Below are 54,508 nucleotides of genomic sequence, written 5' to 3'. Positions count from 1 at the left end.
CGGTAGTACCCCTGCGAAGATGGACGGGTGAAAGAGCCTCCCCATTCAAACACCATCGTGGGATGGCGCGAGTGGGTGAGTCTGCCGGAGGCGGGCGTGCCGTGGATCAAGGCCAAGCTCGACACCGGGGCGAGAACCTCGTCGCTGCACGCCTTCGACGTGGAGGAGGCGCAGCATGGCGACACGTCGATGGTCAGATTCGGCATCCACCCGTGGCAGGACACCGGCGACGACGCGGTCGTCGTCGAGCTGCCGATCCACGATCGCCGACAGGTGCGCAGCTCCTCGGGCCACACCGAGCAGCGCATCGTCGTGCTGATGGAGGTCGTGCTCCGACGCCGCACCATCACCGCCGAGGTGACGCTCACGAACCGCGACGAGATGGGCTTCCGCATGCTCATCGGCCGTGAGGCCCTGCGCCGGGGATTCATCGTCGACGCGGCGGGATCGTTCCTCGGCGGGCGCGCACCCCGACGCATCCGCCGTCGCAACCGCGGCCGCACCGTGCCGGTGGTCGAGTAGCCCCCTCGGTGGTCGAGTAGCGCCGCCCGGCTCGGTCAGATCACGCCCGCCGAGAGCGAGCTCGGGTTGCCGAAGCGGTGGTTCGTGATCGAGACGGCCTGCTCGCGCAGGAACGGAAGCAGCTCCACGCGGCCCGAGGGGGTCACCGGGTGCGCCCACATTGCGACATCGGGGCTTCCGTCGAGCGCCTCGGTGAGCGCCGAGGCGCCGCCGCCGACGAGCCGCACCCGTGTCGTGGTGATGCCGCCCTTCGTGGCGCGCGCGAGCCATCCGGCATCCTTCTCGCGAACGATGCGCACGTCACGCGCGGCGAGCACGTTACGCACGCCCTTCGGCAGGTCGATCGCCGTCGACACGGTGAGCGGCGCTTTCGCGAGCACGCCCGCGGCGATGACGCGGAGCCCCTCGGCGAGCGTCGCCTGCTCTCCGATGCGGATCGTGACGGGCAGGGGGCGGTAACGGAACAGGTTCCGTTCGACCTCGACGCCCGAGACATCCTTCACGACCCCGTACTCCTCCGCCCACGCGAGCTCGTCGGAGAGCGCCGAGCGGCGCAGCAGGTCGAATGCCTCGTAGGTGAGCGCGGGCTGCGATGCCTCGATGACCTCGGTGACGCGCTTCTCGAGTCCGCGCAGGTGCAGCGTGGTGCTTGCGGGGCCGTGCTCGGGCACCCACTCGCCGAGGCCGAACAGGTAGTTCGGGCCGCCCGCTTTCGCGCCGGCGCCGACCGACGAGCGCTTCCAGCCCCCGAACGGCTGGCGCTGCACGATCGCGCCGGTGGTGCCTCGGTTCACGTAGAGGTTGCCGGCCTCGACACGATCGAGCCAGGTGGCGAGCTCGGCGGGATCGAGCGAGTGCAGGCCCGCGGTGAGTCCGTAGTCGACGGCGTTCTGCATGCGGATCGCCTCATCGAGGTTCCTCGCGTGCATGACGCCGAGCACCGGTCCGAAGAACTCGGTGAGGTGGAAGTAGGAGCCGGCCGCGACGCCAGAGCGGATGCCGGGAGACCAGAGCTGCCCCGTCTCGTCGAGTTGCCTCGGCTCGACGAGCCACTCCTCGTCGATGCCGAGCTGCGTGAGCGCGTGCAGCAGCTTGCCGTTCGCGGGCTCGATGATCGGGCCCATCTGGCTCTGCGGGTGCTCAGGCCAGCCCACCTGCAGGGACATGGTCGCGTCGACGAGCTGCCGGCGGAACCGCTCGGACTTCGCGACCGACCCCACGAGGATCACGAGCGAGGCGGCCGAGCACTTCTGGCCCGCGTGCCCGAAGGCGCTCTTCACGACGTCGGCCGCGGCGAGGTCGAGGTCGGCCGACGGGGTGACGATGATCGCGTTCTTGCCGCTCGTCTCGGCGAGAAGCGGGAGGTCTTTACGGAACGAGCGGAACAGCTGCGCCGTCTCGTAGGCGCCCGTGAGGATGACCCGGTCGACCTCGGGCGCCGCGACGAGCTGCCGGCCGAGGTCGAGGTTCGCGAGGTCGACGAGGGCGAGCAGGTCGCGCGGCACACCGGCCTCCCAGAGCGCCTCGACCATGACGGCGCCCGAGCGCTGGGCGAGCTTCGCGGGCTTGATGATGACGCCCGAGCCCGCGGCGAGCGCGGCGAGCACACCGCCGGCCGGGATGGCGACCGGGAAGTTCCACGGCGGGGTCACGACGGTGAGCTTCGGCGGCACGAACGCGGCCCCCTGCACGTGGTCGAGCTCTCGGGCACGCTCGGCGTAGTAGTGCGCGAAGTCGATCGCCTCGCTCACCTCGGGGTCGGCCTCGGCGATGGTCTTGCCCGTCTCTGCCGCCATCACCTCGATGAGGCGGTCGCGGTTCGCAGCGAGCGCGAAGCCCGCGCGATGCAGGACGGCCGCGCGTTCGGCGCCGGGCAGCTCGCCCCACGCGGCACCGCGAGCGGCGACGCCGCGGATGATGGCGTCGAGGGTCTCGGCGTCGTCGACGCGGGCGGCGGCGACGGTGTCGATGCCGACCCGCGACTCGGGCACGCGGGCGAGGATGCGGCGACCCCAGTTGCGGTTCGCGTCGAGGGCCGGATCGGTGTCGGGTTCGTTGCGGAAGCCGGGAGTCGCACCCGGACCGGTGGGCCCGGACGCGGCCGACGGAGCAGCGGATGCGGCATCCGCCAGTTCGATGCCATCGGTGCCGTCGGAGCCCCGCACGAGCCTGAGCACGGTGCTCGTGAGCGACTCGTCTTCGTGTTCGGTGCCCGGTGCGGGAGCATCGGGAACGGCGATCGCCGTGGCGAGCGACTCCTCGCTCCACTCGGTGCGGCGGTTCTGGGTGCGGTTCGGCGTGGGCACGGCCGTCGTGGCGGCATCCGCTTCGAGCGCTTCGACCGAGCGGAGGTAGCGAGCCTGCTCACGTTCGAAGAGCCCCTGGTCGCCGGCGAGCTCGAACACTGCCGACATGAAGTTGTCGTCGCTCGCGTTCTCCTCGAGGCGGCGGATCAGGTAGGCGATCGCCACGTCGAACTCCGCGGGGTTCACGACGGGCGTGTAGAGCAGCAGGTTGCCGACGGTGCGGCGCACCGCTTCCGCCTGGCCGGTCGCCATGCCGAGGAGCATCTCGAACTCGACGCGGTCGTCGACGCCGCGGTTCTTCGCGGTGAGCCAGGCGTCGGCGACGTCGAAGAGGTTGTGGCCGGCGACGCCGAGCTTGACCGCGTGAGTGCGCTCGGGCGTCATCGCCCAGCGGAGCACCCGCTTGTAGTTCGCGTCGGAGTCCTGCTTGGTGCCGTACGTCGCGACGGGCCAGCCGTGGATGGCGGCGTCGACGTGCTCCATCGCGAGGTTCGCACCCTTCACGACACGCACCTTGATCGGTGCGCCGCCGGCAGCGCGCCGGGCCATCGCCCACGCGGTGAGGTCCTGCATCGCGCCGAGCGCGTCGGGCAGGTAGGTCTGCAGCACGATGCCCGCTTCGAGGCCCCGCAGCTGCGGCTTGTCGAGCAGCGCCTTGAACACCGCGATCGTGAGGTCGAGGTCGCGGTACTCCTCCATGTCGAGGTTGATGAACTTGGGCGTCGGGCTCTTCGCGGCGAGCTCGTAGAGGGGGGTGAGCTTCTCGACGACCTTCTCGACGGCTTCGTCGAACGACCACATCGAGAGCTGGCTCACGACGCTCGAGACCTTGATCGACACGTAGTCCACGTCGTCACGAGCGAGGAACTCGTAGGTACCGCGCAGGCGCCGAGCGGCCTCGTCTTCACCGAGCACGGCCTCGCCGAGGAGGTTGAGGTTCAAGCGGTTGCCGGTCTCGCGGAGGGAGGCGATCGCCGGGCCGAGCTTCTCGGGCGTCGCGTCGAGCACGAGGTGGCCGACCATGCCGCGCAGCACCCGGCGCGCGATCGGGATGACGATCCACGGGAAGGCGGGCGCGACGAAGCCGCCGAGCCGGATCGCGGCACGCAGGTACCAGGGCAGGAACCGCGGCGTGAGCTTCGCGACCTGCTCGAGGTTGCGGCCCGCGACGCCGAGGTCTTCGGGCCGCATGACGCCGTCGACGAAGCCGACCGTGAAGTCGAGGCCGCGCGGATCCTTCAGCACGCCGGCGAGGCGCTCGGCGGCCGGCTCGGCCGGATACTCGGCGCTCTCGGCGAGCCAGCGGCGTACGAGGGCGACGACGTGTTCGGTGCTCGGTCGTGCGTCCGTGGCGGCGTTCGACATGGTCACGAGAGTAGTGTCCTTTGCTTCAGGCGCGCCGGGGGCCGCGCGCCGCTTGGGATAAGTCTGCGCTGCGGCATCCGTTCGGTACAGCGAATGAATCTGAAGGATACTGTTCAGAAGAACCGATTGGTCGAGGATGCCGGGAGGCCATCATGCTCGATGTGCGCCGCTTGCGCCTGCTCGTCGAACTCAGTCAGCGCGGCACCCTCGCGGCGGTCGCCGAGGCACTCTCGTACAGCCCGTCCTCGGTGTCGCAGCAACTCAGCCAGCTCGAGCGCGAGGCGGGGGTCCCGCTGCTCGTGCAGGTCGGCCGGCGCGTGCAGCTGACCCCGCAAGCCGAGTTGCTCGTCACTCATGCGCGCGCCGTGCTCGATCGGCTCGAGGAGGCGGAGTCGGATGTCGCGCGCTCGCTCACCGCCGTCGGCGGCACGGTGCGCATCGCCGTGTTCCAGTCGGCGGCGCACGCCGTGGTGCCGCATGCGCTCACCCTGCTGCGCCGTGAGCATCCCGCCCTCCGCGTGGAGGTGACCGAGCGCGAACCCGAGGCGGGACTCTTCGACGTCTCAGCGCGCGACTTCGACCTCGTGATCGCCGAGCAATACCCAGGGCACACCCGTCCGCACCGCGACGACCTCGACCGCGTGCACCTCGCCGCCGACGTGATCCGGCTGGCGCTGCCGCCCGACCCGGGTGCGCCGGCCCCTTCTGGTGGTCGAGTAGCGCCGCCGGAGGCGACCCCTTCTGGTGGTCGAGTAGCGCCGCCGGAGGCGACGCGCATCGAGACCACCCCCGACCCCCGCAACGCCCTGCCAGCGGCATCCGGCCTCCCCTGGGTGCTCGAGCCCGCCGGCACGGCTTCCCGGCAATGGGCCGAGCAGCTCTGCCGCGACGCGGGCTTCGAGCCCGACGTGCGTTTCGAGACGGCCGACCTCATGGCGCACATCCGCCTCATCCGCTCGGGCAACGCGGCGGGACTGCTGCCCGACCTCGTGTGGGCGGGCGAGGTGCCGAGCGTGACCCTCCTCGACCTTCCGGGCGAGCCGCAGCGCGAGGTCTTCACGTCGACCCGTCACGCCGCCGCCGCGCGCCCGGCCGTCGTGGCCTGCCGCGACGCTCTCGCTCGCGCCGCCCGGGCTACCGCCACCCCCGCGGGCCACTGAGGGCCACGCACAGTCGGTGACTCGGGACTTCGCGCTCCTGCACGTCCACGCCTCGCCTCACCGCGGGCGCGGATGAGGCACAATCGCGACTTCGTCGGCGCGGCAGCAGTTTCATGGCGGCGTGTCGGCCGATTCTGCCTCATCCGCTCGAGTGCGCCGCAGCTCGATCACCATATTCGGCAGATCGGGCTCCCGGATCGGCGCGTTCTCGGAGCGAGTAGCCGCCGCGAACCACGCTCCCGGCGCCCCTGAGCGATCCTCGGAATAGACTGTGGCAATGGCACGAACGCCTCGTTCCACGACACGAGTCGGCGCGATCATCGTCGCAGTGGTCGCCGTCCTGACGCTCACCGGTTGCCCGTCGAATGGCGGCGGCACCGGCGGCGGCGGATACGGACTGGGCCCCGATGTGTCCGTCGTCGTGGATGCTCCGGCCGGCGCGGCAGGCACCTAGGACGACGCCGACATGTGGCTCCGGGCTCGCGACGGCGGGCACCGGCCGCTGACCGCGCTGCGGCGTTACGCTGACGGCATGGCACGGATGCTGCGATCCTCGTCTCTCACCGGCGCACTGCTCGTCGCCGCGGCGCTCGCACTCGCGGGTTGCGCGACGAACGCGGGCCCCGGCGCGGCGCCCGACCCGGTCGGCACCTGGGGCGACACGTCGGCAAGCACCGAGCCTTCGCTCGTGCTCGCCGCCGACGGCACACTCACCGGCACCGACGGCTGCAACCGCCTCGCCGGCGGCTGGAGCATGGACGGCACCACCATCACGTTCGAGCAGGTCGCGACGACACGCATGTTCTGCGAAGGCGTCGACACCTGGCTCTCGGGGCTCGCCACGGCGACGATCATCGACGAGACGATGACCGTGCTCGACGCATCCGGTGCCGAGCTCGGCACGCTCATTCGGAGCGAGTAGACGCCGCGAAACGCTTGCGGGTCGAGGTCACCGAGCGCGAGCCCGAGCTCGCCTTCTTCGATGTCGCGGCGCGCGACTTCGGTCTGGGTGGGCGAGGTGCCGAGCGTCGCGCTCGTCGACCTGCCGGGGCTTCCGCAACGCGAGTTGTTCAGCTCCACCCGGCTCGCGGCGGCGACGCGGCCGGCCGTGGTCGCGTGCCGCGATGCCCTGGCGCGCGCCGCCCGCGTAAGCGCGGCCCCGGGTGCAGGTGAGTGATCCTCGGATTATTCGCTGGCCGGCGAGCACGTCGACCGGTGGCTGATCCATCGAGCTACTGCGACGCTCCTCGGCGACTCGGTGGTCTTCTCTGACGAGTAAGGCGCCGAAATCGTTGCATTGCCGCGAAAAAGATGACCGCTTACGCTCAGCAGCATGGCACGAACCGCGGTGGGTTCGGCGTTGGCTGGCACGCTGGTCCTCGCCACTGTGACCTTGCTCGCAGGCTGTGCGGGCGCAGCAGTAGGCGGCTCATCGGCCATCACGCCGACGGCCGGAGCATTCGACACCGCCCGCGCTTCCGACGCCGTCGGAGCATGGGGCAATCCCACCGGGATGACCACCGGGTGGGTGATCGAGCCATCGCTCAACCTCGCGGCCGATGGCACCCTCACGGGATCCGACAGCTGCAACAGGCTCTACGGGTCGTGGAGCGACGACGACGGCACGATCAGGTTCGATGACGTCGTATCCCCAGGGATGGTGTGCAGCCCCGAGTCCCCCGAGTCCTTCGACACCTGGCTTTCCGGTCTTGCGTCAGGCACCGTCTACGGCGACGTGCTGACGATCCTCGACGCCGGCGGCACCGAGATCGGCACGCTCGATCGAGCGAGCGACATCGATCCGGCCACGGTCCCCTCGCGCGATGCCGAAGCGTTCTTCGGCACCTGGGGCACGGCCGACACAGAAGGCGAGCCCTCGATCGTGATCGCCGCCGAGGGCACGTACGACGGCAGCGACGGCTGCAACTTCTTCGACGGTCTCTGGTGGATCGAAGGCGACACGCTCGTCTTCGGATTCCACTCGTCGACCGACAGGGGATGCCTCCCCGACATCGACGACTGGCTGAATCAGCACGCCAGCGCCACCGTCGACGGCGACACCATCACCTTCTTCGACAGGTCGGGTTCCGAGCTCGGCACGCTCACTCGGAGCGAGTAGCGGCCGCGAACCGCTCCGCCTGCACCGCGAGGAACTCGAGCACCTCGGGCGGTCCCTCGACGCGGTAGCGCACGCCGCGGGGCATCCACATGAGCCCCATCAGGAGGTTCTCGACCGAGTCGGCCTCGAGCGGCCACACGCTCTGGGTCGCGCCGTGCGCCGTCACGTCGCGCCCATACCATCCGAGGTAGTCGGCGAACTCAGGGTGCGGCAGGTCGACGATGACCGTGGCCTTCACACTCCGCTCGCGCCAGCGCAGCGCGGCCTCGACGCGATCCCGCGCTGCGTCGTCGGTCAGGGGGCGCGGCTCGAAGTGCACGCGCGTCGGGAACACCTCGCGCACCCGGTCGAGCCGGAACGTGCGCCAGTCGTCGCGCTCTCGGTCCCACGCGAGGAGGTACCAGCGGCGCGCCACGGGCACGAGCCGGTACGGCTCGACGACGCGCGACGACTCCTCGCCCGCGGCATCCGTGTACCTGAAGCGCAGCCGCTCGGAGTCGCGGCAGCCGAGCGCGAGCAGCCCGAGCAGCTCGGCGTCGATCTCGGGAACAGGGCGGCCGGATGCTCCCCGCCCGCCGGCCCCGACCGTCGCGTGCGATTGCAGCGCATCGATGCGGCGGCGCAGCGCGGGCGGCAGCACCTGCTCGATCTTGGCGAGCGCGCTGAGCGTGGTGTGCTCGGCGCCGCGGAGCCCGGCCGTCGCCTGGGAGCGCAATCCCACCGCGATCGCCACGCCCTCGTCGTCGGTGAGGAGCAGCGGCGGCATGCCCGTGCCGGCTTCGAGCCGGTATCCCCCGGCACTGCCGCGCGCCGACTCGATGCCGTAACCGAGCTCGCGCAGCCGCTCGACGTCGCGGCGCAGGGTGCGATCCGAGACGCCGAGCCGGTCGACGAGCTCGCGCGCCGACCAGTGCCGGTGGCTCTGGAGCAGGGAGAGGAGTTCGAGGGCTCTCGAGGTGGTTGCGGCCATGTCCTCATTCTCTTCGCAATAAGGACAGAAAGTGTCCGGATGCCTCGAAAGACTGTCGATATGACGAACCAGATGATCACCGCTCGAGGCCTCACGAAGACGTTCCGCTCCAAGGGGCAGACCGTCGAGGCCGTCCGTTCCGTCGACCTCGATGTGGTCGACGGCGAGCTCGTCGCCTTCCTCGGCCCGAACGGCGCCGGCAAGTCGACGACGCTCCGCATGCTCACGACCCTGCTGCCGCCCACCGAGGGTGAAGCGACGGTCGCGGGCTGCGACATCCGCCGCGACCCTGCCGGTGTTCGCCGCCGCATCGGCTATGTCGGCCAGGGCAATTCCGGCGGGCACACCCAGCGGGTGCGCGACGAGCTGCACGCGCAGGGCTCCTTCTATGGAATGGGCCGCCGCGAGACCCGGCTGCGCGCAGCCGAGCTCATCGAGTCGCTCGAGCTCGGGCAGTCCGCGAACCGCACCGTGCAGTCGCTCTCGGGCGGCCAGAAGCGCCGGCTCGACATCGCGCTCGGCCTCATCCACCGGCCCGAGCTGCTCTTCCTCGACGAGCCCTCGACGGGCCTCGACCCGCACAGCCGTGCCAACCTCTGGGAGCACATCGTCGACCTGCGCCGCGAGACCGGCACGACGATCTTCCTCACCACGCACTACCTCGACGAGGCCGACCAGCTCGCCGAGCGGGTCATGGTGATGGACCACGGCGCGGTCATCGCCGACGACACGGCGTGGGCGCTCAAGGAGTCGCTCGCGGGCGACCGCATCACCCTCGAGTTCGAAGGGGCGACGGATGCCGCGGCAGCCGCATCCCGCATCGGCGGCGAGATCTCGGGCCGGGTCGTGACGGTCACGGCTCGCGGCGGGGACCGCGCGCTGCCCCGTTTCATCCGCGACCTCGGCGACGCTGGCCTCGAGGTCGTGGCGGCCACACACCGGCAGCCCACGCTCGACGACGTCTTCCTCGCGCTCACGGGGCGCAGCCTCCGCGACGAGGGGGCGCACGCCGCCGACGCGACACCCGAGCCCGTCGCCGTCTGACGCCGGCGCGACTCGACCACCGACACAACGAAGGAGCACCCCATGTCCACCACCACGTCTCTCGAGACATCCGCTCGCCCGACCGGTTTCGCGCGCGACACCGCGACCGTCTTCATGCGCGAGTCCCGTCCGCTCGTGCGCGACCCGTTCAGCGTCATCTTCAGCCTCGTTCAGCCGCTCGTCTTCCTCGGGCTCTTCGGGCCATTGCTCGTCGGCGCCGCGGGGGGCGACGTCGCGGGCACGCTGCCGTGGTTCGTGCCCGGCATCCTCGTGATGGTCGCACTGTTCGGCACGGCCTCGACCGGGGCGAACCTCCTCTTCGAGATGCAGACCGGCTCGCACGAGCGCACCCTCGTGGCGCCGCTCTCCCGCAGCGCGCTCCTCGTCGGCCGCGCGCTGAAGGAGGTGGTGCCGCTCACGATCCAGGGCACGATCGTCGTGCTCGTCGCTGTGCCGTTCGGCTTCAGCGTCGACACGCTCGGGCTCATCGCAGGCCTCGCAGTGCTCGCCGTGTTCGGCATCGGCTTCGGCGCGCTGAGTTACTCGCTCGCCCTCGCGTGCCGCAACCGCGACTGGATGTTCTGGATGGTGCACCAGACGCTGCTGTTCCCGTTGATGATCCTCTCGGGCATGCTGCTGCCGCTCGAAGACGGTCCCGACTGGATGCGGGTCGCCGCAGCCGTGAACCCGCTCAGCTACCTCGTCGGCGCCGAGCGCGCGCTGCTCGCCGGCGACGTCGGCGACCCCGCAGTGCTCGGCGGCATCCTCGCTGCGGTGGCGACGTGCGCGATCGGGGTGTTCGTGGGTGTGCGGTCCATGCGCCGCGCCAGCTGACGGCAAACCGTTCTCACAATTCAGGAAGGCCCCGGCGTGTCGACCGCGACACGCCGGGGTCTCGGCGTGGCACGCCGAAGGCGCTCCTGAATTGTGAAACAGAGGGCCAGGCGGATGCCGCATCCGCTCGTTACGCTCGTTGGATGCCCCACGACGTCGTGATCCTCGGCGGCGGCCACAACGGTCTCACCGCCGCCGCCTACCTCGCCAGCGCCGGCAAGCGCGTGCTCCTGCTCGAGCGCGACGACCATCTCGGTGGCGCGGCCGTCTCGGCCGAGGCGTTCGACGGCGTCGACGCGCGCCTCTCGCGCTACTCCTACCTCGTGAGCCTGCTGCCGCAGCGCATCGTCGACGATCTCGCGCTCGACGTGCGGCTCGTGCGCCGGCGCTACTCGTCGTACACGCCGGATCCGGCCGACCCGGCACGCGGGCTGCTGATCGACCGGGAGGCCGACGCCGACGCCGCGGCATCCGCGTTCGACCGGATCGGCGCCGCAACCGACGCGACGGCGTGGAACGAGTTCTCCAACGACACCGCGCGCCTCGCCGAGCGCCTCTTCCCCACGCTCACGGAACCGCTGCCCACTCGCGCCGAGGCGCGCGCGCTCGTCGGCGACGACGGCGTGTGGGGCGAGTTCATCGAGCGTCCGCTCGGCGAGACGATCGACGCGCGATTCGAGAGCGACCTCGTGCGCGGCGTCGTCGCGACCGACGGCCTCATCGGCACGTTCACGAGCCTCGACGACCCCGCGCTCGACGCCAACCGGTGCTTCCTCTACCACGTGATCGGCGGCGGCACCGGCGATTGGGACGTGCCCGTCGGCGGCATGGGCGCCGTCAGCGGCGAGCTCGCCCGGGCCGCCCGGGGGGCCGGCGCCGAACTCGTGACGGGCGCCGACGTGCTCGCCGTCGACTCCGACGGTCTGGTGCGGTATCGCCGCGATGGCGCCGAGCATGAGGCGACGGCGGGCACCGTGCTCTCGAACTTCGCACCGGCCGTGCTCGACCGGCTGCTCGCGGCCGGGGCAGCGGATGCCGCGACCCGCGCGGCGCGCGAGGCATCCGACACGATCGCGCCCCGCGACCAGGCTCCGTTCACGCCCGACACGAAGCTCGACGTTCCACCCGTCGTCCGCGAGCGGATTCGGCTCGCCGCCGAGCCTGAGGGCGCGCAGGTCAAGGTGAACCTGCTGCTCACCCGCCTGCCGCGCCTGCGCGACACGAGCGTCGCTCCTGAGGTCGCGTTCGCGGGCACGTTTCACATCAACGAGCTCGAGTCGCAGCTCGACGCCGCCCACGCGACGGCTGCGCGCGGTGCGATCCCGTCGCCGCTGCCGTGCGAGATCTACTGCCACACGCTGAGCGACCCGTCGATCCTTTCGCCCGAGCTCGCGGCCTCGGGCGCGCACACCCTCACGGTGTTCGGGCTGCACGTGCCGCATCGCCTGCTCGAGCGCTTCAGCAACGACGAGCTGCGGTCGCAGTTGCAGGCGGCTGTGCTCGCCTCGCTGAACTCCGTGCTCGCCGAACCCATCGAAGACGTGATCGCGACGGATGCCGCCGGCCGCCCCTGCATCGAGACGAAGACCACCCTCGACCTCGAGGAGTCGCTGCGCATGCCGGGCGGCAATATCTTCCACGGCCCGCTCTCCTGGCCCTGGGCAGAAGACGGCGCGCCGCTCGACACGCCGGCCGAGCGCTGGGGCGTGGCGACGCGGCATCCGCGGATCCTCGTCTGCGGCGCGGGCGCCGTGCGCGGCGGCGCGGTGAGCGGCATCGGCGGGCACAATGCCTCGATGGCCGTGCTCGAGGGCGACGTCGGCTGAGCCGGGCCTCAGCCGAGCACGACCCACCCGATGCCCACGGCGAGCGCGACGACGCCGAGCACGATGCTCACGAGGGGCGACTCCTTGCGCTTCACGTGCAGCGCCGAGGCGGCGCCCATCGTGAGCACGAGCGCGAAGGCGGCCACGGGCGTGAGCCACGGCAGGATGCCGGTCGCGGCGGGCAGCACGAGGCCGAGCGCTCCGAGGAACTCGAGGATGCCGACGACGCGCCCCTGGCCGTTGCTGAGGTCCTCCATGTACGGCATGTTCGGAATGAGCTTCTCGCGGGGCGTCAGCGTCTTCATCGTGCCGGAGGCGAGGAAGGCGATGGCGAGCAGGGCGGTGACGATCCACAGTGCGATGATCATGTGATTCCCCAAGGGTCGGTTACGATGAGTGCGTGACGCACGATCGGTGACTATAACCGACGAGTCCCCGGCACTTCATCGTGCGTCACGCACCTTGAGGTGCGTAATTGAGAGAGCGAGACGATGACCACGACGGATGCCGCAGCACCACGATTCGCCGATCACCCCCTGGCGTCGGCGTCGACGTGCAGCACCGACGAGCCGGCGAGCGGCGTGATCCGCGACGTGCTCTCGCGCGTCGGAGACAAGTGGAGCCTGCTCGTGGTCGGCCTGCTCGACGACCGCGCACTGCGGTTCACGGAGCTGCAGCGCAAGATCGACGGCATCTCGCACCGCATGCTCACGCAGACGCTCCGCAATCTCGAGCGAGACGGGCTCGTCTCCCGCACGGCGTATCCCGAGATCCCGCCGCGCGTCGAGTACGCGGCGACCGACCTCGGCCGCTCGCTCGCCGCACCCGTGCTCGGCCTCGTCGGCTGGGCCGCCGCGAACCACGAGGCGATCACGGCCGCGCGCGACACGTACGACGACGCGGCATCCGACGCCTGATCGACGACGCCGACCGACCGCCGGCGAGCCGCCGCCTGCCAGCGCGTCGCACGCACCCCTCAGCGCTTGGGCTTCGCCGCCTTCTGCGCCTTCGGCGGCAGCATCGCCACGTCGTCGAACGCACGCTCCACCCACTCCGCGAGGCGCTCGCGATCCCACGCTTCGGGCACGGAGACGTAGCCGCCCATGGGGCGCCCCTCCGGACCGAAGGGACCTGCGCCCTCTGTCGCCTCCAGCTCCGCGCGTGCTGCCTCGTCGAGCACCTTCACGCCGATGCGGTCGCCGAACAGACCCGCGAACATGTTGCCGTTCACGAACGCACCGAGGTTGCCGAACATGGGCTTCACGACGACCCGCGGGTCGTCGGGCATCGACGACGTGAACAGTGCCTTGGCGGCATCCGATGGCTTCGGTATTTGCATTTCCCCCGCCTCGCTCGGATCGGATCAGGAGCTGCGACACGCCCTCCCGGAACCCATGGCGCCACTCTAGTGAGGCCGACGGCTCGCGTGAAGCTCTAGTGAAAGGAGGCCGACCGCATTAGCCTGAGAGCACGACGAGCGGGGGTCGAAGATGATCGCGAAGCCGACCGGACACTATGCGTTGAAGCCTGACGGCTTGTACCTGCAGTTCGACCGCTTGTTCCATGCGCCGATCGTCGACGTCTGGTTCAGCCTCACGAATCCCACCGCGATGCAGTCGTGGATCGGCACCTACACCGGAAGCCCCGCCACGGGTGGCGTGCGCTTCATCATGTCGGCCGAGCCAGACGCCCAGTGGCAGAACGTGAGCATCCTCGAGTGCGCGCCGCCGTATCGCTTCCTCGCCGACGCCGATACCGGCGACAACGCGTGGCGCGTCTTCTGCCACCTCGTCGAGGGCGGCGGTATGACGACGCTCACGCTCGGCCAGCGCCTGAACAGCGCAGCGGATGCCCCGAGCATCGGCCCTGGCTGGGACTACTACCTCGACCGTCTGAGCGCGGCCCGCTCGGGCATGGCTCTGCCCGAATGGGACCATTACTTTCCGGCGTTCTCCGAGCACTACCGCGGCCTCAACGTGCCCGATGCGGCGCGGCGCTGATCCCGATTCAGTCGGTCGGCTTCCCCAGGCCGTACACCGCTCGGCTCAGTGCGTTCTCAGTGCGTTCTCAGTGCGCTCTCAGTGCGCTCAGTGCCAGACCGACGGCGCCTCGGCGCGCGTCGCGGGCAGCGCGACATCCGTGCCCCATCGTTCGATCCACTCGGGCAGTTCGTCGCTCATGGGCGGCGTGCCGAACGCTTCGACGAGTTCGGGCACAGGGACCGTGCCGCCCTCCTTGCGCAGGAACCGCGCGCGGATGAACCCCTGCGCATAGATCTCGGGCTTCCCATCGTGGCCGTGGCGCACGAACCGCTGCTCGCAGTAGACCGCCTTGTCGTCGAAGCCGAGGATGCGCGACTCGATGGTGAACCGCTGCCACAGGCTCAGCGACTTGCGGAACGTGATCGTCTCGCTCACGACCACCGGATACCAGTTCTTGGCCCGCATGATGCCGAAGACGCCGCTGCGCACGAGCATGTCGAAGCGCGCGACATCCATGATCGAGAAGTACACGCCGTTGTTCATGTGGCGGTTGATGTCGAGGTCGGTCGGCAGCGTGATGAAGTTCGTGCGCGCGACCTCGTAATGGTCGAGGTCGGGCTTGCGGCGCGAGAGGAACAGCACGTGGAGCAGCGTGCGGAAGAACATGTGCATAGTCCACGACTGTATGCCCGATTCGTGGTCGATGATTCATCATTGGCAGGTCGCCACAGTCGGCGAGCGGATGCCGCCACGCGGCGTTGTGCGCAACCGCTACCGTGGTCTCGTGCTCACCGTGATCGCGATGACCGGCCGACTGCTGCTGGCGCACTGGCCGGCGCTGCTCGCGTGGTTCCTCGGGGGCATCCTCGTGCGGTACCTCGTGATCGAGCTGGCCGGATTCGTGGGCGCGTTCTCGGCCCTCGGCGGCCAGTTGCTCCTGCCCCTGGCCATCCTCGCCCGCCTCGTCAGCTTCGTGGCGATGTTCCTCGTGCTGCGCGACGGGATGACCCGGCTCGGCACCATCGCGCCACTTCCCGGCGATGCGGTGGCACGACGGCGCGCCTTCGTCGACGCCGTGCTCGGCGGCATCCTGCCCTTCTTCGCCTTCTACGCAGCCTGGGGCTACCTTCGCGACGACTGGTTCGCCTACCTCGCCCGTGGGCTCGAAGTGCAGCAGGGGGTCAACGCGGCTGCAATCTTCGCGGGTGAGACCGTCTCCACCGAAGGCACCATCGACCAGCTCATGTTCGAGCCGGCCACCATCGCGCTCATCGTGGTTGCCTTCGCCGGCCGATGGGCGTGGAACCGGTACCGCTCTCGGCTGCCGAAGTGGTCGGCGATCGGAGCGGTCTACCTCGAGGCGGTCTGGGTCTTCCTCACCGTGATCCTCATCTCGGAGGCGCTCGGCCGGGTGTCGGCGTGGGTGGCGTCGCGGCAGGCGATGGTCTGGCTCGCCGATGTCCGAGCCTGGGTCACAAGCCGGGTCGAACCCGTGGCATGGCTCTGGGAGGCGGTCGAGTGGCTGCTGGGCGAGGCCGGCGGCATCATCCTGCTGCCGCTCGCCTGGCTCACCATCGCTGGGGTCATCTACGGGCAGGCGGTCGCGCCACAGGCGCCACGCCTCGGCGGTGTGCTCGTCGATCGAGCCCGCCGCCGGTTCTCGAGCCTGCCCGAAGCGGTGCGACGACGGCTCGGCGACGTGTGGTGGGATTTCGCCGCGCGATTCCGCCCCATCGGCCGAGCCGTGGTGCTGATGTGGCGCGCCGGGCCGGTGCTGGTCGGCGGGTACGTCCTCTTGTACACGATCGTGCTCGGGTTCGAGCAGATGCTGCGCATCTGGGTCACGCGCCTCGTCGGCCCGCAGGACCTCTACACCTTCTGGGCAGTCGCCGACGCGGTGGTCCTGCTCCTCGTGCCGCTCATCGTCGAGCCGCTGCGCGTGAGTCTCGTTGCCAGTGCTTACGACGCGACCCTCGCGCGACTCGTTCCAGCCTCCGCATCCGAGTCGTCACGGCTCGACGAGCAGTCGGGCGAATCTGGGAAGCGCCTCTGGCGAGATGAGCTCGACAGCGAGCGGCCCGGTGGCGTCGAGCGGGACGAGGAACGCGACGGTGATCGTGAAGGGGTCCGTCCCGGTCAGGGCGCATGAGCCGAGCTCGTCGGGCTCCGGCGACCACCCGATCTCGAAGGTGGCATGCTGCCATTCGCGTTGGGCTCCTGTGGTCTCCCGCAGGGTTGGTGGCAGGCAGGTCACGGCATCCGTACCCGGATCGACCGGCACGGCGACCATGACGACCCGCGAACCGGCGGGAGCCTCGAGCACTGCACCTGGATCCATGACCTCGATCTCGGCGGGTCCCCAGACGGCGCCCTCGAACTCGACAGAGGCCCCCGGCGGTGCGACGACCGCCTGCGTCGGCTGCCCAGAGAAGTATTCGTTCCATTCATTCCAGGCGATCACGCCGAACGTCGCCGGGAGCAACACCGCGACCCCCACGAGCGGGAGCGCGTTGCGCCGCCACCACCCGCGCCGGTTCATGACTGCATCGACCGTCACCGCGCCCACCCGCTCGACATGAGTTCAGCCTCCTCGACGCGATCGAGGCTGCTCGGTTCGAGGTGCAGTTCGATAAGGGAGTCGAGCCTCGGATCTGCGCTCAGGCCCAGACTCAGCACGGCGAGGTCATCGCCGAACACCTCCTCGGGCAATTCGAACGCGATGCTTCCCGATCGCGGCACGCCGACCGCGAGTGCCGAGCGGAACAGTGAGTCGGGCGGCCGCTCGCTCGCTCGAAACGTTCGGCCGTCGACCGAGAGGGTGGCGTGCGAGAGCTGTGCGCGGAGTTCGCTCTGCACCGCCGCAGCCTCGAGGTCGACGATGAGCCAGGGACCCTCCGCAACCCAGCCGTCGATCGTCGCCGCATCCGCAGCTCGAATTCCCGTGACGGTCACCGCCAGATTCCGCCCCTCGCCGCGGTCGCCGATCTCGACCGGCACGACGAACGATCGCTCGGCCTCTGCGTCCTCGGGAGTCACGAGGGCGATGCCCCATGCCGCGACCACGAGCGCCGTGCCGCCGAGCGCGGCGGCCCATCTCCTCATTCGCCGACCGCTCCAGGATCAGGCTCCGCGGCATCGCGGCCCGCTCCGACGTCCTCGATGTCGAGGGTCACTATCGCGGCGGGCACCGGATCGTCCCAGTACTGCCCGCTGATCACCGCAGTTCCGGTCATCAGCGTCTCGTCGTTCAGCACGACGCGCACGTCGTCGCCGCCAGCGTGGCGATCGGCGGGTACCACCCAGGCGAGCACGATCGTCGCGAGCACCCCCGGCTGCAACCACGGGTTCGCCGTCGTGTCGTCATAGCGGGAGATCCCCTGGGGTTCCACCTCAGGATGGTCGGCGAGCGCGACCGTCGACGACAGGCTGTAGCCGCGTGTCGTGGGCAAGGGCTCGTCCCAGCGGTTCTCGGCGTCGACGATCAGGGCGAGAACCCGCTCACCGGGTTCGACCGTCACACCGGCCAAGGGCAGCTCATCGATGAGGACCGCGCGTTTCACGGTGACCGCCAACTGGTCGTTGCGATGTTCCTCGCCGGCACTGAGCTCGGGCAGGCTCACGGCCTCCACCGTCTCGAGCCCGCCGAATGCGGCCGTCGCGGCCAGGAACACGCCGATGCCGATTCCTGCGACCCACTTCGTGGGCACTCGGTCGGCCGCTACGCGCACCCAGCGGAATCGCCGTTTCGGCACAGCCTGCTGCTCAGTCGGTTGCGGTTCCCCCACGGGGCAAGCATAGAGCCGCAGGTCAGCCGTTGCGCAGCACCTCCTAGCGCAAGTGGGTGGCACGCGCGCCCTGCTCGGCGCTCGATCGTGAACCGCTGCCAGAGGTCAGCGTGCTGGGCCGGTCGATCGTCAGGGCAGCGCGCCGGCGACCACGCGACCGCGGGAGACGACTGCGACGATGCCGGACGTGTCGAGCTCGCGGATGTCGCGCCACGGCCGGCCTCGCATGATCACGAAGTCCGCGGCGAACCCGTCGCGCACCCGGCCGAGGGAGTCCGCTCGTCTGGCCCGCGGTCATGCTCACCATGCCGTGCGCGAGCACGCGCGGTCCCTCGACGATGCCGGCGTCGCGCGCACGCGCGAGCCGTCGTAACCGGCTCCGCTGGTTACCGATCGACGTCGGCACGCACCCGATATCGCAAGTGCGTGGCGAGCGCGCCCTGCTCGACCCCGAGCGGATCGAGCTCGATGCGATGCGCGGCCGCATCGGGGAACAGCCTCGTGCCGCCGCCGAGCAGCACCGGCGCGAGATGGAGCCGCACCTCGTCGACGAGTCCGAGCGCGAGCGCCTGGCGAGCGACATCCGCACCGCCCATGATGCAGACGGATGCCGCGCTGGCCGCCGTGTCGGCCCGAGCCACCGCCTCGGCGACCCCGCCGGTCACGAACTCGTAGCGCGAGCCGCCGCGCTCGAACGGCTCGCGTTCACGCGACGTCACGACGAAGACCGGTCGACCCTCGAACACGGGGTCGTCGCCCCATGGCGCCTCGCCGACGTCGAACGTGCGACGTCCGATCACGAACGCGCCCGTCGTCTCGAACATGCGGGCGGCGACGCTGCGGTCGATCTCGTCGGGCGAGGCATCGGGTGCCCCCTCGGTGCCGCCGCCGCCGAAGCCGCCCGCGACGTTTCCGACGAGCCACTCGTGCACTCGCTCACCGTCCACGCCGAGGGGATCCTCGAGGCTCACTGCGGGTGCGGCGGTGAAGCCGTCGAGCGTCATCGTCATCTCGAGGAAGATGTACGACACCGCTCAGCCCTTCGCCGGGACGTGCCGTTCGTCGGGGCCGTTGTAGACGGAGAGCGGCCGGATGAGGGCGTTCGACGCGGCCTGCTCCATGATGTGCGCCGTCCACCCGGTGATGCGGCTCGCCACGAAGAGCGGCGTGAACGTCTCGGTGTCGAAGCCCATCAAGTGGTAAGCCGGGCCGGTCGGATAGTCGAGGTTCGGCTTGATGCCCTTGCGCTCGTCCATACCGGTCTCGAGCGCGGTATAGAGCTCGAGCAGGTCGGGTCGGTCGTAGTGCTCGACGAGGCGCTCGAGCGCATCGCGCATCGTGGGCACGCGCGAGTCGCCGTGCTTGTACACGCGATGGCCGAAGCCCATGATCTTGCGCTTCTCGGCGAGGGCGGCGTCGAGCCACGCGCCCGCGGCATCCGCGGTGCCGATCTCCTCGAAGGCATGCATGACGGCCTCGTTCGCCCCGCCGTGCAGCGCGCCCTTGAGCGCGCCGATCGCGCCGGTGACCGCGGAGTACAGGTCGGCGAGCGTCGACGTGATGACGCGGGCGGTGAACGTGGAGGCGTTGAAGGAATGCTCGGCGTAGAGGATCATCGACACGTCGAACGCGTTCACGACCGCGAGCTCGGGAGCTTCGCCGAACGCCTGCCACAGGAAGTTCGCCGAATAGCCGAGGTCGTCGCGCGGCTCCACGAACTCGAGCTCGTGACGACGGCGCTGGTCGTAGGTGACGATCGAGGGCAGCTTCGCGAACAGGCGGATCGCCTTGTCGAGGTTGGCCTCGCGCGAGTCGTCGGGCGTGTTCGGGTCGCTCGCGCCGATGACGCTCACGGCGGTGCGCACGACGTCCATCGGGTGCGCCGTGAGCGGCAGCTCGTCGACGATGCGCTTCACCTCGTGGTCGAGTCCGCGGTGCGAGCGTTCGAGCTCTTCGAACGCGGCGAGCTGCGCGTCATCGGGAAGCTCGCCGTACCAGAGCAGGTAGGCGACCTCTTCGAATGTGACGGATGCCGCGAGCTCCTGCACGGGGTAGCCCCGATAGAGCAACGAGTTCGTGTCGGAGTTCACCTTCGAGACGGCCGTGTAATCGACCGGCACCCCAGCCAGGCCCTTGTAGATGACGGGCGCTGCCCCCTGCTGATCGCTCATCGTGCTCCTCGCGTGACGACGCGGCCGCTGCGGCGCGACCGCTCCCCCAGCCTACGACCCCGGCGCACTCGCCCGCGCGCCCCGCTCGGCGGCGACGTGGGATCAGGCCGACCGCGCGAAGTCAGGAAGGACCTCGCGAATCGGCCCTGATTTCGGCGCTTCGACCTGATTTCGGGTCAGCGAGCGACGCGGAAGTTGAAGATCGACGTGTCGAAGCGGTTGTACCCCTCGTAGTCGATGAGCTCGTAGAGTTCGGCGCGGTGCTGCATCCCGCTGAGCATGCCGCTGAGCGAGCCGGCGGCCTCGAGCTCGTCGAGCCCGCGCACGGCGGCACCCATCGCGAGACGCAGCAGGGACACGGGCCAGATCACGAGGTTCATGCCGACATCCGCCAGCTGCTGCACGGTGAAGAGGTCGCTCTTGCCGAACTCGGTCATGTTCGCGAGCAGCGGCACGTCGACGGCGGCGCGGATCGCGGCGAACTCGTCGAGCGAGGCCATCGCCTCGGGGAAGATCGCGTCGGCGCCCGCGTCGACGAGCTTCTTCGCGCGGTCGACCGCGGCCGGCAGTCCATCGACGGCACGGATGTCGGTGCGCGCCATGATGAGGAAGTTCGGGTCGCGGCGGGCATCGACGGCGGCACGGATGCGTTGCAGCGCGGTCGACTCGTCGACGACCTGCTTGCCGTCGAGGTGCCCGCAGCGCTTCGGATTGACCTGGTCTTCGATGTGGAGGCCGGCGAGGCCGGCGTCTTCCATCTCCTGCACGGTTCGGGCGACGTTCATCGGCTCGCCGAACCCGGTGTCTGCGTCGATGATCGCCGGCAGCTCGGTCATCCGGGCGATCTGCTTGCCCCGCCCCGCGACCTCGGTGAGCGTCGTGAGGCCGATGTCGGGCAGGCCGAGGTCGGCCGAGAGCACGGCCCCCGAGATGTAGACGCCCTCGAAGCCCTTCTGCTCGATGAGCCGCGCCGAGAGCGGATTGAATGCGCCGGGGAAGCGGAGGACCTCGCCGCTCGCAAGCCGTTCGCGGAAGAGCCGGCGCTTCTCGGCAGGCGGGGTCTGGGCGTAGAGCATGGTTGGCCTCCTCCGATCCACCCTAGCCGCGCCGGCGCAAGGGCCGCCGCCCACCCGCGACTCGCCCAAGAGCGCCGCGACGCGTCAGAGTGATCGAGTTCGCGCCCTCCCGCGCAACACCGTCACTCCCGCCGCACCGGAGGTTGAGGAGCGCCGCGCGAAGCGCGAAGCGCGACGCGCGACGCGTATCGCCCCGCCGAGCGGGCCCGCAGCGCCCCCGATGCGTCGTTCGTAGGACATTCGGGCTTTCGTAGGACGATCGAGCCCGCAACTGTCCTACGAAGCGCCGGATGTCCTCCGCCTCGGAGGTGGCCTCCGAGCAGGGCAGCGGATGCCGCGGCCCCACGCTCCGGCGGTTGAGTAGCGCCGCGCGAAGCGGGCCGCGTATCGAAACCACCCGACGGGCGAGCCCGCCGCCGCGCCTAGAACAGCCCCTGCGGAATCTCGATGCCGACGAGCGCGCCCGGCGCCGCCGTGATCGTGAGGCCGCCGAGCTCGTCGGGGCCGAGGTCGGGCAGGCGCTGCGCGACATCCAGGAACCGCTCGATCTCGGCCTCCTCGAGCACCCACTCGGCGAGCGAGCGGAACTTCTGCAGGTACTGCTCACGGCCGAACGGCCGGGCACCCAACGGGTGGGCGTCGGCAACGGCGATCTCGTCGACGATCTCGCCGCCGTCGGCGAGCTTGATGACCACGCGGCCGCCGAACGCCTTCTCGGCCATGTCGAGCGAGTGGTAGCGGCGGGTCCACTCGGGATCTTCGACGGTCGTGACCTTCTTCCACAACTCGACCGTGTCGGCGCGATGGGCCCGCTCGGGCGAGTAGGAGTCGGCGTGGTTCCACGCGCCGTCTTGCAGGGCGACCGTGAAGATGTAGGGAATCGAGTGGTCGAGCGTCTCACGCGAGGCGTCGGGGTCGTACTTCTGCGGGTCGTTCGCCCCGGAGCCGATCACGAAGTGCGTGTGGTGCGAGGTGTGCAGAACGATCGACTCGATGCGGTCGGGGTCGTCGAGGATGAGCGGGTACTCGTCGTGGAGCTTGCGGGCGAGGTCGATCCACGCTTGCGCCTGGTACTCGGCCGAGTGCTCCTTCGTGTACGAGTCGAGGATCGCGTGCTTGGCCTCGCCCTCCTCGGGCATCGACACCTCGTAGGAGGAATCGGGCCCGTCGAGGAGCCAGGCGATCACGCCGTCTTCGCCCTCGTAGATCGGCACGGGGCTCGTCTGCCCGCGCATCGCGCGATCGACGGCCTCGACGGCCATCTTTCCGGCGAACGCGGGGGCGTGCGCCTTCCACGTGGAGATCTCGCCCTTGCGGGACTGGCGGGTCGCCGTGGTGGTGTGCAGCGCCTGGCCGATCGCCTGGAAGATCGTCTCCTGGTCGAGGCCGAGGAGCGTGCCGATGCCCGCGGCCGCCGACGGGCCGAGGTGCGCGACGTGGTCGATCTTGTGCTGGTGCAGCGAGATCGCCTTCGCGAGGTCGATCTGCACTTCGTAGCCCGTGGCGATGCCGCGCACGATGTCACGGCCACTGAGCCCGCGACTCGCGGCGAGGTGCTGGGCGACGGCGACGATCGGCGGGATGTTGTCGCCGGGGTGCGAGTACTCGGCGGCGAGGAACGTGTCGTGGAAGTCGAGCTCGCGGACGGCGACCCCGTTGGCCCACGCCGCCCACTCGGGTGACGTGCGGCGCGCGGCATCCGCGCCGAAGACGGTGGCCCCGTCGCCGCCGATCGAGACGGGATGGGCGAGCGCCTGGCTGCGAGCGGAGACCACCGGCCCGCGCCCGAGCGAGGCCGCGGCGACTGCGGCATTGTCGATGACCCGGTTGACGACCATGTCGACGACCTCATCGTCGAGCTCGACTGGATCGATCGCGACGCCGGCCAACTGCCAGGCGAGCTGGCCCTCGCGAGCGAGGTTCTCGTCACTCCGGTGTGTGCGCAAATGGTGGGTCTTCACCCGTCCAACGCTAGCGGGTGGGGGTGGCGGATGCCGCGGCGCACGCCCTTCTCCCAGCGCTTGCGCGGCTCAGCTCGGCCAGACCGGCTCGTGCACCTGCTCCTCGAGCACGCGCGCCGCGAGCCCCTGGTCGACCTCGCCGAGGGTCGCCGGACGCCACTTCGGCGAGCGATCCTTGTCGATCACCTGCGCTCGGATGCCCTCGCGCAGGTCGTGCTGCTCCATGAGCCACGACACGAGCCGGAACTCCTGCTCGAGCGCGTCTTCGAGACGCGGCAGGGTTCGGGCGCGGCGCACCGACGCGAGCGTCAGCGTGAGCGCGGTCGGCGAGAGCGTCTCGAGCTCGTCGGCGGCGGCGGCGGCGTACGCGGAGGCGGCGGGGTCGAGCGGATGCCGCAGCAGGGCGTCTGCGGGCACGCCGCCGATGCGGCCCGCGGCATCCGCTCGCCCCTCGGAGAATGCGCGCAACCGCTCGATGATCTCGGCGACGGTGGGTGCGGAGTAGCAGGCGTCGACCCAGTCGCGCGAGAGGGCGAGCGTGGAGGGACCGGGAGTCTCGTCGAAGAGCATCACGATCTCGTATGGGCTGCCCGGGTCGGCGCGCTCGACGAGGGCCTGGAGCAGGTGCGGGATCAGCTCGGAGGGCACGAACGCGTCGGCGAAGCCCGCATGCAGGGCATCGGCAGCGTCCATGGTGCGGGAGTTGAGGCCGACGTGCACGCCGAGCTCGCCGGGCGCCCTGGCGAGCAGCCACGAGCCGCCGACGTCGGGCGTGAATCCGATGCGGGTCTCGGGCATCGCCACGCGCGACCGCTCGGTGACGATGCGGATGGAGGCGTGCCCGGCGAGGCCGATGCCGCCGCCCATCGTGATGCCGTCCATGATCGCGACGACCGGCTTCGGGTAGCGGGCGATCATCGCATCGAGGCGGTACTCCGCGCGGAAGAAGGCGCGCGCGTCTTCCTGCCGGCCATCGATCGCGAAGCCGTAGAGCTCGCGGATGTCGCCGCCGGCCGAGAAGCCGCGCTCGCCCGCGCCGTCGAGCATGACGAGCTCCACCTGGGAGTCGTCGCGCCATTCGTCGAACACGTCGGTGAGCCGGCGGATCATCTCGTAGCTCAGGGCGTTGAGCGCCTGGGGCCGGTCGAGCGTGACGTGGCCGACACCGTCGGCGACGCTCACGGAGATATGGTCGCTCACGAGTCACACCGTAGCGGCATCCCGCCGCGCGGCGTAGCCTCCCTTCGAGGAGGGGTCATGATCGAATCCGCGTTCCCGATTCTCGAAGTGCCCGACGTGGAGGCCGCCCTCGGCTTCTACCGCGACGGGCTCGGCGCCATGGTGGTCTACCGGTTCCCGCCCGAGGGTCCCCCGACCTACATCTCGCTGCAGGCCGGCTCCTCCTCGATCGGCATCGGGTTCGCCGAGACGGTGACGCCGCCCTCGAACATCCTGCTGTGGTTCTACGTCGACGACGTCGATGCCGTCACGGCCGAGCTCGCCGCCCGCGGCGCCGAGGTGATCGAGGAGCCCGTCGACCAGGAGTGGGGCGAGCGCACGTCGCTCGTAACCGATCCGTTCGGCACGCGCGTGCGGCTCGGCGCAGCGATCTCGCCGCCGCCCGACGAGGAGTGACCCGGCTGTCTCTTCAGATTTCCGGGTCGAGGGCGAGCACCTCGACGGGCGTGCGCAGTTCGAAGCCGAGCCGCTCATAGAGCCCGATGGCGGCCCGATTGGTCGCGAAGACGTGCAGGAACGGCGTCTCGCCTCGCGCCACGATGCGGTCGGCCACGGCGGCGGACAGCATACCGGCGTAGCCGCGGCCCCGGTGGTCGGGATGCGTGCACACGGCACTCACCTCGGTGAAGCCCTCGGGCTTCATCCGCTCGCCCGCCATCGCCACGAGGCGTCCGTCGATACGGATGCCGAGGAAGCCGCCGAGCTCGGGCGTGCGCACCTCGAACGGGCCGGGCTCGGTGAGCCTGGCCAGCGCGACCATCTCGGCGGAGTCCGCCGCGGTGAGCGGCACGAGGTCGGATGTCGCGGGCACGGCGCGCAACCGGTCGAGCACGAGCTGCAGGCCGCGGGCCGCGTGCCGTGTGGTGGTGCCGGGCGGCACCGGAATCGCGTCACGTTGCAGCAGCACGACCGGACCGTGAGCGGTGACGAGCTCCCCGAGGCGAGCGAGGTGCTCGGGTTCGTCGGCGGCGACGGCCGCGAACGGCCCGATCTCGGGATCGAAGCGCCGTGCGAGGTCGTCGCCGACGGCGAGGGCGCGCTGGCGCGTCGTGAGGGCGCTCCACACCGGGCGGTCGAGCGGATGCCGCGTCATCGTGCCACCCCCGCCGCGTCGCGCACCGCGGCATCCGTGCGCCCTGCGGCGTCCGTGCGCACCGCGGCATCCGTGCCCTCCTCGCCCGCATCCCGCCCCTCGGCGGCCCGCCGGTCGAGCGGCACGAGGTCGAGTCGCGCCTCGATCTCGCCCAACTGCCCGAGGAGCGGCCCGCCGAGATCGGCGCAGAGCTCGGCCACGGCACGGTCGACGTGCGGCCACACCGATCGGCGCGCCAGCTCGACCACGCGTTCGCCCCCTGGGGTGAGCAGCACCGAGCGGCGGCGCCGGTCGCTCGACCCGTGCTGCACGGTGATGAGCCCGAGCTCGGCGAGGCGTGTGACGCTGCGGGTGACGCCTGGCTGGCTCACGCCAACGGCTTCGGCGAGTTCGCCGATCGTGAGCCCGCCGGGGCGGTCGAGCGCCGCGAGCAGCGGGAACTGGCTCGCCGGCAGCGAGAGCCCGCTCGCTTCGATGAAGCGCGTGGTCTCGGCCTGCATCCGTTCACCGAGCCGCTTCAGCCGGGAACCGAGCGCGAGATGACCGAGGCCCTCGACAACGTCTTCGACCATGATTCCCTCCGTTCCAGTTCCATAACAGGATATATAGCACGTTATGAACTGGCAAGCGCCGCAGGGGTAGCATCGCTGCATGGTCCCCGTCGAGAACCTCTGGGCATTCGCCCTCGCGTCGGTCGTGCTCATTCTCATCCCCGGCCCGAGCGTGCTGTTCGTGATCGGCCGCTCCCTCGCCCTCGGGCGGCTGGGCGGCCTGCTCAGCGTGCTCGGCAATGCGATCGGCATGCTGCCGCTCATCGCCGCGGTGGCGCTCGGTGTCGGCGTGGTCGTCGCCCAGTCCGTCGTGATCTTCACGATCATCAAGTTCGTCGGCGCCCTCTACCTCGTCTACCTCGGCATCCAGGCGATCCGTCATCGAGCGGATGCCGCAGCCGGCGTGAACGGCGAGCTTCCGTCGCGCTCGCACTGGCGCCAGCTCGGCGAGGGCTTCATCGTCGGCGTCACGAACCCCAAGACCATCGCGTTCTTCGTCGCCGTGCTGCCGCAGTTCGTCGACTTCAGCGGCGGATCGATCCCCCTGCAGATGTTCGAACTCGGCGTGGTGTTCGTCGTGCTCGCGCTCCTCTGCGACTCCGTCTGGGCACTCGCCGCGAGCGGGGCCCGCACCTGGTTCGCCCGCTCGCCGAAGCGCGCCTCGCACCTCGCCGCGACCGGCGGCGTCATGATGATCGGGCTCGGCGGCGTGCTCGCGCTCAGCGGCAGCAAGCACTGACGGGGGCGCCGGCGATTGGCGCCGACGGTCGGCGCCGGCGGTTGGCGTCTGCGAAGCGCCGACGGATGGCACCGACGGGGGCGAGGCTCAGTCGGCAGAGGCCGTGCCCACGAGGATGCCTCGACCGAGCCCGTGGAAGAACAGCTGCAAGCCGAGGGCGGCGAGCGCGGCATCCGTCGACACGTCCACTTGCGGCACGTCCAACGCGTGCACGACGAAGAAGTAGCGGTGCACGCCCGTTCCCGGCGTCGGCGTCGGCCCCGAATAGCCGCGCTCGCGATCGTCGTTCGCCAGCATGAGGGCGCCCTCGGGAAGATTCTCGCCGCCCGCGGCGCCGGCATCTGCAGGCAGGCTCGTCTGGGTCGCCGAGAGGTTCATGACCGCCCAGTGCCACCAGCCCGAGACGCTCGGGGCGTCGGGATCGAAGCACGTGACGGCGAAGCTTCGGGTCGCTGCCGGGAAGCCCCCAGCGAGCGCCCGCGCAGTTCGTTTGGGCCGCGGATGAGGCAGAACCGGCCACTCGACGGCGCGTCGGCGGCTGTGCGCCGGCGTGCCGCGCGAATCTGCCTCATCCGGCGACGCCGGCACCCCGGGCGACAGGTGCCACCCAGCGAGCGCCCGTAAAATCTGCGGGTGGCCGTCGCCAAGATCCTCCTCTACTACGTCTTCACGCCGCTCGCCGATCCCGACGCGATCCGGCTGTGGCAGCGTGACCTCGCCGACGCGCTCGGCCTGCGCGGCCGCATCCTCATCTCGAGGGACGGCCTGAACGGCACGCTCGGCGGCGAGCTCGATGCGCTCAAGCGGTACGTGCGCAAGACCCGCGACTACCCCGCGTTCAAGGACATCGACTTCAAGTGGAGCAGCGGCAGCGGACTCGATGACGCTGGCGGCAGCCTGGACTTCCCGAAGCTCAGCGTGAAGGTTCGCGACGAGATCGTGAGCTTCGGGGCACCCGGCGAGCTCGAGGTCGACGAGAGCGGGGTCGTGGGCGGCGGCAGGAAGCTCACGCCCGAGGCGCTGCACGAGCTCGTGGCCGAACGCGGCGACGAGGTGGTCTTCTTCGACGGGCGCAATGCGCTCGAGGCGGCGATCGGGCGATTCCGCGGTGCGGTCGTGCCCGACGTGGCCACGACGCGCGACTTCGTGGCCCAGCTCGACTCGGGCAAGTACGACGAGCTGAAGGGCAAGCCCGTCGTCACCTACTGCACCGGCGGGGTGCGGTGCGAGGTGCTCTCGAGCCTCATGACGAATCGCGGCTTCGGCGAGGTGTACCAACTCGACGGCGGCATCGCGCGTTACGGCGAGACGTACGGCGACGACGGCCTCTGGGACGGCTCGCTCTATGTCTTCGACGCGCGCGGCGCGGTCGACTTCAGCGATCAGGCGGCGATCATCGGTCGCTGCGAGATCTGCGGGTCACCGGCGAGTCGAACCTTCGATTGCACGGATGCCGCGTGCCGCACGCAGCTCGTCGCCTGCGAGACGTGCGCCCCCGCCCCGTGCTCCGAGCACCCAGCGGTGGTTGCGTAGCCCGCGAAGCAGGCGTATCGAAACCACCTACCCCCACACACCCCACCCCCGCAATGTACTCTGTTGACAGTCAACGGGGAGGCCAACATGGCTGGAATGGTGCAGCGTCCGGTGTCGCTCGGCACGCAGGTGGCCGACATCCTGCGCCAGCGCATCGTGCGTGGCGAGCTGAAGCCCGGCGAGCGCCTGACAGAGGAAGCCCTTGCCGAGGAGTTCAACGTGAGCCGCGGCCCCGTGCGCGATGCGATCACGCAACTGAACTTCGAGAAGCTCGTCAGGGTGCAGCGCCCCCGGGGCGTGTACATCGTGGGACTCACCGACGACGACGTCGAGCAGCTCTACAGCCTGCGCTCGGCCCTCGAGCAGCTCGCACTGCGCCGGGCCATCCGTGTGAAGGAGGACGCCCCGTGGCATCCGTCGCAGGATTGCGTCGAACGGATGCGTCGTGCCGCAGACGACCGCGATCCGGCAGAGTTCGCCCGGGCCGACCTCGAGTTCCACGCGCACCTCTACGACCTCGCCGACCACCCCCGCCTCCAAGCGGCCTGGCAGCAGTACATGCCGACGTTCGCGGCGCTGCTCGAGGTGACGATCAACCACGACGAGGACCTGCACGAGTCGGCCGACGACCATCGCAAGCTCTACGAGGTCATCCGCTCGGGAGACATCGCCGCCGCGGCGCGAATGCTCGAGGAGCACTTGGCCGGCGCTGAGGAGCGAATGAGCCTGGAGCTCGCAGCGCGCGGTTGAGTGACCCGCGGCGACTCGCGTGAAAACCGGAACCGTTGACTGTTAACAGTCGACGGTGCTACGGTGTCGAGGTCGACAACAGGGTCGGCCATGCACCAGAGGAGCAACGATGCCCCGTCCGCGCATCACACGAGCCGCTGTGGGCCTCGCTGCCCTGGCCTTCACCGCTGTCTCCCTCGCCGCCTGCACCCCGGTGGCTGAGGAATCCGAGTCGCCGGAGTCGACCTTCCCCGAGAAGGACATCCGGCTCATCATCCAGGCCAACCCCGGTGGCGGATCCGACCTCTCGTCCCGTGCGCTCGCCACCGAGCTGGAATCCATCCTCGGCGTCAGCGTGATCCCCGAGAACATGCCCGGCGCAGCGGGCGCCCTCGCGATGGAGTACGTCGCCGAGCAGCCCGCCGACGGGTACACCATCGGATTCGGCCCCGCCGAGATCGCGATGCTCAACACGACGCAGGGCGCCAATGTCCTGCCCGAGAACTTCGATCTGCTCGGCCAGATCATGCTCGCCCCGGGCGTCGTCTCGGTCAGCGCGAACAGCGACATCCAGTCGCTCGAAGACCTCGTCGACCAGGCCGGGTCCGGTGCCGTGACGGTCGCGAACTCCGGCGCCGGGTCGATCTGGGAGGCGGCCACGCTCGGCCTCGGCGAGCAGGCGGGCGTCGAGTTCACGCCCGTACCGTATGACGGCGGCGCCACTGCGGTGGCCGCAGCTGCATCCGGCGAGACCGTCGCGGCCGTGTCCGGCCTCGGCGAAGCACTCGCGCAGGAGGGCGCCGTGCGCATCCTCGCCGTCCTGAACGACGAGCGCCACCCGAACCTCGAAGACGTGCCCACTGCCGACGAGGCGATCGGCGAAGAGGTCGTGTTCGGAGGCTGGGGCGGCATCTACGCCCCCGCCGGCCTTCCCGACGACGTCCACGACATCCTCGAGTCGGCGATCGCGGAGGCCGTGGAGAGCGACGGTTACCAGAAGTTCCAGAAGAGCGCGGGCAACCTCGTGGTCTACCGGGACTCCGCCGAGTTCACCACCTTCGTCGAGGAGCAGTTCGACCTCTTCAAGGACCTGCTCGGCTGATCGGATGCATCCGGCCGGGCCACACGCCCGGCCGGACGCCCGGAGGAGGAGAGACATGACCACCGTCGTTCCCGCGCCCATCGATACCGACGCTCCGCCAAGGCCGTCCCGCGCCCTCGAGGTGACGTTCGCGGTCATCGCGCTCGCGATGTGCGTGGCCTACTTCACGCTCAGCACTCAGATCGAGCTGCGCCGCGAAGCCCCTCCCGGGCAGCTCGACGCGCGCTTCTGGCCGCTCGTGCTCGGCACGATCGGCGTCGGCGCGTCGGTCGCCCTGCTCGTGATCGCGCTCGTCCGGCCACCGGCCAACCGCGATGACCTCGAACGCATCCAGCGAGGGGGCTCCCTGCGTGTCGCCGTGACCTGCGCGGTCACCCTGGGCTACGTGGCCATCTGGTCCGTCTCCTCGATCGTCGCCCTCGGCTATCGCATCGAGCTGTTCCCCTTCGCCACTGCGATCTACATGTTCCTCCTGCTGCTCGTCTACGGACTGCGCAACTGGATCGGCCTGATCGCGTATCCCGTCGCCGTGACCGGGTTCATCTACGTCCTGTTCGGCATGCTCCTGAGGATCCCCCTGTGAACGCCTTCGCCGATGGACTCGGCGCACTGCTCGATGTGTCAGTCCTGCTCTACATGCTCGTCGGGCTCCTGCTCGGCTTCCTCGTCGGGGCCTTTCCCGGCATCACCGCGACCATGGCGATCGCCCTGGCGGCCGGCTTCACGATGACACTCGAGCCCGTGCAGGGTCTCGCGGTGCTGCTCACGATCTACGTCGCCGCGAACTTCGGCGACCGTGTGCCGTCGATCCTGGTGAACACCCCAGGCACGCCCGCTTCCATCGCGACCACGCTCGACGGCTATCCGATGGCCAAGCAGGGGCGTGCAGGGCTCGCCCTCACGATCTCCGCACTCGTCTCGGCGGTCGGCATCCTCGCATCCATCGTCCTGTTCGCCGCGGCCGCCGTGCCCGTCGCCAGCTTCGCTCGCGACTACTTCAAGTCGCCAGAGCTGTTCGCGCTCGTCGTCTTCGGCATCGCAGTGATGATCGGCATCTCATCGAAGTCGATGCTCAAGGGGATCCTCGCGGGTGTGATCGGCCTGATGCTCGGAACGGTCGGCACTTACGCTGCGACCGCCGACCAGCGGTTCACCTTCGGGATCCTCGAACTCCTCGAGGGCTTCAACTTCATCGCCGTCATCATCGGGCTCTTCGGCATCGCCGAGCTGTTCGACCAGCTCCTCACGCATCACCAGTCGAAGGTGCGACCCATCTCGAGCCTCGGTCGTTGGTGGCCGAACCGGGCCGAGCTCAAGCAGACCCGGCGTGCTCTCGCCGTTGGGACAGGTGTCGGCATCGGTGTGGGACTCATCCCAGCCGCCGGCGGCGACATCGCCGGCCTGATCGGGTGGGAGCGGGCCCGGAAGGTCTCCAAGCACCCGGAGGAGTTCGGCAAGGGGTCGATCGAGGGGCTCACCGCGTCCGACACCGCATCGAGCGCGACGCTCGGCGGCTCCCTGACGACCACGATGGCGCTCGGCATCCCCGGTGACTCCGTGATGGCGGTGATGATCGGATCGATGATCATCTGGGGCATCACTCCCGGACCGAACCTCTTCGTCAACCGCCCCGACCTGGTCGTCTCGATCACCGGGATCATGGTGATCGCGACCCTGCTCTCGCTCGCGCTCAGCCTCGTGCGCATGCGCGGGATGGTCAAGCTGCTCGACGTGCCGCAGCCGTACCTCTGGAGCGGCATCCTGGTCTTCTGCATCATCGGCACGTATGCGACCTCGAACAGCCTTTCGACGGTGCTCACGATGCTCGTGTTCGGGGTCATCGGAGTTCTGCTCAAACGGATGTCGGTGCCCCCGGGTCCCATCGTGCTGGGCCTGCTTCTCGGCCCGCTCGCCGAGGAGAACCTCTCCCGCACCCTGGCCATCCTGCCCACTCGCCCGTTCTTGGAGGTCGTCAGCCCCATCGCGATCATCCTCCTGCTGCTCGCAGTGCTGTCCATCGTGATGCCCGCGATCCGCAACGCGCGCAAGCCCCGCGGCAAGCGCGGCGCGCTCGCCGACTCGATCCTCGACGACGAGATCGCCGAGGTGGCGCATGCGCGTGAGGAGCTCGACGCCGAACCCGACGCCGACCCCCACCCCGTCAAGGAGACCGAGAAGTGACCCGACGTGACATCCTGACCGCCATCCCGACGTCGTTCAGGGAGGACGGCACGCTCGACGAGGAGGGCAGCAGAGCGATCTTCCGATACGTCGCCCGCTCGGGGAACGAGGGTGCCTTCGTGCTCGGCACGACCGGCGAGTTCCCCGCCATCGACGACGCCGAGTTCGAGGCGCTGGTCGCCGCGGCGATCGAGGAGCTCGCCCCCACGATGCGCACGGTGATCCACGTGGGCCACACCAGCGCATACGGAGCGGTGCGGCGCGTCGAGATCGCGCGGCGCCTCGGCGCCACCGAGTTCGCGGCGCTCACGCCGTACTACCTGCCCGCCTCCGACGACGCCATCTTCGACTACTTCCACAGGGTCTCGGATGCCGTCGGCGATGCGCAGCTGTACGTCTACATCTACCCGGCGCGCAGCGGCAACGCCGTCAGCCCGGCCCTGCTCGCCCGCCTTGCCGAGCTGCCCGCAGTCGTCGGTGCCAAGGTGAGCGAGCTGAGCCTCGACGACCTGGCCGCGTATCGCGCCGTCGTACCCGACGACTTCATCCTCTACACGGGCGCCGACCGCGATCTCGCCCGTGCCGGGGAGGTCGGAGCGCAGGGTGTCATCTCGGGTGTCTCCTCGGTGCTGCCTCGACCGTTCCGCGAACTCGCCGCCGCCGCCGACTCCGGCGACGCCGAGGCTCTCGCCACGGCTCAAGCCGCGGTCGATGACGTCGTCGCGGTGATCGGCGGAGACATGGCGCGGATGAAGACGGCGTACCGCCTCATGGGCATCGCGGACGGCACCTGCCGCATGTCGATCCCCGCGCCGACGCCCGCCGCGGTCGGCGAGATCGAGCGCGTCATCGCCGCCTACGGCACACCGGTGGTTTCGTAGCCAGCGAACCACCTCCCTGGGCGGAGGACATCCGGCGTTTCGTAGGACAGTTGCGGACTCGAGCGTCCTACAAAAGCCCGAATGTCCTTCCTGGGGTCAGGACAGGGTCGGCAGGACATCCGTGGCCACGGTGTCGAGGATCGCCTCGTCACCCGCGAACGGACCCTCGCGCCGCGGCCACGGCGCCAGGACGTCGGTGAAACCCAGTTCCGCGGCACGGCCCAGGAAGTCGCGGTAGACCTCGACGCTCGACAGGCTGAAGACCGGCGCGGCGTCGGTCTGGAGGAAGCGGCGGACCGTGGCCGGGTCGCGGGACTCGGCAGCCAGGGCCTCGTCGAACCGGGCCGACAGCTCGGCCAGCGACTTCCACCAGCCGTCCAGGCTGTCGTGGACGGTGCCGATGGTGATCCAGCCCTGGCCGTGCCGGGCGGTCAGCGCCAACGCTTTCGGACCGTTCGCTGCCAGCACGAACGGGGTGCGGGGACGCTGGACGCAGCCGGGGGCGTTGCGGGCGTCCACGGCCGTGTAGTACTCGCCGGAGTAGTCGACCCCGTCTGTGGTCAGCAGCGCATCCAGCAACTCCACGAACTCCTTGTAACGCCTCGACGGGCTCGCGGCCTTCGTGGTGCCGCCGAAGACGTCCACGTCGTAGCCATCCACTCCGCCGGCACCCACGCCCACCGTCAACCTGCCGTCCGACAGGTCGTCCAATGCCGTGACGTCCCTCGCGAACGACACCGGATGCCGGAAGTTCGGCGACGCCACCATGAAGCCCAGCCCGATCCGCGACGTCGCCAGCGCCGCCGCGCTCAACGTCGGCACCGAGCCGAGCCACGGGCCGCCGACCAGCGGCCCCCAGCCCAGGTGGTCGAACGTCCACGCGTGCGCGAAGCCGTACGCCTCCGCCGCCTGCCACCGCGGCTTCGCCTCGGCCCAGCGGTACTCCGGAAGGATCGTGATCCCCGCCCTCATCGATCTTCTCCTCCGTGTCGATCCCACCCAGCTGCACAACTGCCGTGCTCATTCGAACAGAATGCCCATTGATGGTCAAACGGCGGACGACCACCCCACCCGCTTCGGCAAGCAGCGCCACGCGGTCGAGTGCGGCATCAACCTGTTCAAGCAGCACCGGGTGACTGGTTTCGATACGCCTGCTTCGCTGGCTACTCAACCACCGGCCGGGAGCGGGGCCGGCGGGCGTAGGCGCGCGCGTTGTGGCTCGACAGCGCGAGCAGCACGAGGATGTCGAGCGAGAGGGTGATCAGCGTCGTGCGCAGCGTGATCTCGGCGTCTCCGCTGAAGTAGTCGATCGCCGCGCCGGAGATGCTGAGCGTCGCGAACACCATCACGGTGATGCGGGCCCAGTTGCTGCCGCGATACACGAGCAGGGCCAGGGCGAGCTCCGCCAGGAGGATGATCGCGCCGACGACGAGCACCACGGCGAGGATGACGTCGGATGCCGCGGCCAGATCGGTGCCCGGCTCGAGTTCGATGTCGAGGTCTTCGGTGAGCACGTGGTCCCATTGCACGGCAAGCGCGACGAGCCACACCACGCCCGCGAGCACGCGAAGCACCACGAGCACCGCGCCGAACGACGTGGCGATCGGCCGTCGCATCTGGGGCGGCGGCGTCTCGCGCTCCACGAGCACGGCGGGCGGCTCGAAGGCGGAGCGCTTCTCGACGTTCATGCCGTCTTCACCCCCGGGATCACCCGAACGCGTTCAGGAGCGGCATCCGACTCATACGACTCATCCGACTCCTCGATCGCAGCGTCGCGCACCTCGCCCACCTCGCGCACGTCGCTCAGGTCGAGCACCGGCAGGTCGCCGTCGGTGCGCACGGAGTCGCCGCCGCCGTTGCGCGAGTGGTAGCCGGTGGAGAAGTCGCGCAGGATCACGACGCGCGCGTCGGGGTTCGCGCCCAGCACGGTGCTCACGATGTGGTCGCGCTCCACGTCGATGTCGGCGTCGATCTTGTGCGTGACCTGCAGCGTGAAGAGCGAGAACCCGACGGCACGGTCGAACGTGCCGGCCGCGAGCCAGTCCACCCGGCGGCCACCCGGCAGGAGCCAGCCGTCGGGCGTGCGCCAGAAGCGCACGTGGTGGCGCCTCGCCGGGTTGCCCTCCACCTCCTGCTGGTAGGCGAAGTCCTGCTGGCGGCCGAAGAGGAAGAGCGGGCTCACCGGCGCCTCGTCGTAGCTGCGGCGCGTGATCGTGGACGTGATGATGCGCCAGCTCGACGCGGCGGTCACATCGTCGGCGCGGGTCCAGGCGGCGGTGAGCATCGCGGCGTGCACGGATGCCTCGTCGCCGTCGAGCGCGAGGTTCACCGGGTCGCCGAGCAGGCCGTCGCTCGTGCGAGCCCGGCCGATGAAGTAGTCGGGCACGTAGATCGCCGTGAGGATGCGGTGCAGGCGCGGCAGCACAAGGTAGGCGAGCACGAGCCAGAACACGACGAAGAACGCGATGCCGAACCAGCCGAATGAGAGAGTCTCGCTGAGCACGAGCCATGCGAGCCAGACGGCCGCGATGCCGGCGTAGACGAAGAAGAATCCGTCGAGGGCGGCGTTGATCGAGAATCGCCGCGGTTGCGGCGGCTCGGATGCGTCGGCGCCCGGCTCGCCCATGTGTGCATGCTATCGCCAGGGTGCCTCACACGGCCGCGATGTCAGAGGATGCCCGTGACGAAGAGGTGATGCTCGATGGCGTAGGTCGCCGCTGCGGTGCGCGAGCGGACGCCGAGCTTGTCGAAGATGTTGCTGACATGGCGGTCCACGGTGCGTTCGCTCAGGAACAGCTCGGCCGCGATCGCGTGGTTCGTCTTCCCGTTCGCCACGAGGCGGAGCACTTCCATCTCGCGTGCGCTCAGCCCGTGCGCCCCGTCGCCCGGCGCAAGCAGGTGTTCGACGCGGCGCAGGTCGGGGAGCGCCCCGAGACGGGCGAATACCTCGGCAGCCGAGCGCAGTTCGAACACCGCGGCCTCCTCGTCCGCGAGGTCGCGGCAGGCGGCCGCGATGAGCACCGACACCGTCGCGGTCTCGTAGGGCGCATCGATCTCGCGCCAGGTCGTGGCCGCGGCTCGCAGCAGGGGCAGCGCGTCGGCGGCGTGTCCTTCGGCCAAGGCGACGGCTGCCCTGGCGGACGCCAGCTCTGCACGCATCGCCGCGGTGGGAAAGCGGTCGGCGACCATGACGAGTTCATCGAGTGCGCGCTTGGCCTCGTCGACCTCTCCGGCCGCCAGCAATGCTGTCACGAGGTCAGGGAGGAGCCGGCATCGGTCGAGATCGCTCTGGGCCTCGGCGAGCGCACGCCGCATCCCCGTGACGGCGGTGCCGACCTCACCCTGGGCGAGCCGCAGCAGCGCCAGGCCTGGCTGGATCGGCTCCCCGTACTCGCTCGCGCGGCGGTAGGCGTCCTCGGCCTCGGCAGCGTCTCCGAGCAGCCGATGCATCTCGCCGAGGTGGTAGTACGCGTGGCCGACCACGCGGCGGCCGTAGCCCTCCGCGAGGTCGATGCACACGTCGGCGAGCTCCTCGACGGCCGCTTGCCACGAGCCCTGCAGCCGCAGGAGCAGGGAGCGGTAGATACGGCAGTTGCCGAAGTACGCGCCGTGAAGCGGGGGCAGGGTGTTGAGCCATCCGTCGAGGGACCGGCCCCATTCCCTGACCCGGCCCAGCTCGAGTGCCTCGTGGCACGTCGCGATCGCGGAGCAGTACAGCATGCTCGTCACGCGCGGTGAGGTGGCCCCCTCGGTGACCGACAGCATGCCCTCGTCCATCCGGCCCAATCCCTCTTCGAGCCGGCCCGCCTTGAGCAGGGCTCGGCCGCAGATCGTCGTGGCGAATGCGAAGAGGTCGACGACTCCCTGCCGTGCTCCGAGCTCCGCGGCGCGCCGCGCGAGCCCGACTGCATCCTCGTACTCGCCTGCCGCCACCTGGCCGTAGGCCTGTGTGATGAGCAACCATCCCTGGTCTTCAGCATCCGGATGCTCCGCCACCATCTGTCGCACCCTGGCCGCCCAGCCGCCGGCACGCGCGAACTCGCCGTCGAGCACCGAGGCCTGCCACAGCCAGAACCCAGCGGTCACCGCGGCGTCGAGCTCGCCGGCCCCGACGCGCGCTTGATATACCCGCTCGAGGGCGCGAACCGCGTCATCGCCGCGTCCGAGGATCTGGGCGCTCTCGGCGAGCAGCTCGAGGTCGTCGACACCCAACGGCTCGAGGTGATCGGCACGCAGGAATTCGTCGCAGGCCTCCGCCCACCGAGACTGCCGATGCAGGTCTCGGGCATGGATCACGAGGGCAGCGACGTCCTCCATGGAGTTCCCTCCCGAATTCGATCATCCCACCAGGGCCGCACCGGCGCTCGTAGAGGGCCCGCCCTTGCGCCCCTTGTGCCCGCCCGACCAACTCCACTCACCCGGCGCGGAGTACCCATCCCCCTTGTCTTGAATGGCGCGTTCTGCGGATGTCGCATGCACGCGCCGCGGCGCACGATGAGCGCATCGCCCCGAACACGCGGGGCACATCCCGAAAAGGAGGCCATCATGTCCGAGCCGTTCATCTTCATCGGAACGCACCGTGTTCGTGAGGGAAAGCTCGAGGAGTTCCAGGAGTACTTCAGCGACTTCTGCGCGACCGTCGTCGAGCCCAACGAGCCCAGGCTGCTCTCGTTCCACGGCTATGCCGACGTTCCGGCCAACGAGGTCATCGTGGTGCAGATCCACCCCGACGCCGAGTCCATGGCCCACCACATGTCGGTCATCACCGAGCATGTCGCGCGGGCGTACAGCGATCTCCTCGAGCCGCAGAGCCGGTTCCAGGTGTACGGGGTCGCTCGAGGCCCGGTGCTCGAGATGGTACGCGAGATGGGGCGCACCGACGGTGACGCCCTCACCGTGAGGCAGGCGTTCGCGGGCTTCGAACGGCTCCCGCGCCTGTGAACCCGCCCGACGTGCGCCCGCCGCCGACGCCGAAACCTCCGACGCAACCCGCGCCTGTTCTAGGCTCGTCCGCATGGCCTACGACGTGTCGCGCATCCGTTCGGAGTTCCCCTCACTCGAGAGCGGCTGGGCGCACTTCGACGGGCCGGGCGGCACGCAGACGCCGCGAGCGGTGGGCGACGCCGTGGCATCCGTGCTCACCGGTCCGCTCTCGAACCGCGGCACGATCGGCGAGTCCGAGGAGCGCGCCGAGGCGGCGGTGCACGGGTTCCGGCTCGCGATGGCCGACCTCGTGAACGGCCACCCGCGCGGCATCGTGCACGGACGCAGCGCCACCCAGCTCACCTACGACTTCTCCCGGCACCTCTCGCGCGAGTGGGGGCCCGGCGACGAGGTCGTGGTCACGCGGCTCGACCACGACGCGAACATCCGGCCGTGGGTGCACGCGGCCGAGCGCGCCGGGGCGAGGGTGCGCTGGGTCGACTTCGACCCCGCGACGGGCGAGCTGTCGACGGATGCCGTGACGGCGGCGCTCTCCGATCGCACTCGCCTGGTCGCGGTGACGGCGGCCTCGAACCTCATCGGCACGATGCCCGACATCCCTGCGATCGCGGCCGCGGTGCACGACGCAGAGGCACTGCTCTTCGTCGACGGCGTGCACTACTCGGCACATGAGCTTCCCGACGTCGCCGCGCTCGGCGCCGACTTCTTCACGTGCTCGCCCTACAAGTTCCTCGGCCCGCACTGCGGAGTGCTCGTCGCCCGGCCCGAGCTGCTCGACACGATCTCGCCCGACAAGCTGCTGCCGGCCACCAACGTCGTGCCCGAGCGATTCGAGTTCGGCACCCTCCCCTACGAACTGCTCGCGGGCGTCACGGCGGCCGTCGACGTGCTCGCCTCCCTCGACCCAGAGACGACGGATGCCGCGAGCTCCCGCCGCGACCGGCTCGCCGCGTCGTACGGGGCGCTGCGCGAGCACGAGTCCGCGCTCCTCGAACGGCTCGAGGCGGGCATCGCGACGCTGCCGGGCGCCACGACCTGGTCGCGGGCGGCACGCCGCACGCCGACGCTCCTCGCGACGTTCGACGGCCACGCGGCATCCGAGCTCACGACGGCGCTCGCCTCGCGGCAGGTGCTCGCACCGAGCAGCAACTTCTACGCGCTCGAGGCTTCGCGGCATCTCGGGCTCGGCGACGCGGGTGGCTTGCGCATGGGGCTCGCGCCCTACACCGATGCCGACGACGTCGATCGGCTGCTGGAGGGCCTCGCCGACGCGCTCGGCTGATCCCGCCGAGACCGTTCGTCGCGCGATCGGCGAGTGCATCGCCGGCGCGAACTCCGCGAACGCGGCCGCGACGTGGAACAAAAGCCGCCCGCCCGGCGTCGTGGTGTCGATCGCTTCGATGAGCGACCGGAACGCCACGTGCCGATCCCCGAGCTCGCGCACGACGTCAACCAAATGCGGCAAAGATCGGCCTAACCGATCGGCCGCCACACCAGGAGTGTGTCGCCGGCGTTGAGGTGGTCCAGTGCGGCACGTTGTCGAAACATCACTTGTGCCGGGTTTTGAACACCGGGCGTCAGCGACGGGATCTGACCGCTGATTCACGAGGGTTTAGAAGGATACTGGCGGGTCACGGGAAGATTTTGGCCCTCGGGGTATCCGTCGTGGTGCTCCGATGGCCGTAACACGGGGCAACGGATGCCGCAGGCGAGCGGGGCGGCTCACGTCAGTGTGAGGATGAGGTGCGGTACCTCGACGCGGAATGCGCCGCTCTCGGCGTCGAGCTCGATGGATCCGCTCGTCGTGACGTGCTCGGTCAGGATCTCCACTTCGATCAGGATCGATGCCTGCGCCGGGACGGTGAATCCCGCGCCCGGGAGGAACTCGTTGAACGCGATCGACGCGCTGTCGTCGCCGCCGAAGAACCCTCCGGTCGCACCGGCGCTCGCGAGGATGCGGTCATGCACGATCGCGTGGACCGTCGCGTCCCACATCGCCCAGACCGTCGTGCGAGCCCGCACCGTCGCCCGGGCTTCGGAGCCGGCGATGAACCAGGACGCGACGCCGTTCCAGTCCGCATCGACCGAGAGGTGGGCATTGACCACCACACGCGGACCGACGTTCACGACGACCGCCTCGGTTCGCGGGTTGTGCCAGAGCACGAAGAAGCTCAACCGGCCCAGTCCGGTCTCGGTGATCGCGTCGGCGGAGGCGCTCAGCCGATAGCGTGCCCAACTGTCGAGGGATCCGATGTTGGAGTCGATGACCACGCCCGCGTCGGCGAACGAGCGGATGAACGTCACCCGGTCGAGGATCACGTTCATCGACTCCGGCGGAATCGGCAGTACGGGGGTCAGCTCGGCGAGCCGGCGCGCGACCTCTTCGGAGGCGTCGACTGCCCTGCGACGCCGATTCTGCGCCCGCACTCGTCGAGCATCCGCCCGGTCGGCGGCAAGCGCGTCGAGCCGTTCGAGATCGATGGCAGCGAACAGTTCCTGGCGAGCGAACTCTGCGTCCTCCCGGGCCGCTTCGGCGCGTTCGCGGGCTGCATCAGCTTCCTCGGCCCTGCTTGGGGCGGCGCGCCCGACCGTCTCCTCGATGAAGGCTTCCACCGCATCGCGTTCCTCAGTGCTCATGGTCGATGCCCTTTCCCCGACGTCCCCGTCACCGGGCGGTGGCCGCGGACGAGGCCGATGCTAGACCCGTGCCGGTCCGGCGTCCAGAGCGCCAGTGGTCATCGAGTCGGATCCGGCCGACCCGTCCGCGGCTGTCAACCGACGACCTGGTCTTTTCGGCGCCACGACAGAGCAGAGCATTACAGCAGTCCGATCACCAGTGACATAGCGAGAAACAGGACTAGCTGGTAGCTGCTGTTGACCACAGTCAGCATCGGAGGCTTCAGCTCGAAGGCATTGTGCTGAAGAAGTGTGGTTGCCGAAAGCGTGGCCCACGCTACGAGACCGACCAGCACTGCCAACCACACGGAATCTTGATCGGTAGCCATTGACGTGATCGCGATACCGACTGCCAACCCAACCGCCGTCACGCTGTTCGCGATGAATAGCTGGACCATGTTCCTCACAGTGGCCCTCTTGGACTGTTCGGAAGTTATGCCCGTCAGCTTCCACCAAACGAGCCCGAAGCCGATCTTGCTGTACCAAACGCCCGCCACGGCCATGCCTGCCACGATTGCGAGTACGACGCCGAACCAGTTGATCTCGATCATGTAGCAACTCCCCTTGAAGGTCTGAACAACGGGCGCTCAGCAACCGCTGGCGTTGTTGTCGGTTTACTTGATAAAACCTTGTCGCAGGTTCAGCGGTAGTTTCAAAATCCCCTCCGCGCGAAACGCTCGGAGCCCCCCAGGACCTCGCAACCGAGCTCTACGCCCGGGGCGTGCTGCCCCGCGGCATCCGCCTGCTCAATTGAGCCGCGCATTCCGCGGTCCGCTCAACTGAGCTCATGCGCGAATCCCCCACGCGAGGGATGCCCCGAGCGGGCCGCGGTCGCTAGTGTGAGCCGTATGGCGGTTCCGGCCGTCGGGTCGTGCGGGGGTGCGACCCAGCGCGGCCATGCTCGCCCCCGACAGGAGGAGAGCGCATGGAGAGCGGCATCCCCATCGAGATCACCGGCCTCAGCAAGCACTTCGGCCACGTGGTCGCGGTCGACGACCTGACGTTCACGGTGCAGCCCGGCAGGGTCACCGGATTCCTCGGCCCGAACGGCGCCGGCAAGACCACGACGCTGCGCGTGCTGCTCGGGCTCGTGCATCCGAACGCCGGTACCGCGACGTTCGGCGGCACGCCCTATGCCTCACTGCCACGGCCACTCGAGACGGTGGGCGCCGCGCTCGACGCGAACTTCCACCCGGGGCGAACGGCTCGCGACCACCTCAAGGTCTACGCGACCGCGACCGGCCTCTCGAAAGCACGAGTGCCCGTGGTGCTCGAGCAAGTGGGCATGACGGAGTTCGCCGACCGGCGGGTCGGCGGCTACTCGCTCGGCATGCGCCAGCGACTCGCTCTCGCGTACACGCTGCTCGGCGATCCGGGCGTGTTCGTACTCGACGAGCCGATCAACGGCCTCGACCCCGAGGGCATCAAGTGGATCCGCGGATTCCTGCAGAGCCTCGCCCATGAGGGCCGCACGGTGCTCGTGAGCTCGCACCTCCTGAGCGAGGTGCAGCAGAGCGTCGACGAGGTCGTCATCATCTCGAAGGGCCGGCTCGTGAAGAGCGGCACGCTCGTGAGCCTCGAACTCGACTCCGCGCCGCGCACGATCGCCGACTCCCCCGACCGGGAGGCACTCTCCGCCGCGCTCGACGAAGCCGGCCTCGAGTACACCGAGGGCCGCAACGGCTTCATCGTCAACGAGCCCGACCCGGGCCGAGTGGGCCACGCGGCGTTCCTCGGCGGCGTCGAGCTGAACACCCTGCACCGACTGAAATCGGGGCTCGAAGAGTCGTTCCTCTCGCTCGTCGGCGGGGGTGAGGAGTAGATGTCGTTCATCCGCGCGATCGGCTCGGAGTTCCAGAAGGTCTTCACCACGCGCATGTGGTGGCTGCTCGCCCTCCTGCTCGCGGGCTATGTCGCCCTGATGTCGGGGGGCTTCGGCGCCTTCCTCGGCTGGGCGAGTGCGAATCCGGATGCCGCGGCTGCGGCCGGCGGCGGCGGCACGCCCATTGCGCCGGGGCTCGACCTCGCCCCGCTCGTCTACAGCTTCGCGACATCGATCGGCTACGTCTTCCCGGTGCTCCTCGGCGCACTCGCCGTCACGGGCGAGTTCCGGCACAAGACCCTCACACCCACCTTCCTCGCCGAGCCGCACCGCACGACCGTGCTCACCGCGAAGTTCCTCTCGCAGTTCGCGATGGGTGCGGGGCTCGGGGTGATCGCCTTCGCCGTCTCGGTCGGCACCGGGGCCGCGGCCCTCGCCGGCTTCGGCCTCGACACCGGCCTCGACGACCCCGACACCTGGGCGCTCATCGGACGCGGCGTGCTCGCGATGGCTCTCTGGGGAGCAATCGGCGTCGGGCTCGGCGCGCTCGTGCCCAACCAGGTCGCGGCGATCGTGATCGTCATCGCGTTCACCCAGTTCGTCGAGCCGATCCTGCGGTTCACCGCATCGCTCAACGAGGTCACCGCGAACATCGGCAAGTTCCTGCCGGGAGCCGCGAGCGACGCCCTGGTCGGTGCGTCGTTCTACAACATCGCCTCGCTCGGCACCGCGGCGACGCTCGAGTGGTGGCAGGGCGGGCTCGTGCTGCTCGGCATCGCCCTGGTCGCGACATTCATCGGCGGTGCGACCACCTGGCGTGGGGACGTGTCGTAGGCGTGGACCTCGCGACGATACGCCAGCTGCGGCTCCGCGTGCAGGGCTTGCGCGAGCCGGCCTCCGCCTCGGCGCCCGAGGTCGTCGAGCGCTTCGTCGCCGTGCAGTCGCAGGAGTTCGTGCCGGCCCAGTGGGGCCTCGCGGTGCGGGTGCCTTCCGAGCGCCGCCCCGACGCGGCATCCGTCGCCGCCTCGATCGACCGCGCCGAGATCCTGCGCACGCACGTGCTGCGCCCCACGTGGCATTTCGTGAGCCCCGCGGATGCCCGGTGGCTGCTCGAGCTCTCGGCCGAACGGGTGCACCGGGTGAACGCGACGTACTACCGCCGTGTCGGTCTCGAAGGTGAAGTCGCCGCTCGCGGCCTGGATGTCGTGGCCCGCGCACTCGAGGGCGGTCATCGCACCCGGGCGCAACTGACGGCCGCGCTCGACGAGGCCGGATCGCCGATGGCCGGCCTCGCCTTCGGCTATCTGCTCATGCTCGCCGAGCTCGAACGCGTGGCGATCAGCGGTGCCAACGCCGCCAAGCAGCGCACCTACGCGGCGTTCGACGAGCGCGTGCCGGCATCGGCGCCGAAGCCGCGCGACGAGGCGCTCGCCGAGCTCGCCGATCGCTTCATCGGCTCACGTGGGCCGGCGAACGAACGCGACTTCGCGGCCTGGTCGGGCTTCACCCTCGGCGACACGCGGCAGGCGTTCGCCGACGCCGTCGACCGGAGCGACGGGCGCATCGCGACGGTCGACGTCGAGGGCACGGCGCACTGGCTCGATGTCTCGACGCTGTCGGATGCTGCGCCCACCGACGACGGCACCGACCTCGTCGACCTGCTGCAGGCGTACGACGAGTACATCATGGGGTACGCGGCGCCCCGGGCCTACCTGCAATCGCCCGAACGGTCGACGCCGCAGACCGCGGAGTTCCCCATGCACGCGCTGATGATCGGCGGGGTCATGTGCGGCCGGTGGGCGCCGGTCGTCGAGGCGAAGCGCGCGAGGGTGCGGGTCGTGCCGTGGCGCGCGTTCTCGCCTGCCGAGCAACGGTCGCTCGCGGCATCCGTCGCCGAGCTCGAACGATTCCTCGGCATGCCCGTCACCGTCGAGACCGAGCTGCTCGAGCGCTGAGCGCGACCGCCGACGGCCCGCCTGCGCGCGACGACGAGAGCGACCCCATACGATCACTGCATGGCCGTCATCGCGAGCATCATCGTCGCCCTCGCCGCGCTCCTGCACGGCTACATCTTCCTGCTCGAGAGCGTGCTGTGGGCGAAGCCCGCGACGTGGAAGCGGTTCGGCGTCGCCGACCAGGCGAACGCCGACGTGACGAAGCCGATGGCCTACAACCAGGGCTTCTACAACCTGTTCCTCGGGCTCGGCGCGGCCCTCGGCCTCATCCTGTTCTGGACGGGAGCCGACTCCGTCGGGAAGGCGCTCGTACTCTTCACGACGGGCTGCATGGTGCTCGCCGCTGCGGTGCTCGTCACGACTGGGCGCGGCTACCTGAAGCCCGCGCTCATCCAGGGCACGCTGCCGCTCATCGGCTTCGTGCTGTTCCTCTTCGCCTGAGCCGAGCGGCCGCCGAAGTCTCCGACGGGTGCGGCCGGCACACCCGCCCAGGTCTCGTCCGGTGGCACGTCGTCGAGCACGGCTGATCCCATGCCGATCGTCGCGCCCGCCCCGACGACGGCGCCGAACCGCACGGAGACGTTCAAGCCCAGGTTGGCGGCGCGGCCGATGTGCGCGCCGCCGCCGAGCGAGACGCCCGAGCCGAGGGTCGCGAAGTCGCCGATGACGCAGTCATGGGCGATCGTCGCGCCCGGCATCGCCACCACGTGGCGCCCGACCACGGCGTCGACGGTGATCGCGACGCCCGCGAACAGCACCGATCCGGGACCGACGGGGCAATGCCCCGGGTTGCGCACGCTCCGATCGAGGAGCACCGCGTAGCGATCGGCTCCCACTCCGAGCGTCGCGAGCCGCTCGACGATGCGCGCGCGGGTCGCCCCCGAGCGGATGCAGACGAGCAGCCGCGACTCGGGGAACCGCACGACCTCCTGGATCGGGCCGAGCACGAGCACTCCGTCGAGTGTTCGCGGCAGCCTGTCGGCTGCGTCGTCGAGCACGCCGATGGGGCGGAGGCCGGACTCGCGAGCGATCGCGAGCGCCTCACGCGCGAGCCCGCTCGCACCGATGAGCACGAGCGACGCCATGTGTCACGCCTCCTCGAGGCCCCGCCGTACCGCGTCGATCACTGCGGGGTTCACCATGACACCGTCCTCGATGCGGCGATTTCGACCCGCAGCGGATGCCACCACTCGATGAGTTCGCGAAGCCCCTCGTCGAGGCCCACCTCCGCCTCGAACCCGAGGTCACGGCGGGCGGCCTGCGTGTCGCCGAGCCGCCGCATGACCTCGATCACCTCCCGCTCGGGCCCGTGCTCGATCTCGAGGTCGGAGTCCATGGCGGCCAGCAGCCGCTCGGCGAGTTGCAGCAGGCTCGTCTCCCGGCCGCTCGCGACGTTGTACACGCCGGCACGCACGGGGCTCGTCGCCGCGAGGAGGTTCGCCCGGGCGACGTCGCGCACGTGCACGAAGTCCATCGTCTGGGTGCCGTCGCCGAAGACGAGCGGGCCGCGACCATCGGCGATGCGCTCCATCCACTGCACCAGCACCTCGGTGTAGAGCCCGTGCACGTCCATGCGGGGCCCGTAGACGTTGAAGTAGCGCAGTGCCACGTAGGGCAGTCCGTACATCGCATGGAACGACCGCAGCATCCCCTCGTCGAAGGACTTCGCCGTGCCGTAGAAGGTGTCGGCGTGCTGATGATGGTGCAGCTCGGGCGTCGGGAACTCGTCTGCAATGCCGTACACCGAGTCGCTCGAGGCGAACACGACGCGGTCGACGCGCTGGCGCACGGCGGCCTCCAGCACGTTGAACGTGCCGTCGACAAGCACTTGGAGCGCGAACCGCGGATTCTCCGCGCACTGGGCCATGCGCACGGCGGCCTCGTGGAACACGAGGTCGGTACCGCGGGTGAGGCGCTCCACCAGGTCGGCATCCCGCAGGTCGCCCTCCACGAACGTCACTCGCCCCGAGGTGAGCGCATCGTCGAGGTTCGCGAGACGGCCGCGCACGAGGTTGTCGAGCACGACGACGGATGCCGCGCCGCCACGCAGGAGGAGGTCGACGACCGTCGACCCGATCATTCCGGCTCCCCCGGTGACGAGCACGTTCGCTCCGGCCAGCCCGCTCATCTCGACTCCGGGCTCGGGAGGTTGTCGTGAGGATTCCTCGCTTCCCGAGTGCCCTCAATTCTGCTCCGCGGGGCGGTCAACCGCCGCCCCCCATTCGGGGGTTACGCGGGCGGTCGAGCGCGCATCGGGTTCTCGGCCGCGCCCGGCGCGATCAGACTCGTTGTCGCGAGGTGCTCAGTCAGGCTCGGTGGCCGTCGGCGGCGAGTTGGGCTTCAGCCGGTCGATGAGCGCGCCGGCGTGATTGGTGCTCACGATGAGCCGCGTGAACTCGCCCGCGGCGAGCTCGATCACGACTGCGGGCCGCTTGCCCTTGGCGATCACGAAGTCGCTGCCGCCGTGGTACTTCCAGACGCCCACCGCGACGACGAGCGGGATCGCGGTGCCCCGCACGCGGATGCCGCGGATCCAGATCCACGGGTCGTCGGTGATCGTGGCCGACTTGATGTCGTCGCGCTGCACCACGATGTCGTCGGCGCGCAGCGCGAGCGACTTCTCGGCCGGAGTGAGATGAACCTCGATCCGGTCGGGGTGCACGCGAAGGTGGGCCATGCTTCCATCCTGCCCGAGTCGGCGGCCTGCCGTGGTGTCGACGCCCGACAAACCCGCAACTGATTCATGCACGATTTCTCGCGACGCCACCTCAACTGGTTACCTCCGGCGAGCGGATGCCGCGGGCCAGGTCAGGCGGGGCGAGCGGCTGCCGCGGCGCGAGCCGCCCCCGGCAGCGCGTCGAGCACGCGGCCGATCGCGGCCTCGTCGTGCGCCGCGGTGACGAACCACGCCTCGAACACGCTCGGCGGCAGCGAGACCCCCGCTTCGAGCATCGTGTGGAAGAACGGGGAGTATCGCCACGACTCCTGGCGCAGCACACCGGCGTAGTCGTGCACTCCCCCGGCGACCGCCTCGCCGAACACGAAGCTGAAGAGGTTGCCGGCGTGCTGGGCGTGGTGCGCGACGCCTTCGGCGGTGAGCGCTGCGGAGACGGCGTCGCTGATCGTCGCGGCAGTGGCGTCGAGCTGCTGGTACACCGCGGCATCCGCTGCCCTGAGTGTGGCGATGCCGGCCGCGACCGCGACCGGGTTGCCCGAGAGGGTGCCCGCTTGGTAGACGGGCCCGAGCGGGGCGAGCTGATCCATGATCTCGGCGCGGCCGCCGAGTGCGGCGACCGGCATGCCACCGCCGATGACCTTGCCGAAGGTCAGGAGGTCGGGCGTGTAGGCGGAATCGGTGCCGTGCTCGAGGCCCCACCAGCCGGCGGCCGAGACGCGGAAGCCCGTGAGCACCTCGTCGGAGATGACGAGCGCGCCATGCGCGTGGGCGAGCTCGACGAGCGCCCGGTTGAAGCCCGGCAGCGGCGGCACGACGCCCATGTTCGCGGCGGCGGCCTCGGTGATGACGGCGGCGATGCGGTCGCCGTGCTCGGCGAAGACGGCGCGCAGGGCGTCGAGGTCGTTGTAGGGCACCACGAGGGTGAGCGCGGCGATCTCGCGGGGCACGCCGGCCGAACCGGGAAGGGCGAAGGTCGCGAGGCCCGAGCCTGCCTCAGCGAGGAGGCCATCGGAGTGGCCGTGGTAGTGACCGGAGAACTTCACGAGCAGGTCGCGGCCGGTGAATCCGCGCGCGAGTCGGATGGCGCTCATCGTCGCCTCGGTGCCCGTCGAGACGAGGCGGAGCTTCTCGACGGGGGCGATGCGCTCCTCGACGAGCTCGGCGAGCTCGGTCTCGGCGGGCGTGGAGGAGCCGAACGAGAGACCGCGTGCCGCGGCATCCGTCACCGCCTCGACGACCCGGGGGTCGGCGTGCCCGAGGATCGCGGGGCCCCAGCCGGCGACGAGGTCGACGTACTCACGACCTTCGGCGTCGGTGACGTACGGGCCGCGCGCCGAGACGAGGAAGCGCGGCGTGCCGCCGACCGAGCGGAACGCCCGCACGGGCGAGTTGACGCCGCCGGGGATCGCGGCCTGGGCGCGGGCGAAGAGCCCGGCGTTCGTCATGTCCTTGGGTTCAGGAGCCGAGGAAGCAGGGGTCGACTCCGCTGGTTGAGGAGCCCGCGAAGCAGGCGTCTCGAAACCATCGGCGCTCATGCCAGGTCTCCCTTTCGGATCCAGTCGGCCAGTTCGACGGCCCAGTAGGTGAGCACGGCGTCGGCACCCGCACGACGGATGCCGCGTACCGACTCGATCACCGCACGCTTGCGATCGATCCAGCCGTGCGCCGCGGCAGCCTCGATCATCGAGTACTCGCCCGACACCTGGTACGCCCAGACGGGCACGTCGCTCGCCGCCGAGACGTCGGCGAGCACGTCGAGGTAACTGCCCGCCGGTTTCACCATGACGATGTCGGCACCCTCGTCGATATCGATGAGCGCCTCACGCAACCCCTCACGGCGGTTACCGGGGTCGAGCTGATACGTGCGGCGGTCGCCCTCGAGCGTCGACTCGACCGCGTCGCGGAACGGGCCGTAGAACGCCGACGCGTACTTGGCCGAGTAGGCGAGGATCGGGGTGGTCGCGAAGCCGGCGCTGTCGAGTGCCTCTCGCACCGCGGCGACCTGGCCGTCCATCATGCCGGAGAGGCCGAGGAGCTGGGATCCGGATGCCGCCTGCACGACGGCCATCTCCTGGTAGCGCTCGAGCGTGGCGTCGTTGTCGACCCGCCCGAGCACATCGAGCACGCCGCAGTGGCCGTGATCGGTGAACTCGTCGAGGCAGAGATCGGTCTGCACGACGAGGGCGCCCTCTGCCGCGTCGGCGGCGACTCGCGTGGCGAGGTTGAGGATGCCCTCGGGGTCGGTGCCGCCCGAGCCGCGGGCGTCGCGCTGCTCTGGCACGCCGAAGAGCATGATGCCGCCGAGGCCGGCCGCCGCGGCATCCGTCACCGCGCCCGGCAGGCTCTCGAGGCTGTGCTGAACGACCCCGGGCATCGAGGCGATCGGCACGGTTGCCACGGCGCCCTCGCGCACGAAGATCGGGAGCACGAGGTCGGCGGGGTCGAGCCGCGTCTCGGAGACGAGCCGCCGCATGGCGGGGGTCTCGCGAAGGCGGCGCGGGCGGACGCGGGGAGTGGGCGTGGGACTCACCCGACCAAGCCTACGTTGCGGCGCCGGCGACCCGAGCGTCGAGCGACGGGTCAGGCGTTGGCCGTCGCCGCCGTCACGACGGCGTCGATGAGGGATTCGGCGGTGCGCTCGCGCGCCACGACGTCGACGCGAAGGCCGAGTTCGGCTGCATCGCGCTGCGTCTGGGGGCCGATCGCCGCGACGAGGATCGTCTCGGGAATCGGGCCGAGTTGCTGCTGCACCTGCTCCGCCACACTGCCGGAGGTCACGAGCACGGCGTTCACGCGGCCGGCGCGCACGTCGGCCGCGACCTTCGGCGCCACCGGCACACCCACGGTGCGGTAGGCGACGACCGCCTCGACGTGATGCCCGGCGCGAGCCAGGCCGAGCGAAAGCACCTGCTTCGCGATGGCCGAACGGAGCGCCAGTACCCGAAGCGGGGTGACGCCGCCGGTCGCGGCCTCCCACTCCTCGAGCAGGCCCTGGGCCGAGTTGTCTTCGGCCGGCACGATGTCGACGTGGTAGCCGGCGGCGAGGAGGGCGGCGGCCGTGGTCTCACCCACGGCGGCGACCTTGGTCTGCTCGGGGATCACGGCGCCGTACGACGAGAGCACGTCGACCGTCGTCGCGCTCGTGACCGTGAGCCAGTCGAAGCCGCCCGCGGCGAGCTTCGCGAGCGCCGCCTCGAGGGCGGGCTGGTCGTCGGTCGGCGCGAAGTTGATGAGCGGGGCCACGATCGGTGAGGCGCCGCGCGCGCGAAGCGCCGCCGCGACCCCGTCGCCCCAGGGCCCGCCACGCGGGACGAGCACACGCCATCCGGCCAGGGGCTTGCCCCCGCCCGAAGGCAGGCTGATCGCGCCGGTCATCGGCTCGAATTCGCTCACTGCGACTCCTCAGGTGGTGCGAGTTCGGCGGCGCCGTTGCCGAGGAGTTCTGCGACGGCCCGTTCGGCGACGTCGCGTGCCGCATCCGCCAAATCGGCGGCCGAGCGGCTGTCGGGGGTGGCCGCGTGCGAGCTCGTGAGCTGCCGCGTCCCGTCGGCACTGTACACGGTCGCCGTCAGGAACAGAAGTTCCCCATCCACAAAGGCGGTCGCGCCCACCGGGGCGGAGCAACCCGCCTCGAGGCCGGCGAGCACGAGCCGTTCGGCGAGCACCGTGGCACGGGTCGTGCCGTGGTCGATTGATTCGAGTGCGAGTTCGAGCTGGCGGTCACCGCGCTCACGGCGCACCTCGATCGCGAGGGCGCCCTGGCCCGGCGCGGTGGGCCAGTCGCTGAGCTCGAAGAGCTCGGTCACGGCATCCATGCGCCCGAGCCGGCCCAGGCCTGCGGCGGCGAGCACGACCGCGTCGAGCTCGCCCTTCTCGACCTTGCCGAGGCGCGTGTCGATGTTGCCACGGATGTCGACCGCTACCACGTCGGGCCGGGCGGCGGCGAGCTGGGCGATGCGCCGCGGCGATCCCGTTCCGATGCGAGCACCGGCCGGGAGGGTCGCGAGCGTCAGCCCGTCGCGCGCGCAGAGCGCGTCGCGCGCGTCGGCGCGCTTCGGCACCGCACCGAGGCGGAGCTTCGGGTGGTCGGCGGTCGGGAGGTCTTTCAGGGAGTGCACGACGACGTCGCACTCGCCGGCGATGAGCGCCTCGCGGAGGGCGACGGCGAATACACCGGTGCCGCCGAGCGACGCGAGTGACGCCCGTGAGGTGTCGCCCTCGGTCGTGACCGGCACGAGCTCGATCTCGGCGCCCGTGGCCTTCGCAAGCCGCTCGGCGATCTGGCGCGTCTGGGCCATCGCCAGGGCGCTCGCCCTGGTGCCCACCCGGATGACCGCGGTCATCGCGTGGTCGCCTCCACTGCCGGCACCGCGGCGTCGGGCGAGACGACCGCCCCGCTCGCGATGCGCGCGTGGTCGGGCCAGGGGCCGAGGGTCGTGAGGTGCGGCCGCTCGCCGGCCGGCACGTCGTTCACGCGTTCGAGCACGAGGTCGACGAGGCCGCGCACGAACGCCGGGTGCACACCGGGCGTGGGCACGCGGCGCACCTCGAGGCCGTGCTCGCCGGCCGTCGCGACGGCTTCGTTGTCGAGGTCCCACATGACCTCCATGTGGTCGCTCACGAACCCGAACGGCACGATCACGACGGCGTCGGTGCGCCCACCCGCGGCGAGTTCGCCGATCGCGTCGTTGATGTCGGGCTCGAGCCAGGGGGTGCGCGGGTCGCCCGATCGCGACTGGTAGGCCAGCGACCACGGCACGTCGGGCGCGGCGGCCTCACTGATGACGGATGCCACGGCGAGATGCTGCGCCACGTACGCGCCGCCATCGCCGAACTCGGGCCCCGAGGCGAGGGCCGCGGCGGTCGGGATGGAATGCGTCACGTAGAGCACGTGGATGCGGTCGGGCGCGACGCCCGCCGCGACGAGGGAGGCGGCGGCATCCGTCACGCCCTCGACGAAGGGCTGCACGAACCCGGGGTGATCGAAGAACTCGCGGATGCGATCGATCGAGACGCGCGTTCCGGCGGTGGCCTTCCCGAAGTCTTCGCGGTACTGCCCGACGCCCGAATACGAGGTGTAGGCGCTCGTGACGAGACCGAGCAGCTCGGTGTGGCCGTTCGCCTCGGCCTCGGCGACGACGTCGCGGAAGTACGGCGCCCAGTTGCGGTTGCCCCAGTACACGGGCAGGTCGATGCCGCGCGCGGCGAGCTCGGCTTCGAGCGCGGCCTTCAGCTGCCGGTTCTGCTCGTTGATCGGGCTGACGCCGCCGAAGTGGCGGTAGTGGTGCGCGACCTCTTCGAGACGCTCGTCGGGGATGCCGCGACCGGCCGTGACGTTGCGGAGGAACGGGATCACGTCGTCTTGGCCCTCAGGCCCGCCGAAGCTCGACAGGAGGATCGCGTCGTAGTGCGTCACTACTGCAGCACCTCCACGAGCTCGGCCGTGGAGATGCGGCGGCCGGTGAAGAACGGCACCTCTTCGCGAACGTGCATTCGTGCGTCGGTGGCGCGCAGGTCGCGCATGAGGTCGACGAGGTCGGTGAGCTCGTCAGCCTCGAGCGGCAGCAGCCACTCGTAATCGCCGAGCGCGAACGACGCGACGGTGTTCGCGATGACCCCGCGGAAGGCGGCGCCCTTGCGGCCGTGCTCGGCGAGCATGCGGCTGCGCTCCTCAGGCGGGAGGAGGTACCAGTCGTAGCTGCGCACGAACGGGTAGACGGTGAGCCAGCCCTTCGGCTCGACGCCGCGCAGGAACCCGGGCACGTGCGACTTGTTGAACTCGGCGTCGCGGTGCACGCCCATGGCGTTCCACGTCGGGAGCAGCGCGCGCAGGAGCCGGGCGCGGCGCAGTTCGCGGAGCGCCCACTGCAGCCCTTCAGCCGTCGGACCGTGCAGCCAGAGCATCACGTCGGCGTCGGAACGGAGGCCCGACACGTCGTAGATGCCCCGCAGGACGATTCCCTCGTTCTCGACGAGCGTGATCACGCCGTCGAGCTCGTCGACGAACCGCGGCACGTCGTGTCCGTCGAGGTCGTCGGGTCGCACGGGGTCTCGACGGAGCACGGCGAAAACCGTGTAGCCCTCGAGAATCTGCTCGGCGTCGGAATCGGTCTGAAGCGCGTCGGCTGCCGCTTCGGCAGCGGGGGAAGACATGCTCCTATCCTCCCCCTTCCCCGCTGTACCGCCAAAAGCGGGACGCAGACGCATCGATGCAGATGCGCCCCAGCGAGACGGGTGCCGCGAGCCCGAAGCCGGATTCCGGATGCCGCGCGCCGGCGTCAGCGCACGAGCCGCGTGAAGCGGAAGAACGCGAACCCCTCGATCGGCAGCTCCTCGATGCCGGAGAAGCCCGCCTCCAGCGCGTAGCCCTCGAGCGTCGACTGGCGCATCACCGTGCCGGTGCCCACGGAGCCCGGGCTCGAGAGACTGTCGGGTAGGCAGACGAAGAGGCTGAAACCATACATGAGGCGCTCGATCTCGTCGCCGTCCGGGGCGAATCGCTCGGCGACGGCCTCGTCCATGATCACGACCTCGCCGTCGTCGCGCACCGCCCGGCGAATCGCTGCGAGCACCTCGACGGGATACGGCATGTCGTGCACGGCCTCGAACACGAACGCGGCGTCGAAACGGCCCTCCGCGGCGAGCTCCTCACCGCCGACGAGGTGGAACCTGACATGATCCCCGAGCCCCGCCTCGGTGGCGTGTCGGCGAGCCGCCTCGATCGACGGCTGATCGACGTCGAAGCCCTCGACGCGCGCGTCGGGATAGGCGCGGGCGAGGGCGAGCGTCGACCAGCCGTGGCCGCAGCCGACATCGGCGATGTGTGCGCCAGGACGGGACAGCACCTGGTGCAGGGAGTCCACCGACGCAAGTGCCGGTGCGAGTCGTTTCTCGAACCACGGCCGGTTCTGATCGCCCTGTGACTCGTGGGCGTCGGCGCCGAGTTGCTGCCACGAGACGCCGCCCCCGGCGCGATACGCGTCGAGGAGCTGCGGTAGTTGGACCGCTGAGGCGGCGAACATGCGCACGAACGGGGCGAAGTAGTCGAGCGAGGTGCCGTCGGTCAGCACCTCCGCGTGGGCTGCCGGCAGTGAGAAGCGGCGGTCGGATGCGGCGACGGGTGCGGCATCCGCGGCATCCGTCTCCTCGACCGTGAGGATGCCGCTCACCGCCTGCTGTTCGAGCCACTCCCGTGCGTAGCGCTCCTGGGTCGCGGTGCGCCGGGCGAGCTCGGTCGAGCTGAGCTGCCCGGCCTCGGCGAGCGC

The 54,508-nt window shown here is 70.2% G+C and carries 58 protein-coding genes and 1 pseudogene (1 of these 59 cut by a window edge); 26 read left to right on the top strand and 33 right to left on the bottom strand.

Annotated elements, in window-relative coordinates:
* Positions 1 to 27: 27 nt before the first annotated feature.
* Positions 28 to 522 carry a RimK/LysX family protein gene (locus J7E25_RS02710; protein ID WP_214867667.1) on the top strand — a complete coding sequence of 165 codons (495 nt, stop codon included), beginning with the start codon at positions 28 to 30 and terminating at the stop codon, positions 520 to 522.
* Positions 523 to 557: 35 nt separating this feature from the next.
* Here J7E25_RS02710 and J7E25_RS02705 read toward each other — a convergent pair whose 3' ends face one another.
* Entirely contained in the window at positions 558 to 4,193 is a 3,636-nt protein-coding gene (locus tag J7E25_RS02705; RefSeq protein ID WP_214867863.1) for a bifunctional proline dehydrogenase/L-glutamate gamma-semialdehyde dehydrogenase, read from the bottom strand.
* Between the two features lie 152 nt (positions 4,194 to 4,345).
* Here J7E25_RS02705 and J7E25_RS02700 point away from each other — a divergent pair, with 152 nt between their 5' ends.
* From J7E25_RS02700 to J7E25_RS02680, 5 genes are all read left to right on the top strand, one after another.
* A complete protein-coding gene (locus tag J7E25_RS02700) occupies positions 4,346 to 5,353 on the top strand; it encodes a LysR family transcriptional regulator (RefSeq protein ID WP_214867665.1) in 1,008 nt (335 codons plus the stop codon).
* Between the two features lie 277 nt (positions 5,354 to 5,630).
* Positions 5,631 to 5,807: a hypothetical protein gene (locus tag J7E25_RS02695; RefSeq protein WP_214867663.1), complete on the top strand. Its 177-nt coding sequence runs from the start codon at positions 5,631 to 5,633 to the stop codon at positions 5,805 to 5,807.
* 78 nt (positions 5,808 to 5,885) lie between these two features.
* A complete protein-coding gene (locus tag J7E25_RS02690) occupies positions 5,886 to 6,275 on the top strand; it encodes an META domain-containing protein (protein WP_251038707.1) in 390 nt (129 codons plus the stop codon).
* Between the two features lie 60 nt (positions 6,276 to 6,335).
* Positions 6,336 to 6,530 (top strand): hypothetical protein, encoded by a 195-nt coding sequence (locus tag J7E25_RS02685; protein ID WP_214867660.1) that lies wholly within the window; start codon positions 6,336 to 6,338, stop codon positions 6,528 to 6,530.
* 156 nt (positions 6,531 to 6,686) lie between these two features.
* Positions 6,687 to 7,472, top strand: coding sequence for an META domain-containing protein (locus J7E25_RS02680; protein WP_214867658.1), 786 nt, complete (start codon positions 6,687 to 6,689; stop codon positions 7,470 to 7,472).
* On the opposite strand, the gene J7E25_RS02675 is transcribed toward J7E25_RS02680, so the two are convergent.
* The gene (locus J7E25_RS02675; RefSeq protein WP_214867656.1) at positions 7,456 to 8,442 is read right to left on the bottom strand and encodes a YafY family protein; all 987 of its coding nucleotides are present in this window, start codon (positions 8,440 to 8,442) and stop codon (positions 7,456 to 7,458) included. The two genes, J7E25_RS02680 and J7E25_RS02675, sit on opposite strands and share 17 nt — an antisense overlap.
* A gap of 60 nt (positions 8,443 to 8,502) precedes the next feature.
* Between J7E25_RS02675 and J7E25_RS02670 the strand changes: the two genes are divergently transcribed.
* The 3 genes from J7E25_RS02670 (at position 8,503) to J7E25_RS02660 (ending at position 12,146) form a co-directional block, all read left to right on the top strand.
* Positions 8,503 to 9,486, top strand: a complete 984-nt coding sequence (locus tag J7E25_RS02670) for an ATP-binding cassette domain-containing protein (protein WP_251038706.1) — start codon at positions 8,503 to 8,505, stop codon at positions 9,484 to 9,486.
* A 42-nt stretch (positions 9,487 to 9,528) separates the two neighbouring features.
* Complete coding sequence (locus J7E25_RS02665; protein ID WP_214867654.1) at positions 9,529 to 10,320, top strand: ABC transporter permease; 792 nt, start codon at positions 9,529 to 9,531, stop codon at positions 10,318 to 10,320.
* Positions 10,321 to 10,463: 143 nt separating this feature from the next.
* Positions 10,464 to 12,146 (top strand): NAD(P)/FAD-dependent oxidoreductase, encoded by a 1,683-nt coding sequence (locus J7E25_RS02660; RefSeq protein ID WP_214867652.1) that lies wholly within the window; start codon positions 10,464 to 10,466, stop codon positions 12,144 to 12,146.
* An 8-nt stretch (positions 12,147 to 12,154) separates the two neighbouring features.
* On the opposite strand, the gene J7E25_RS02655 is transcribed toward J7E25_RS02660, so the two are convergent.
* Positions 12,155 to 12,514 (bottom strand): DoxX family protein, encoded by a 360-nt coding sequence (locus J7E25_RS02655; protein ID WP_214867650.1) that lies wholly within the window; start codon positions 12,512 to 12,514, stop codon positions 12,155 to 12,157.
* 123 nt (positions 12,515 to 12,637) lie between these two features.
* Here J7E25_RS02655 and J7E25_RS02650 point away from each other — a divergent pair, with 123 nt between their 5' ends.
* Positions 12,638 to 13,063, top strand: a complete 426-nt coding sequence (locus tag J7E25_RS02650; protein ID WP_214867648.1) for a helix-turn-helix domain-containing protein — start codon at positions 12,638 to 12,640, stop codon at positions 13,061 to 13,063.
* Positions 13,064 to 13,122: 59 nt separating this feature from the next.
* On the opposite strand, the gene J7E25_RS02645 is transcribed toward J7E25_RS02650, so the two are convergent.
* The gene (locus J7E25_RS02645; protein WP_214867646.1) at positions 13,123 to 13,485 is read right to left on the bottom strand and encodes a TfoX/Sxy family protein; all 363 of its coding nucleotides are present in this window, start codon (positions 13,483 to 13,485) and stop codon (positions 13,123 to 13,125) included.
* Positions 13,486 to 13,636: 151 nt separating this feature from the next.
* Here J7E25_RS02645 and J7E25_RS02640 point away from each other — a divergent pair, with 151 nt between their 5' ends.
* A complete protein-coding gene (locus J7E25_RS02640) occupies positions 13,637 to 14,146 on the top strand; it encodes an SRPBCC domain-containing protein (RefSeq protein WP_214867644.1) in 510 nt (169 codons plus the stop codon).
* Between the two features lie 87 nt (positions 14,147 to 14,233).
* On the opposite strand, the gene J7E25_RS02635 is transcribed toward J7E25_RS02640, so the two are convergent.
* Positions 14,234 to 14,800 (bottom strand): thioesterase family protein, encoded by a 567-nt coding sequence (locus J7E25_RS02635; protein WP_214867643.1) that lies wholly within the window; start codon positions 14,798 to 14,800, stop codon positions 14,234 to 14,236.
* A 112-nt stretch (positions 14,801 to 14,912) separates the two neighbouring features.
* Here J7E25_RS02635 and J7E25_RS02630 point away from each other — a divergent pair, with 112 nt between their 5' ends.
* Positions 14,913 to 16,277, top strand: coding sequence for a hypothetical protein (locus J7E25_RS02630; protein ID WP_308164324.1), 1,365 nt, complete (start codon positions 14,913 to 14,915; stop codon positions 16,275 to 16,277).
* Positions 16,278 to 16,681: 404 nt separating this feature from the next.
* Here the strand turns inward: J7E25_RS02630 and J7E25_RS02625 are convergent, their stop codons facing one another.
* The 8 genes from J7E25_RS02625 to J7E25_RS02595 form a co-directional block, all read right to left on the bottom strand.
* A complete protein-coding gene (locus tag J7E25_RS02625) occupies positions 16,682 to 17,230 on the bottom strand; it encodes a hypothetical protein (RefSeq protein WP_214867641.1) in 549 nt (182 codons plus the stop codon).
* Positions 17,227 to 17,913, bottom strand: a complete 687-nt coding sequence (locus J7E25_RS02620) for a hypothetical protein (RefSeq protein WP_251038705.1) — start codon at positions 17,911 to 17,913, stop codon at positions 17,227 to 17,229. The genes J7E25_RS02625 and J7E25_RS02620 overlap by 4 nt, the downstream gene beginning before the upstream one ends.
* A 129-nt stretch (positions 17,914 to 18,042) precedes the next feature.
* Entirely contained in the window at positions 18,043 to 18,174 is a 132-nt protein-coding gene (locus J7E25_RS18105) for a hypothetical protein (RefSeq protein ID WP_285289778.1), read from the bottom strand.
* A 125-nt stretch (positions 18,175 to 18,299) separates the two neighbouring features.
* Positions 18,300 to 18,944 (bottom strand): dihydrofolate reductase family protein, encoded by a 645-nt coding sequence (locus J7E25_RS02615; protein ID WP_214867639.1) that lies wholly within the window; start codon positions 18,942 to 18,944, stop codon positions 18,300 to 18,302.
* Between the two features lie 3 nt (positions 18,945 to 18,947).
* Complete coding sequence (locus tag J7E25_RS02610; RefSeq protein ID WP_214867637.1) at positions 18,948 to 20,084, bottom strand: bifunctional 2-methylcitrate synthase/citrate synthase; 1,137 nt, start codon at positions 20,082 to 20,084, stop codon at positions 18,948 to 18,950.
* A 176-nt stretch (positions 20,085 to 20,260) separates the two neighbouring features.
* Entirely contained in the window at positions 20,261 to 21,160 is a 900-nt protein-coding gene (prpB, locus tag J7E25_RS02605; RefSeq protein ID WP_214867635.1) for a methylisocitrate lyase, read from the bottom strand.
* Positions 21,161 to 21,582: 422 nt separating this feature from the next.
* Positions 21,583 to 23,121, bottom strand: coding sequence for an MmgE/PrpD family protein (locus J7E25_RS02600; protein WP_214867633.1), 1,539 nt, complete (start codon positions 23,119 to 23,121; stop codon positions 21,583 to 21,585).
* Between the two features lie 69 nt (positions 23,122 to 23,190).
* Entirely contained in the window at positions 23,191 to 24,321 is a 1,131-nt protein-coding gene (locus J7E25_RS02595) for an enoyl-CoA hydratase/isomerase family protein (RefSeq protein WP_214867632.1), read from the bottom strand.
* A gap of 57 nt (positions 24,322 to 24,378) precedes the next feature.
* Between J7E25_RS02595 and J7E25_RS02590 the strand changes: the two genes are divergently transcribed.
* Positions 24,379 to 24,756, top strand: a complete 378-nt coding sequence (locus J7E25_RS02590) for a glyoxalase/bleomycin resistance/extradiol dioxygenase family protein (RefSeq protein ID WP_214867630.1) — start codon at positions 24,379 to 24,381, stop codon at positions 24,754 to 24,756.
* Between the two features lie 13 nt (positions 24,757 to 24,769).
* Here J7E25_RS02590 and J7E25_RS02585 read toward each other — a convergent pair whose 3' ends face one another.
* The gene (locus tag J7E25_RS02585; protein ID WP_214867627.1) at positions 24,770 to 25,453 is read right to left on the bottom strand and encodes a GNAT family N-acetyltransferase; all 684 of its coding nucleotides are present in this window, start codon (positions 25,451 to 25,453) and stop codon (positions 24,770 to 24,772) included.
* The gene (locus J7E25_RS02580; RefSeq protein ID WP_214867625.1) at positions 25,450 to 26,025 is read right to left on the bottom strand and encodes a MarR family winged helix-turn-helix transcriptional regulator; all 576 of its coding nucleotides are present in this window, start codon (positions 26,023 to 26,025) and stop codon (positions 25,450 to 25,452) included. Before J7E25_RS02580 ends, J7E25_RS02585 begins: the two co-directional genes overlap by 4 nt.
* 79 nt (positions 26,026 to 26,104) lie before the next feature.
* Here J7E25_RS02580 and J7E25_RS02575 point away from each other — a divergent pair, with 79 nt between their 5' ends.
* Positions 26,105 to 26,743, top strand: a complete 639-nt coding sequence (locus tag J7E25_RS02575) for a LysE family translocator (RefSeq protein ID WP_214867623.1) — start codon at positions 26,105 to 26,107, stop codon at positions 26,741 to 26,743.
* Positions 26,744 to 26,830: 87 nt separating this feature from the next.
* On the opposite strand, the gene J7E25_RS02570 is transcribed toward J7E25_RS02575, so the two are convergent.
* Positions 26,831 to 27,331: a YbhB/YbcL family Raf kinase inhibitor-like protein gene (locus J7E25_RS02570; protein WP_308164322.1), complete on the bottom strand. Its 501-nt coding sequence runs from the start codon at positions 27,329 to 27,331 to the stop codon at positions 26,831 to 26,833.
* A 45-nt stretch (positions 27,332 to 27,376) separates the two neighbouring features.
* Between J7E25_RS02570 and J7E25_RS02565 the strand changes: the two genes are divergently transcribed.
* The 6 genes from J7E25_RS02565 (at position 27,377) to J7E25_RS02540 (ending at position 33,169) form a co-directional block, all read left to right on the top strand.
* Positions 27,377 to 28,276 (top strand): rhodanese-related sulfurtransferase, encoded by a 900-nt coding sequence (locus J7E25_RS02565; RefSeq protein WP_214867621.1) that lies wholly within the window; start codon positions 27,377 to 27,379, stop codon positions 28,274 to 28,276.
* Between the two features lie 87 nt (positions 28,277 to 28,363).
* Positions 28,364 to 29,026: a GntR family transcriptional regulator gene (locus J7E25_RS02560; protein WP_214867619.1), complete on the top strand. Its 663-nt coding sequence runs from the start codon at positions 28,364 to 28,366 to the stop codon at positions 29,024 to 29,026.
* Between the two features lie 109 nt (positions 29,027 to 29,135).
* Complete coding sequence (locus tag J7E25_RS02555) at positions 29,136 to 30,107, top strand: tripartite tricarboxylate transporter substrate binding protein (RefSeq protein ID WP_214867617.1); 972 nt, start codon at positions 29,136 to 29,138, stop codon at positions 30,105 to 30,107.
* Positions 30,108 to 30,162: 55 nt separating this feature from the next.
* The gene (locus J7E25_RS02550) at positions 30,163 to 30,690 is read left to right on the top strand and encodes a tripartite tricarboxylate transporter TctB family protein (protein WP_214867615.1); all 528 of its coding nucleotides are present in this window, start codon (positions 30,163 to 30,165) and stop codon (positions 30,688 to 30,690) included.
* Positions 30,687 to 32,288 carry a tripartite tricarboxylate transporter permease gene (locus J7E25_RS02545; RefSeq protein ID WP_214867613.1) on the top strand — a complete coding sequence of 534 codons (1,602 nt, stop codon included), beginning with the start codon at positions 30,687 to 30,689 and terminating at the stop codon, positions 32,286 to 32,288. The genes J7E25_RS02550 and J7E25_RS02545 overlap by 4 nt, the downstream gene beginning before the upstream one ends.
* Positions 32,285 to 33,169 (top strand): dihydrodipicolinate synthase family protein, encoded by an 885-nt coding sequence (locus J7E25_RS02540; RefSeq protein WP_214867611.1) that lies wholly within the window; start codon positions 32,285 to 32,287, stop codon positions 33,167 to 33,169. Before J7E25_RS02545 ends, J7E25_RS02540 begins: the two co-directional genes overlap by 4 nt.
* Before the next feature lie 96 nt (positions 33,170 to 33,265).
* Here the strand turns inward: J7E25_RS02540 and J7E25_RS02535 are convergent, their stop codons facing one another.
* The 4 genes from J7E25_RS02535 to J7E25_RS17700 all read right to left on the bottom strand — a co-directional run bounded on the left by J7E25_RS02535 (position 33,266) and on the right by J7E25_RS17700 (position 37,486).
* Positions 33,266 to 34,141: an LLM class flavin-dependent oxidoreductase gene (locus J7E25_RS02535; RefSeq protein ID WP_214867609.1), complete on the bottom strand. Its 876-nt coding sequence runs from the start codon at positions 34,139 to 34,141 to the stop codon at positions 33,266 to 33,268.
* Positions 34,142 to 34,332: 191 nt separating this feature from the next.
* The gene (locus tag J7E25_RS02530; protein ID WP_214867607.1) at positions 34,333 to 34,857 is read right to left on the bottom strand and encodes a hypothetical protein; all 525 of its coding nucleotides are present in this window, start codon (positions 34,855 to 34,857) and stop codon (positions 34,333 to 34,335) included.
* Positions 34,854 to 35,795: an LssY C-terminal domain-containing protein gene (locus tag J7E25_RS02525; protein WP_214867605.1), complete on the bottom strand. Its 942-nt coding sequence runs from the start codon at positions 35,793 to 35,795 to the stop codon at positions 34,854 to 34,856. Before J7E25_RS02525 ends, J7E25_RS02530 begins: the two co-directional genes overlap by 4 nt.
* A gap of 41 nt (positions 35,796 to 35,836) precedes the next feature.
* The gene (locus tag J7E25_RS17700; RefSeq protein ID WP_251006812.1) at positions 35,837 to 37,486 is read right to left on the bottom strand and encodes a helix-turn-helix transcriptional regulator; all 1,650 of its coding nucleotides are present in this window, start codon (positions 37,484 to 37,486) and stop codon (positions 35,837 to 35,839) included.
* A gap of 228 nt (positions 37,487 to 37,714) precedes the next feature.
* Here J7E25_RS17700 and J7E25_RS02515 point away from each other — a divergent pair, with 228 nt between their 5' ends.
* Both J7E25_RS02515 and J7E25_RS02510 read left to right on the top strand, forming a co-directional pair.
* Complete coding sequence (locus tag J7E25_RS02515; RefSeq protein WP_214867603.1) at positions 37,715 to 38,110, top strand: hypothetical protein; 396 nt, start codon at positions 37,715 to 37,717, stop codon at positions 38,108 to 38,110.
* 73 nt (positions 38,111 to 38,183) lie between these two features.
* Positions 38,184 to 39,395, top strand: a complete 1,212-nt coding sequence (locus tag J7E25_RS02510) for a cysteine desulfurase-like protein (protein WP_214867601.1) — start codon at positions 38,184 to 38,186, stop codon at positions 39,393 to 39,395.
* 90 nt (positions 39,396 to 39,485) lie between these two features.
* On the opposite strand, the pseudogene J7E25_RS17695 reads toward J7E25_RS02510, so the two are convergent.
* The 3 genes and pseudogenes from J7E25_RS17695 to J7E25_RS02495 form a co-directional block, all read right to left on the bottom strand.
* A pseudogene (locus J7E25_RS17695) lies at positions 39,486 to 39,557 on the bottom strand (hypothetical protein); the annotation flags it as partial.
* 278 nt (positions 39,558 to 39,835) lie between these two features.
* A complete protein-coding gene (locus tag J7E25_RS02500) occupies positions 39,836 to 40,750 on the bottom strand; it encodes a hypothetical protein (RefSeq protein ID WP_214867599.1) in 915 nt (304 codons plus the stop codon).
* Positions 40,751 to 40,929: 179 nt separating this feature from the next.
* Positions 40,930 to 41,340, bottom strand: a complete 411-nt coding sequence (locus J7E25_RS02495; protein WP_251038704.1) for a DUF1761 domain-containing protein — start codon at positions 41,338 to 41,340, stop codon at positions 40,930 to 40,932.
* Between the two features lie 374 nt (positions 41,341 to 41,714).
* Between J7E25_RS02495 and J7E25_RS02490 the strand changes: the two genes are divergently transcribed.
* The 4 genes from J7E25_RS02490 to J7E25_RS02475 are packed head-to-tail and all read left to right on the top strand — an operon-like array spanning position 41,715 to position 45,007.
* A complete protein-coding gene (locus J7E25_RS02490) occupies positions 41,715 to 42,611 on the top strand; it encodes an ABC transporter ATP-binding protein (RefSeq protein WP_214867597.1) in 897 nt (298 codons plus the stop codon).
* The gene (locus J7E25_RS02485) at positions 42,612 to 43,445 is read left to right on the top strand and encodes an ABC transporter permease (RefSeq protein ID WP_214867595.1); all 834 of its coding nucleotides are present in this window, start codon (positions 42,612 to 42,614) and stop codon (positions 43,443 to 43,445) included.
* Positions 43,446 to 43,447: 2 nt separating this feature from the next.
* Positions 43,448 to 44,566 (top strand): winged helix DNA-binding domain-containing protein, encoded by a 1,119-nt coding sequence (locus J7E25_RS02480; RefSeq protein WP_214867592.1) that lies wholly within the window; start codon positions 43,448 to 43,450, stop codon positions 44,564 to 44,566.
* Between the two features lie 60 nt (positions 44,567 to 44,626).
* Complete coding sequence (locus J7E25_RS02475) at positions 44,627 to 45,007, top strand: DUF1304 domain-containing protein (protein WP_214867590.1); 381 nt, start codon at positions 44,627 to 44,629, stop codon at positions 45,005 to 45,007.
* On the opposite strand, the gene J7E25_RS02470 is transcribed toward J7E25_RS02475, so the two are convergent.
* The 10 genes from J7E25_RS02470 to J7E25_RS02425 form a co-directional block, all read right to left on the bottom strand.
* Positions 44,938 to 45,651 carry an acetyltransferase gene (locus J7E25_RS02470; protein WP_214867589.1) on the bottom strand — a complete coding sequence of 238 codons (714 nt, stop codon included), beginning with the start codon at positions 45,649 to 45,651 and terminating at the stop codon, positions 44,938 to 44,940. The genes J7E25_RS02475 and J7E25_RS02470 overlap by 70 nt on opposite strands.
* A gap of 50 nt (positions 45,652 to 45,701) precedes the next feature.
* Entirely contained in the window at positions 45,702 to 46,694 is a 993-nt protein-coding gene (locus J7E25_RS02465; protein WP_214867587.1) for an NAD-dependent epimerase/dehydratase family protein, read from the bottom strand.
* Between the two features lie 174 nt (positions 46,695 to 46,868).
* Positions 46,869 to 47,243 (bottom strand): hypothetical protein, encoded by a 375-nt coding sequence (locus J7E25_RS02460; RefSeq protein WP_214867585.1) that lies wholly within the window; start codon positions 47,241 to 47,243, stop codon positions 46,869 to 46,871.
* A gap of 131 nt (positions 47,244 to 47,374) precedes the next feature.
* Entirely contained in the window at positions 47,375 to 48,688 is a 1,314-nt protein-coding gene (gene hemL, locus J7E25_RS02455; protein ID WP_214867847.1) for a glutamate-1-semialdehyde 2,1-aminomutase, read from the bottom strand.
* Between the two features lie 86 nt (positions 48,689 to 48,774).
* The gene (gene hemB, locus J7E25_RS02450) at positions 48,775 to 49,773 is read right to left on the bottom strand and encodes a porphobilinogen synthase (RefSeq protein WP_308164320.1); all 999 of its coding nucleotides are present in this window, start codon (positions 49,771 to 49,773) and stop codon (positions 48,775 to 48,777) included.
* Positions 49,774 to 49,823: 50 nt separating this feature from the next.
* Positions 49,824 to 50,618: a uroporphyrinogen-III synthase gene (locus J7E25_RS02445; protein ID WP_214867843.1), complete on the bottom strand. Its 795-nt coding sequence runs from the start codon at positions 50,616 to 50,618 to the stop codon at positions 49,824 to 49,826.
* Between the two features lie 14 nt (positions 50,619 to 50,632).
* Positions 50,633 to 51,586, bottom strand: coding sequence for a hydroxymethylbilane synthase (hemC, locus tag J7E25_RS02440; RefSeq protein WP_214867583.1), 954 nt, complete (start codon positions 51,584 to 51,586; stop codon positions 50,633 to 50,635).
* A complete protein-coding gene (locus J7E25_RS02435; protein WP_214867581.1) occupies positions 51,583 to 52,659 on the bottom strand; it encodes a ferrochelatase in 1,077 nt (358 codons plus the stop codon). The genes hemC and J7E25_RS02435 overlap by 4 nt, the downstream gene beginning before the upstream one ends.
* Positions 52,659 to 53,396 (bottom strand): hydrogen peroxide-dependent heme synthase, encoded by a 738-nt coding sequence (gene hemQ, locus J7E25_RS02430; protein WP_214867579.1) that lies wholly within the window; start codon positions 53,394 to 53,396, stop codon positions 52,659 to 52,661. Before hemQ ends, J7E25_RS02435 begins: the two co-directional genes overlap by 1 nt.
* Positions 53,397 to 53,521: 125 nt before the next feature.
* On the bottom strand, positions 53,522 to 54,508 hold the 3' portion of the coding sequence (locus tag J7E25_RS02425; RefSeq protein WP_214867577.1) for a class I SAM-dependent methyltransferase. Its footprint extends 132 nt past the window's final position; only the last 987 of its 1,119 coding nucleotides appear in the window; the start codon falls outside the window, past its right edge — the gene reads right to left on this strand; its stop codon occupies positions 53,522 to 53,524.

The sequence above is a fragment of the Agromyces sp. ISL-38 genome, assembly GCF_018613935.1.
GTDB lineage: Bacteria > Actinomycetota > Actinomycetes > Actinomycetales > Microbacteriaceae > Agromyces.
Note: the sequence above shows the minus strand (reverse complement) of the source record. Positions and strands in the feature narration are given on the sequence as shown.

Excerpts from the sequence above, each read along its gene's own strand:
- J7E25_RS02495 (WP_251038704.1), bottom strand. The coding sequence starts at position 41,340 with ATGATCGAGATCAACTGGTTCGGCGTCGTACTCGCAATCGTGGCAGGC.
- J7E25_RS02640 (WP_214867644.1), top strand. The coding sequence starts at position 13,637 with ATGATCGCGAAGCCGACCGGACACTATGCGTTGAAGCCTGACGGCTTG.
- prpB (WP_214867635.1), bottom strand. The coding sequence starts at position 21,160 with ATGCTCTACGCCCAGACCCCGCCTGCCGAGAAGCGCCGGCTCTTCCGC.
- J7E25_RS02460 (WP_214867585.1), bottom strand. The coding sequence starts at position 47,243 with ATGGCCCACCTTCGCGTGCACCCCGACCGGATCGAGGTTCATCTCACT.
- J7E25_RS02670 (WP_251038706.1), top strand. The coding sequence starts at position 8,503 with ATGACGAACCAGATGATCACCGCTCGAGGCCTCACGAAGACGTTCCGC.
- J7E25_RS02555 (WP_214867617.1), top strand. The coding sequence starts at position 29,136 with ATGCCCCGTCCGCGCATCACACGAGCCGCTGTGGGCCTCGCTGCCCTG.
- J7E25_RS02690 (WP_251038707.1), top strand. The coding sequence starts at position 5,886 with ATGGCACGGATGCTGCGATCCTCGTCTCTCACCGGCGCACTGCTCGTC.
- J7E25_RS02675 (WP_214867656.1), bottom strand. The coding sequence starts at position 8,442 with ATGGCCGCAACCACCTCGAGAGCCCTCGAACTCCTCTCCCTGCTCCAG.
- J7E25_RS02635 (WP_214867643.1), bottom strand. The coding sequence starts at position 14,800 with ATGCACATGTTCTTCCGCACGCTGCTCCACGTGCTGTTCCTCTCGCGC.
- J7E25_RS02445 (WP_214867843.1), bottom strand. The coding sequence starts at position 50,618 with ATGACCGGCGCGATCAGCCTGCCTTCGGGCGGGGGCAAGCCCCTGGCC.
- J7E25_RS17700 (WP_251006812.1), bottom strand. The coding sequence starts at position 37,486 with ATGGAGGACGTCGCTGCCCTCGTGATCCATGCCCGAGACCTGCATCGG.
- J7E25_RS02465 (WP_214867587.1), bottom strand. The coding sequence starts at position 46,694 with ATGAGCGGGCTGGCCGGAGCGAACGTGCTCGTCACCGGGGGAGCCGGA.
- J7E25_RS02475 (WP_214867590.1), top strand. The coding sequence starts at position 44,627 with ATGGCCGTCATCGCGAGCATCATCGTCGCCCTCGCCGCGCTCCTGCAC.
- J7E25_RS02490 (WP_214867597.1), top strand. The coding sequence starts at position 41,715 with ATGGAGAGCGGCATCCCCATCGAGATCACCGGCCTCAGCAAGCACTTC.
- J7E25_RS02525 (WP_214867605.1), bottom strand. The coding sequence starts at position 35,795 with ATGGGCGAGCCGGGCGCCGACGCATCCGAGCCGCCGCAACCGCGGCGA.
- J7E25_RS02660 (WP_214867652.1), top strand. The coding sequence starts at position 10,464 with ATGCCCCACGACGTCGTGATCCTCGGCGGCGGCCACAACGGTCTCACC.
- J7E25_RS02580 (WP_214867625.1), bottom strand. The coding sequence starts at position 26,025 with ATGGTCGAAGACGTTGTCGAGGGCCTCGGTCATCTCGCGCTCGGTTCC.
- J7E25_RS02685 (WP_214867660.1), top strand. The coding sequence starts at position 6,336 with ATGTCGCGGCGCGCGACTTCGGTCTGGGTGGGCGAGGTGCCGAGCGTC.
- J7E25_RS02550 (WP_214867615.1), top strand. The coding sequence starts at position 30,163 with ATGACCACCGTCGTTCCCGCGCCCATCGATACCGACGCTCCGCCAAGG.
- J7E25_RS02500 (WP_214867599.1), bottom strand. The coding sequence starts at position 40,750 with ATGAGCACTGAGGAACGCGATGCGGTGGAAGCCTTCATCGAGGAGACG.
- J7E25_RS02485 (WP_214867595.1), top strand. The coding sequence starts at position 42,612 with ATGTCGTTCATCCGCGCGATCGGCTCGGAGTTCCAGAAGGTCTTCACC.
- J7E25_RS02610 (WP_214867637.1), bottom strand. The coding sequence starts at position 20,084 with ATGAGCGATCAGCAGGGGGCAGCGCCCGTCATCTACAAGGGCCTGGCT.
- J7E25_RS02470 (WP_214867589.1), bottom strand. The coding sequence starts at position 45,651 with ATGGCGTCGCTCGTGCTCATCGGTGCGAGCGGGCTCGCGCGTGAGGCG.
- J7E25_RS02560 (WP_214867619.1), top strand. The coding sequence starts at position 28,364 with ATGGCTGGAATGGTGCAGCGTCCGGTGTCGCTCGGCACGCAGGTGGCC.
- J7E25_RS02510 (WP_214867601.1), top strand. The coding sequence starts at position 38,184 with ATGGCCTACGACGTGTCGCGCATCCGTTCGGAGTTCCCCTCACTCGAG.
- J7E25_RS02585 (WP_214867627.1), bottom strand. The coding sequence starts at position 25,453 with ATGACGCGGCATCCGCTCGACCGCCCGGTGTGGAGCGCCCTCACGACG.
- J7E25_RS02645 (WP_214867646.1), bottom strand. The coding sequence starts at position 13,485 with ATGCAAATACCGAAGCCATCGGATGCCGCCAAGGCACTGTTCACGTCG.
- J7E25_RS02625 (WP_214867641.1), bottom strand. The coding sequence starts at position 17,230 with ATGAGGAGATGGGCCGCCGCGCTCGGCGGCACGGCGCTCGTGGTCGCG.
- hemQ (WP_214867579.1), bottom strand. The coding sequence starts at position 53,396 with ATGTCTTCCCCCGCTGCCGAAGCGGCAGCCGACGCGCTTCAGACCGAT.
- J7E25_RS02700 (WP_214867665.1), top strand. The coding sequence starts at position 4,346 with ATGCTCGATGTGCGCCGCTTGCGCCTGCTCGTCGAACTCAGTCAGCGC.
- J7E25_RS02590 (WP_214867630.1), top strand. The coding sequence starts at position 24,379 with ATGATCGAATCCGCGTTCCCGATTCTCGAAGTGCCCGACGTGGAGGCC.
- J7E25_RS02530 (WP_214867607.1), bottom strand. The coding sequence starts at position 34,857 with ATGAACGTCGAGAAGCGCTCCGCCTTCGAGCCGCCCGCCGTGCTCGTG.
- J7E25_RS02705 (WP_214867863.1), bottom strand. The coding sequence starts at position 4,193 with ATGTCGAACGCCGCCACGGACGCACGACCGAGCACCGAACACGTCGTC.
- J7E25_RS02655 (WP_214867650.1), bottom strand. The coding sequence starts at position 12,514 with ATGATCATCGCACTGTGGATCGTCACCGCCCTGCTCGCCATCGCCTTC.
- hemL (WP_214867847.1), bottom strand. The coding sequence starts at position 48,688 with ATGACGAACGCCGGGCTCTTCGCCCGCGCCCAGGCCGCGATCCCCGGC.
- J7E25_RS02535 (WP_214867609.1), bottom strand. The coding sequence starts at position 34,141 with ATGAGGGCGGGGATCACGATCCTTCCGGAGTACCGCTGGGCCGAGGCG.
- J7E25_RS02680 (WP_214867658.1), top strand. The coding sequence starts at position 6,687 with ATGGCACGAACCGCGGTGGGTTCGGCGTTGGCTGGCACGCTGGTCCTC.
- J7E25_RS02650 (WP_214867648.1), top strand. The coding sequence starts at position 12,638 with ATGACCACGACGGATGCCGCAGCACCACGATTCGCCGATCACCCCCTG.
- hemC (WP_214867583.1), bottom strand. The coding sequence starts at position 51,586 with ATGACCGCGGTCATCCGGGTGGGCACCAGGGCGAGCGCCCTGGCGATG.
- J7E25_RS02665 (WP_214867654.1), top strand. The coding sequence starts at position 9,529 with ATGTCCACCACCACGTCTCTCGAGACATCCGCTCGCCCGACCGGTTTC.
- J7E25_RS02515 (WP_214867603.1), top strand. The coding sequence starts at position 37,715 with ATGTCCGAGCCGTTCATCTTCATCGGAACGCACCGTGTTCGTGAGGGA.
- J7E25_RS02575 (WP_214867623.1), top strand. The coding sequence starts at position 26,105 with ATGGTCCCCGTCGAGAACCTCTGGGCATTCGCCCTCGCGTCGGTCGTG.
- J7E25_RS02695 (WP_214867663.1), top strand. The coding sequence starts at position 5,631 with ATGGCACGAACGCCTCGTTCCACGACACGAGTCGGCGCGATCATCGTC.